The sequence below is a fragment of the Streptomyces misionensis genome (assembly GCF_007896895.1).
GTDB classification, from domain to species: Bacteria; Actinomycetota; Actinomycetes; order Streptomycetales; family Streptomycetaceae; genus Streptomyces; species Streptomyces misionensis_A.
Map to the genome: position 1 here is coordinate 88598 of NZ_VOGW01000041.1, position 47110 is coordinate 135707.

Here is a 47110-nt window from a genome sequence, read left to right on the forward strand (position 1 = left end):
CCCGTGTCCCATGCAGCCGCATCCCGCCTGGTCAGGGGATGCGGAACGTCCCAGCGTCCCGGAACGGCCGTCCGGGCCGGCCCGGGACGGACGTCCCGGGCAGGCTGTGATCACCAACCGGCGAGCCCGACAAGGGGATCATCACACATCTCGCCGGACGATTCGCGTGCGCACGCGTGGCCCTCCAGTCGACCGACCGATCCGCCCCAGGATGGAAATGATCACCGTCATAGGCCAGACCCGCCCGCCCCGAAGATGCCTGATGCGCCGGCCGGCGATGGTGGCGAGGAGCACCGTGCTCGGTGTGCTCCTCGCCTTGCTGCTGTCCGTCTCCGGCGTCTTCCTCTCCGCCACCCCCGCCCGGGCGAACGACTACTACAGCAGCATCACCGAAGCCTCCGCGGCCAACGTCGACTGGATGTCACGCGTCCCGGACGGGACCAACCTCGCCTGGCTCTCGGTGCCCGGCACCCATGACAGCCTCGCGCTCTGCGGGGGCACACCGGACCCGGACACGGACCAGTGCTCGGGCATCGTCACCAGCATCACCCAGACGCAGGAGAACCACGGCTTCAGCGCGAAGACCCTGACCACCCAGTTCGACGCCGGCATCCGGGCGCTCGACATCCGGGTCCGGGTCGACAAGGGGGACGAGGGGCTGAAGTTCACCGTCCACCACGGCGCCGCCTATCAGTACGCCAACTTCACCGACGTGCTGCAGGCCACCCGCGACTTCCTGAGTGACCACCCCGGCGAAACCGTCCTGATGAACCTGAAGGCGGAGTGCACCGGCTCCACCTTCTCCTGCAAGGACGCCGACGGGTTCGGGACCGACGAGTGGCGCAAGAAGGTCTTCGACTCCTACCTGGACGGCCGCTCGTACACCGGGGACGGTGACGAGAGCACTCCGTCGACCGCCTGGCGCGACCTGTTCTGGGGACCCTCGGTCACCGGCAAGAGCCAGTCGAACCGCGTCCCGACGCTCGGCGAGGTACGCGGCAAGGTAGTGCTCCTCGGCTACCGGAACACCGGCGGCGGCATCTTCGACGGCTACGGGCTCGAGCAGCCCTACCCGGCCGGCGGCTCCAACGAGGAGTACGTGCAGGACGACTTCGAACTGTCCACCATCAGCGACATCGACGACAAGTGGGAGAAGGTCCGCGCGCACCTGCGCCGGGCCAACGGCACCTGGGACGGCAGCCGCCCCGGTGAGAAGGAGCACGAGTACGAGCAGGACGCGCTGTATCTGAACTACACCAGCGGCTCCGGGACCGGCGTCCACCCCTACACGGTGGCGGGCGGCACCCCGACGGCGACCGGTGTGAACAACTTCCTCATCCAGTGTCTGCGCGCCGAGAAGGACCGGTGCCCGGAGTTCTACGCCGGACGCGACGACCGGTTCGGCGGGCGGTCCGACCTGGACCGTATGGGCGTCATGATGATGGACTTCCCCGGCGGGGGGCTCATCGACGAGATCATCGCCCGCAACTCCGTGACGCACACCGACATCCGCGACGTCATGGTGGTCGGCGATTCCATCAGCCACGGGTACGAGGGCGACCACACCTGGCGCTACCGGCTGTGGGACTGGGCCAGGAGCAAGAAGTGGCCGGTCACCTTCGTCGGACCGTACCGGGGCACCGTGCAGCAGGCCGACGCGCAGCCGCCGCGGCCGCCGGTGCTGGGCGAGAGCGGCGGCGGCGAGGCCACGGAGCCAGGTCCGGGCGACCCGCGCGTCCAGGGCGAGTACGCCGGGGACGTGAATGCCGGGTTCTCCGCCGACGGCTCGGCTCACTACGCCCTCTGGGGCCGTTCACTGACCCGGACCGTGCCGACCATCGAGCCGGTGATGCAGGAGCTGAAGACCAAGGGACACACGCCCGACCTGCTCCTGGTCGAGCTGGGCTTCAACGACATCGGCTGGTACGGGGCGGGCGCCGATCTGGTCGGCACCATGAAGAAGTTCGTGGACAACGCGCGGGCGGTCAACCCGGACGTGCGGATCGTCCTGGCCAACGTCCCCCAGCGGACCACCCTGGGCGACGCGAACCCCGGCCTCCCTCAGCGCATCAGCGACTACAACGCGGCCCTCGCCGAGGCGGCCCCCGGCTGGAGCACCAGCGCCTCGCCGGTGGAGCTGGCCGACCTGGACAAGGCGATGGGCTGCGACCCGAAGGCGACGACCTGCGCCACCACCTACGACGGGCTGCACCCCAACGCCCTCGGCGAGTACCGCATCGCCCAGGCGTTCGGCACCGTGCTGCACGAGGAGTTCGGCATCGGCGCCGCCGCGCCCGACGTACCGGACAGCGCACCCGGCCGGTCGCTCGCCACGCCGTCCGGCATGAAGTTCGACGGCACCCAGCAGGGCGTCACCACCACCTGGGACAAAGTCTTCGGCGCGCACACCTACGACGTCCAGTGGCGTGACGTCACCACCGACTCCAACGCGGACTGGCAGGACGTGGTGCCCGGCGTGAGCGCCCCGCGCTACGACATGTCCTGGCAGTTCACCGACCAGCCCTACGACGGCCACACCTACGAGGTGCGGGCCCGCGCGGTCGCCGGTGACGGCGCGGCCAACCGTTCCTCGTGGTCCTCGGCGGTCCGGGGCAAGGCGGAGCCGACGACGGCGGGGCGGCCGCCGGGGCTCACCGCGACGGCCGGCGCGGGCTCGATCGACGTGCGCTGGTCGGCGCCGACCGACTCGCACAGCGGCTCGATCGTCCGGTACGCGGTGTGGGTGTACGACAAGAGCACCCCGTTGAACTACTCCCGGATCATCGGCTACCCGGCCTCCGCCCGCTCCGCCAGGATCACGGGGGTCACGGCGGGTCACGAGTACGTGATCCTGGTCTGCGCCTGGAACGCATCGGGTGAGGGGAAGCCGAGCATGAGCGACACGGTCGTCCCGGGCTAGTGCCGTGGCCGGAAGGGTTTGCCGGGAAGCTCGCGGCGTCCGGTGCGGTGCATCGCAAGGCGGAGCATGGCCCGCGTACCGGATGTACTCGGGTGATGCGACAACGCGGCGAGGTGCCGTGCCGGGCGTCGCGAGCCGGTGAACCTTTCCGGTCGCAGCACGAGCGACCGGGTGCGCCGCATGTGCCGAGCGCTTCGTTCGGGGATACGTTCCGAGTGGGGCGCTCGGCCGCTCGCCGTTCTTCGCGGACGGCGCCACAGCCGGGTGCACTCCAGGCGACGCGGGTCGCCGACCGCCGGCATTCGTGGCACTACCTCGGGGAGGCCGCCGAGCGGGCTGTGGCCCGCCACCGCCGCTGCCTTCGCGTCCTGGTCCCCGATCGCGAGGCGAAGCGTGCCCCGCACCGAGCGGGCCGGCGAGTCGGTGCGCAGCCACATTCATCGCGCCATGACCAAGCTGAACGCCCGCGACCGCGCCCAGCTGGTCGTCATCGCGTACCAGAGTGGCCTGGTGAAGCCGCATCCCCACGCGTGATCCAGGCGTTCGCGGCCAGGATTTGTGGCTGACCGATCGCGGCGTTCCCGCGGACCCAGGCGTCGTACCGGATGCGCCGGGAGACGTCCTTGCCGTTGCCGGGGTTCTCCGTCTCAACCCCGTAGAGCCCGTCGTTGCCGACGGTGCCGGTGCTCTTGTCCCGGCTTCAGGATCGGCTTCTCCGCCACGATGGCGTCGTAGCTGTTCCTCGCCGCTCCCCACAACTCGACGCGCTCCCCTCCTCGGTGGCGGACCAGGGAACGTCCTCCAACCGCCTCCGGGGCCGGAAGGGAAGCCTGGGAACCCGTGCGCCGTCGATCTGCTGAGAACCGCGGGTACGGGGCGACGCTGCGAAACTCCCGTAGGCGGCGGTGCCGGCGGCGATGAGGTGTTCGGCTCCCCCCGGCGTCATCTCCTCCGGCGCCGTCCCCTCCGGCGCCGTCCGCTCCGGCGGCTGTCGGGGGGCCGGTTCGGCGATCAGGTCGGCGGCCTTGCGGAGCCACGCGCATCCAGGGCTATCCCAACGGCGGGCATCAGCCCCAAGGCCTGGGCCACCCTCCTGACCTGCGCGCTGAAGGTCCTCAAAGCGGCCGATGTCCGCTGAAACGACCACGCCACACGCCGGACGGCACGGTCTCGACGAAGAGCGTGCGGTCGACGGTTCTACGCCGGAGCGTGCCGCGCATACGCGGTGCGCCGGGACAGCCAGGCGCGGTAGCGGCGCAGGGCCCGTCGCTGCTTGCGCTGCTCGGAGACGAGGGCGAACGCCGGATGGGTGTGAGGGGTGGGGCGGCTTCCGCGGGCGATGCGGCGCATCTGGTGGCGGACCTGTGCCATGCCGGCGGCCGAGGCGAGGGCCTTGTCGGACCAGGTGACCGGCCGCAGTCGCCGGTCGGCCTCCCGTCCCCGGCGCCAGCGGTCGGGCAGGTCCGGGGTGACGGCGAGGGCGGTGCCCATTCCGATGACCGCCACGCCGCTGTCGAGAACCCTCTCCGCGGTGTGCCGCTGGGTGATGCCGCCGGTGAGCATCAGCGGCAGCGGGCTGGTCTTGACCAGGTCCTTCGCCAGCTCAAGAAAGTAGGCCTCGCGGGCCTGGGTGCGCGCGTCGGCAGGGCGGCCGGACATCGCCGGGCTCTCGTAGCTGCCGCCGGACAGTTCGACCAGGTCGACGCCGAGCGGTTCGAGCATCTCGATCACCTGGCGTGCGTGGTCGGCGTCGAACCCGCCGCGCTGGAAGTCGGCGGAGTTGAGCTTCACCGCGACCGCGAAGGACGAGGAGACGGCGGCGCGGACGGCCCGGACGACGTCCAGGAGCATCCGGGCCCGGTTCTCCAGCGTTCCGCCCCACTGGTCGGTGCGCTTGTTGACCAGCGGAGACAGGAACTGCGACAGCAGATACCCGTGCGCGGCGTGGATCTCCACCCCGTCGAAGCCGGCCTGCTCGGCACGCCGGGCGGTGACCGCGTACCGGTTCACGGTGGCGTGGATCTGCTCGGGGGTCATGGCGACAGGCTTGCCGAAGCGGCTGCTGTGCTTGCCGAGGTCGACGGCGACCGCGGACGGGCCCCAGACGACGCCGGGCATGTCGGAGCCGATCTGACGGCCGGGGTGGTTGATCTGCATCCATATCGCCCCGCCGCCGGACTTGCCGGCCTCGGCCCACTCGATGAACGGCTCCAGCGGCGCGGCGTCATCGAGGACGACGCCGCCGGGACCGGTCAGCGCCTCGGCGTGGACCATGACGTTCCCGGTGATCAGCAGCCCGGTGCCGCCGGCGGCCCAGCGCCGGTACAGCGTCAGCAGCTGCCGGTCGGGAAGCTGGCCGTCGCCGGCCATGTTCTCCTCCATGGCCGCCTTGGCGATCCGGTTGCCCAGTACCTGCCCGGAGCGCAGGGACAAGGGCGAGAACAGCTCGCTGGTCATCCGAGTTCCCCTCTCTGTCTGCAATCGCTTACGATGTGTGCACCGTTTACATTAAGGCGTCAATGTTAGCGCTGCAAACATGAGGGAGTGTGACCTATGTCGCCGGAGAGTGGCTCGTATCATCACGGCGATCTGCGCGCCGCCTGCGTGCGCGCCGCGCGGGAGCTGCTCGAGGAGGACGGCAGCGCCGCACTGTCGCTCCGGGCCGTGGCCCGGCGGGCCGGCGTGTCACCGACGGCCCCCTACCGCCACTACGCGGACCGCGACGCGCTCCTGTCCGCCGTCGCCGCACAGGGCTACCGCGAGCTCGCCGAGCACCTGGCTGCCGCGCACCCGGCGCCCACGACCCCCGAAGAGCTCGCCGCGGTCGCCATCGCCTACGTACGCTTCGCGCTGGAGCACCCGGCGCTGTTCCGGGTGATGTTCGCCGAGCCCTGTGATCCGACCAGCGAGGAACGGCTCGCCGCGACCGCCGCCATCTCGGAGTACGTGCGCGGCATCGTCCGCACGGTCTTCCCCGGCGCCGATGCCGACGCGCTGTCGACCACGGTGTGGGCCCTCGTCCACGGCCTGGCGTTCCTGCATCTGGACGGCAAGCTCGACACCTCCAGCCCCGAGGTGGTCGCCGACCAGGTGGGCGCCGCCGTCCGCGCGCTGTTCACCGCTTCGCCGACGTTGTCACAGGCAGCCGCCGCACACTCCGAGCAGGCGGAGAAATAGGGTTGCGCACAGGGCCCGCAGGCCTTCGGCCGCCTCCTCATGTCCAGGCTCAGGGCCGCCAGGACGTCCTCCTCGACCGCGTCCCAGCCGGGCCCGTCCAGCAGGCGTGCCCGCGGGTCGGACCAGCGATGCGAGGGTGAGGCGAACGCGTCGCGGTTGTTCAGGGCCCGATGCGGCTGCCCCAGCACGTCCCCGAAGGCGCCGCGGCCGGCCTCGCCTTCGCCGCACTCGATTGCCTCCGCGGCCGGGTCGCGCCTCGAACCCCGAGACCAGGAGGGTCCGCACCATCTGCACCCGCGCCGGTGACCCCCGCCCGCCGGGTCCCCAAGCTCGGCGGGCAGGCACCCGGGCCTGCTCCGCGACCGGCTGCAGTACAGGTCGAGTCGTGTACCTTCCCGCGCAGACCCGTGGCGTCCGGGATGTGCGGCCACCGCGACCGGCTGCGCGCCGCGCGAGCCGGGTCGGAGCGGACGGGAGGCTCGCTCAGCGAGGCCGGTTCCTGGAGATCGCGGCCAAGGCTTCCTGGACAGTGGTGAAGTTCTCGGTGCCTGCCTGCGTCAGGTCGACCAGGGATTCCGAACTGCCGGACACTTTTACGAACATCACGCCACGGGAGGGGTGGTACACGCCGGCCCGGTAGTGGCCGCGGTGGACGTCGCTGGGGATGACCTCACCCACCGCCTGGCGGGTCGTGGTGTCGACGGCGTAGTAGCAGCCGGTTCCGTCACCGCGGTCCACTGCGATCAGCTGTCCCATTCCGGGTACTCCCCCAAGTCGCGGCTCCTCCTGAAAGCACGTGGGTTGAACCAGCGTGCTCCGGAAGAGACTTGATGGGCCATTTTACCTCTGACGTGAACCACAGCACCGCCCTCGATGTCACTTACGTACGTTGCCGCGTCTCCGCGGGCGAGACCGCACGCGACGCGCAGCACGGCTTCGAGTGAGCCATCTGTTGACAGCTCCTCAAGATCCTGGTGCCGTCCCCCGGGGCCGCGACGCCGGCCGCCGAGCCCTGGGGGCTTTGTTTTCCGGGTCAGCAGGTCCTGCGGTAGGGGACGTCGGGGATATGGGCTTTCCATTCCTGCCTGGTGAGGGAGCCGCTCCTCGCGCAGAGATTCCGGATCAACTTCGCAGGCGTCACGGCGTGAGTGAGGAATCTGCCGGCCTGGTCCACGCTGGTCAGCATCGAACCGTCGGGGGTGAAGACGACCGCGACGACCGAGCCCGAGGGGTCCGGGGTACCCGTGAACGGAGGGCCGAGCTGACTGTGGGTGCGGCTGTCCCACACGGTGATCTGTGCCTGCCCGCCCGGGTCTTGATGCACCGTGGCGAACAGGCGGCCGTCGGGCGAGACGGCAACGGTGACGCCGGACTCGGTGGACACCGCCCCGGTGCGCACGTCTTCCCCTGCGGGCAGCAGGGTTCGGGCGTCCAAGGTCCTGAGGTACGGCTGGATTTCCTGCGGATAGGAGTAGACCGTTGAGCCGTCATCGCTGATGGCGTTCATCTGCAGGTTTCCGGCGCTCTTGGTGATGATGTGTCCGGACGGGAACGCGACCCGCCCGAAGTTGGGCGCGGCAATCACGGACGTGCCGCTGGGATCGAAGAAGACGGCTGATCCGTTGCCGTCGTAACCGAGCTTCGCGTGTATGTCCCGGATCCGGTGCATGGTGGTCAGGTCCCAGAACCTGAGCGCGTTGGTCCCGTCGGGCATGACCACCTGGGCAGCGAACGACCGGTTGTCGGGTGAGAAGGCAAATTCCTGCATCGCCCCGCTGCTCTGTTTCCAGTCGAGCGGAGTGGGGAGAGTACCGAGCTTCTTCTTCTCGGCCAGGTCCCAGATCTCGACTTCGGGGATGCTGCTCTGGACTGCGAGGAGGCGTCCGTCGGGGCTGAGCGTGGGCTTGCCCGCCGTCGGGCCCGGACTGGGGACAGTGGCCCGTTTGGTGTGTGTCAGCGGGGACCAGATCTCGATGCTGCTGCTGTTGAGGAGCGCGAGGGTGCGCCGGTTGGCGCTGACCGCGCTCTCCAAGTACAACTTGCCTGTTCCCTTGGGCGCTTTGGTGACCGTGGTGATGTCGAGTGAACGGACGGCTCCGTCGGTTCCAACGCATCGTAGTTCGGAGTCGTCGGCTGTGAAGAGCAGGTCGCTGTAGCACTCGCTGTCGGTGGTCGAGTAGTGCATGAGAGGCTTCGTCTGGCCACCGAAGGCCGTTTCCCAGATGACACCGCCTTGGGCGAGGTACCGGCCGTCCTGGCTGAAGTGGAGGGGGTACTCCGCGGGGTCGTCGCCCCCGGTGAGATCTGCCTCCCAATAACCCTCTGCACGGTGGTATACACGGACCTTCCCGCCATTTACGCTCAGGGCGGCGAGTTTGCCGTCCGGGCTGAAGACGACCGGGCCGGGAAGTTCCTTGGCACCCAGCTTGAAGTCGGGAACGGGAATCTTCTTCATCGTCCGGGTGTCGTACCAAGTGAACGGCTGCCCTTTGCCGTTGGGATAGGGAAGGGAGAGTATGCGTTCGTCCGGTGAGAACGAGGTCTCCCAGACGGGAAAGCTGCCTCCGGTCGTGGTGATGATCTTCTTGGCCGTGCGGGTGTCCCAGATCGCCATGGTGGGCTTCGCGTCGGCGTCGGTTCCCTCGGCCCGCAGATAGGTGCCGTGAGGGCTGAGTGCCACCCTCGGCTGGTACACGCCTCTGCTGCTGGGGTAGGTGTGCGTGCCGAGGGGGCGCGCGTCGGTGGCATCGAGCAGGCGGGTCTTGCCGTCCTCGGTGCTTACGGCGGCCACCCTGCCGTCGGCGGACAGCGTGACGTGGCGCACTTTGGATCGGGCGTTGTAGCGGCCGGTCTGTCGGCGGGTGTCGACGTTCCAGATCCCGACGTGGGTGCCGCCGGCGGCGATGAGAGTGTGCCCGGCCTCGTCGAGGGCGGAAGTCGACACGACATAGCCGGGAAGCTTGAGGACCCCGTCCTCCTGCTGATTACTCAGGGTGAACAGTGCGGACCGCGACTCGGGGGTGTCGCCGAGGCGGGCGGAGGCCACCGCCAGTCGGCGGGCGAGCTGGGGGTCAGTGCGGCGGAGCGACTCCGCGGTGCCGGCCACCTGGGCGGAGGCCGCGCGGTCGCGCTGATCGACGACGATCTGTCGCTGTTGGAAGGCGACACCGGCAGCGATCAGGGCGAGGGACAGTGCCGTGGCGAGGAAGACGTTGATGCGTTTGGTGCGGCGCAACTGTGAACGGTGATACTGCCGGCTGGTTTCCAGCAGCACGTTGATGTCCTCCGGGAGCGGGCGCTGACCCGCCCATTCCTCTCCCTCAGCGAGGAGCGAGCCGCTCAGCAGGTCTCCGGGAAGCCCGCTCTGTGCGTGGCTGGCCTGCTGGTCGGTGGCGCGCTGCAGCCAGACGTGGAACTGCCGGTCCTCGGCGACCCAGTCACGCAGGTCGGCCCAGCCGCGAACCAGCGCGTCGTGAACAAGTTCCGCCGCCGGCTCCCCAGGGGGCTCGCCGACGGGTGTGGTGGCGCCTCCGGTGGTGATGATCCGGTAGCGGGTGAGCGCCTCGATGGCGCCGTCGAAGGCTCCCTCGGTGTCGGAGCCGGGGCTTCCCGGGCCCGAGGCCAGGGCGCGCAAGCGCGTGAAGGGAACTCGCCGGCGGGTGGCAGGGATGCCGCCGGCCTCGTCGGCGGGCCGCACCAGCGCGGTGAGGATCCGGCGGGCGGTGGGCTGTTGGTCCGCAGGCAGTTGGCCGAAGGCATGGTTGCACAGGTGTGAAAGGCTGCCCGTGACCTTGCCCATCTGCTCGTAGGCCTCGTGGGTGAGGAGGCCGTCGTTGTCCCGGCGCAACCACAGTTGACGCATGGTCAGTTGCAGGGGCGGGAGCAGCGTGACCGGTGCCTGCCGTGCCACCGGGTCGATTTCCAGGATGTCGTCGACGATCCGGTCCGCGAGATCGGGCGCGAGAGGCAGACCGACGGCGGCGGCAGGCTGCGTGATGATCTCTTGCAGGTCGCGGCGGCTCAGTGTCTCGGGAACATTGCACAGTCCGGGCAGGGCAACGTCCATCAGGCCGGGGGCGAGGGCGCTGAGAGGAGCGTAGAAGTCATTGCGCATGACCAGGAGCACGGTCACGGCGGTATGCGACCTGCTCAGCTCCACGAGCTGGTCGATGGCTCGCAGACGCCGGTCCTCGGCGTGTGTCTGCGAAGAGCCAGCCGGTTGGGTGAGGAGTTCCTCGAACTGGTCGATGACCAGGAGCAGATGGTCGTGGTCCGGCTCGCCGTCGAGGCGGGCCCGTGCCGCGCTCGTCAGGCCATCGGTCACCGTGCCGGGCAGTCCGGAGTTCTCCAGCTCGGTGAGGAGGTCCTGGCCGGGGCGGGCACGCAGGGCCAGCCAGCGGTCACTGCCTGGAATGCCGCCCTTTGCCAGGGCGGGCAGCACGCCCGCGTTGACGAGTGAGGACTTTCCCGCCCCTGAGGGGCCGAGCAGCATCAGCAGCCGCCGGTTTCCCCTCAGTGCCGCAAGTACGCGCTCCACTGCGGCCTCGCGGCCGTGGAACCAATCGGCCTGCTTGTCGCTGAACGGCTCCAGTCCCGGATACGGACATGCCGTGTCCTCGGTCAACTCGGGCCGGATGTGCCGCAGCACCTCGGCCGGGGTGGCGTAGGCGGTGCCGAGCCCTTTCAGATACCGGTCAGGGGAGGCGATGGAGGTGACCATGCCGATCGTCAGCCCGGTCGACTCGTCCACGACCGGTCCACCGCTGAATCCGGTGGTGAGGTCGTTGGCCTTCGTCAGCTGGAGCAGCCGTCCCGTGGCACCGCCCCCGGGCAGCAGGCCGCCTGCCTCTCCGTACCCGAAGCGGCCGCCCGGCGGCGCCTGGGAGGGAAATCCGTATGAGAACACCCGGTGTCCGCGGGAGCCCGCGCTCGCACCCACGGGCATGCCCTGGGCCCCGGGCGGCAATGACCGCAGGCGGAGGACGGCGACGTCCTGGGTCTCCGGCGACCGCCATTGCTCGGCAACCACCGCTGCCATGACCCGCGGTGTGTCCGGCAGGCGGGGAAAGAGAACCTCCACCTGCCCTCCGGGGTGCTGCCCCGCGGCATCGACGACATGCGCGCAGGTGAAGCCGGTCCCGCCCTCGGTCAGGAAGCCCGCCCCGGCGATGCCGCCGTCCGGCGCGAGAACTTGGAAGACACCGCTGAGGACGGCTGGTTCACCTGACCCGGCAAGGCTGTTCACGTCCCCCCGGGAGGTCATCGGGCGGCCGCTTCTGCCCGGCGCCGCATCGCCCCTCGCTTCTTCACGGTGCGTCCTGCCCGGAGTCACCACGCTCCCACACCATGCGGACCTTGAGATGGAGGGCCGCTTCCCCGGCCGTGATGACCGCACCGGCCTTCGCCGACAGGTTCACCCCGAACTCCACCTCCACCTCCCGGGGCCCCGCCTGCCCGAGTTGGTCCAGCACCGCCCGTGCCGTCTCGCGTACGGGGACCAGCGACTCGTGCAGCGTCCGGGGCAGTTCGCGCACCGCGTCGCCGACCCGCCCCGCTTTGACCGGCCCGTCGAACTCTGGCGCGCCTTCCACTTCTTCCAGAAGAATCGACCCGCCGCCTTCCAGCGGCATCCGTGCAAGAGCGGGCACTGTCCTACCTCCTTGGGACCTCCACCTCGGATCTGATCCATTGAACCGGGAAACGTCTCCCGTCGGCCGCTGGTCTCTCCGCTTCCGCAGAGACCGCCACATATGGATCAGGCGATTCCGTGAGCCGGTTCGTGGGTCAGGAAGACGACCGCGGCCCGAAAGCAACGAGCGCATCGGCAAGCATCGCCCGCCACCAGCAGTCGCGGCCGCTGAGCCGGGATCTTCTCCGACCCGACCATTCGGTCCCGTTCGGCCCCGTTCGGCATCGGCCACGGCTGTGGTGCGTCCTGGCATCTGGTCCGGCGACAGTGATGTGACATACCCTCACAGTGGCGGCCTGCGCATCGGAGGTGCACCTGGTGGAAGGCCTGTTCGCCCTCATCTTCTGGGTAGCCGTGTGTGGCTTGGCCTGGCAGGGGATCAAGGCATGGCTGCAGGACAAGCCTGCTGCGAAGCCTCCCGCCCCGGTCGCCCGGCAGAAGCCGTCCTCACCCCCCGCTCCGCGCCCGCCCAGCACGGCGCCGAAGCCGAAGGGGAAGTCAAACGAAAACGGTGCGGCAACGGCGGCGTCCACGGTATCCAGCGCCGCCCACCAGATCCCCGACCAGGACGTCGGCGGGGCGTCGCAGCCGACCCACCATCACACTCACCACTCCGGTGGTGGCCACAGCGCCGGGCACCACCCCGCATACCACGACGGGGGCGGACACCACAGCACGCACCACGACGGGGGCGGCAGCCACCACAGCGGCGGCCACGACGGCGGCCACTTCGACGGCGGCGCGTTCTGACACCTGCCGGGGCCTTCGGACTGCGGCGTTCGCCGCAGTCCTGAACGAGCCTTGACACTACGCACTCAAGGCGTGCGCGCACTACGCATGCGGCCGCCCCCTGGGCAGAGGCGCCGGCGGGCCGCCTTCAAAAGCCACGACTGCGGTCTCGGCGCCTGCCCGCGGCGCTTCCACCCGCACGCGCCGCCGGTTCCGGTTCGCGAACAGGACGGAGAGCGCCGGCGCGGTGACGAGCGAGACGACGCCGCCCAGGACCAGGGTGAAGCGGGCTCCGAGAGCGTCGGACACCAGGCCGACCAGCGGTGCGCCGACGGGGGTGCCACCGAGGAGGACGAGAAAGTACACGGAAAGGACGCGGCCCCGCAGCGGTGGGTCGGCATGGAGCTGCACCAGGGCGTTGGCGGTGGTGGTCACGGTCACCGCGGCACATCCGGTGACGAACAGCAGGACCAGGAACGAGCCGTAGCCCGGCATGAGGCCCTGCGCGGCTTCCAGGGCGCCGAAGCCCATCGTCGCGGAGGTCAGCCGGCGGGCGGTGGGGGGCTTCCCCTGATGGGCCCAGTGGATCGCGCCGAGCAGGCTGCCCAGAGCGTAGGCGGCGGAGAGGCAGCCGAAGGCGGCGGCGCCCGAGTGGAACACCGTGACGGCGACGAGCGAGACGGTGACCTGGAAGTTGAGGCCGAAGGTGCCGACGAAGGCGATGAGGCTGATCGGCAGGAGCAGTTCCGGGGTGGTGGCGATGTGGCGCAGTGCCTCGCGCGCTCGGGTGGGGCCCGGTCGCGCGCGGGCAGGGGCGTCCGGTGTGCCGGTGCGGATGGTGATCAGGCCGTAGAGGACGGCCAGGTACGAGGCCGTGTTCAGGAGGAACACCGGGCCGGTGCCGAAGGCGGCGACGGTCAGGCCGGCGAGGGCCGGGCCGATGGCGCGGGCCACGTTGAACTGGGCGGCGTTCAGGCCGACCGCGCCGGCCGTCTGCTCGTGGGAGACGAGTTCGCAGATGTAGGCGTTGCGGGCGGGACTGTCCACGGCGGTGGCGGTGCCGAGGACGAGGGCCAGCGCGTAGAGGGAGGGCAGGTTCACCGCTCCGGTCACCGTGAGCAGTCCCAGCAGGAGGGACTGGGCGGCCATCGCCGTCTGGGTCAGGAGCAGCGTCCGCCGCTTCGGGTACCGGTCGGCCAGCACGCCTCCGGTCAGGCCGAGCAGGGTCTGCGGCAGGAACTGCAGCGCGGTCACGATGCCGACCGCGCTGCCGCTGTTGCCGGTGGTGTGGAGGACGAGCAGGTCCTGGGCCGCGCGCTGCATCCACGTGCCGATGTTGGAGACCAGCTGTCCGAGCAGGTAGCGCCGGAAGTCGGGGACGGCGAGCGCGTGTGTCGGCGACGGGCGGAAGAGGGCGCTCATGACATCTGACGGACATACGTGTCGCCTGCGACGGGTTCGCCGGCATCGTCGTCGAAGTGATGGAAGGTCGGGTGGGGGTGCATGAGGAACGTGTGGTGGGAGATGTTCCACGCGTAGGCGCCGGCCATGGCGAAGGCGACGCGGTCGCCGACGCGCAGCCGTTCGATCATGATCCGGCTCGCCAGGACGTCCTTCGGCGTGCACAGCTGCCCGACCAGCGTCACCGGCTCGTCCCGGACCTCCGGACGTTTCCAGGGCCGCGGCCAGGTCTCGTCGGGGATCACCTCGAAGGGCTGGTCGTGCTGTTTCGCGGCCGGGGTGCGCAGGTGGTGGGTGCCTCCGCGCAGTACGGCGAACGCGTGCCCCCGGCTGGACTTGAGGTCCAGGACCTGGGTGACGTACCAGCCGCAGTACGCCGTGACCGAGCGGCCGGGCTCGATCCGCAGGGTGAGGTGGGGGTGGCGGGCGAGGATCCGGCGCAGTCCGGCGCCGAGGGCGGGCCAGTCGAACACTCTGGGCGGATGCGTGTAGTCGACGCCCATGCCGCCGCCCACGTTGACTTCGCGCAGGTCCACTCCGCGATCGCGGGCCCAGCTCCCGGCCCAGGCGAGGACCTTGTCGACGAGCAGGAGATGGGGCTGGGCCTGGAGTCCGCTGGCCAGGTGGAAGTGGAGGCCGCGCAGCCGGATGCCCGGGACCGGCTCCATCACCTCCAGGCAGCGGTCCAGTTGTGCGGGATCCATGCCGAACGGCCCGCCGCCCATGGCCAGGGCGACCCGGCCCACGTCGACGGGCAGGTTGACGCGCAGCAGGACGTCCACGGTCCGGTCGCCCAGCAGGGCGGCGAGCAGGCGGAGTTCGTGTTCGCTCTCGACGTGCAGGCGCTCGGCTCCCGCGTCCAGCGCGCGGCTGAGCTCCTGCGGTGTCTTGCCGGGACCGCCGAAGGCGACCGGTGCGCCCGGGACGGTGGCGCGGACGTGGTCCAGTTCGCCGCCGGAGGCCACCTCGAAGCCGTGGACGTGTCCGGCGAGGGTGCGCAGGACCAGGGGGTCGGAGTTGGCCTTGGCCGCGTACAGCAGTTCGACGCGGTCCGGCAGTGCGGCCCGGATCGTGCGGACGTGTCCGCGCAGGCCCGGCAGGTCGTAGACGTAGGCGGGCAGCTCGTCGTCGGGCAGTTCGGCGACCAGGTCGTACATCTCGGGCCTCACCGGACCACCTCGCGGGGGAAGTCCGCGCCGAGCGGGCTGGGCAGGGGCACGTAGGTCGCGTGCCGGTCGGCCTTGCGGGACCAGCGCAGCAGGAGGTTGGCCTTGGCCGGCAGCGGTACGCCGGACAGCAGGGCCCGCAGACGTGGCGGTTCGGCGGCGGTGCGGGCGTAGTCGGCGAGGTGGTCGCGGACCAGGCCCCACAGGGCGGGTTCCAGGGCCGGGTCGAGGTCGGCCAGGGCGCTGAGCATCTCGGCGGTGTGGTTGACCAGGAGGCAGTACGCGACCCGGTTCCAGCCGTGTTCGGGATCGTAGGTGAGGGAACCGCGCACGTCGTCAGGGAGCTCGGCGAGGGCCTGCCCGTGCCGGCCGGGCAGGAGCTTGGTGCCCTCCAGGTCGCGGAAGAACATCTGCGCGGGCGTGCCGTCGGCCTCGACGCCGACGACGACGTTCTGCAGGTGGGGTTCGAGCACGACGCCGTGTTCGAAGTAGGCGGCCAGCACCGGCGGCAGCAACAGCCCGAGGTACGCGTCCCACCAGGCCAGGACGGAGCCGTCGCCGCGGGCGAGCAGATGGGAGACATGGGCCGCGCCGGTCGGGTACTCGTCGGCCACGGCGGCGGCGAGCAGGGGGGTGACCCCGGGCCGCAGGTGGTGGCGCAGGCCGGAGCGGACGATGACGCCGAAGCCCTCCAGGAGGGCGGTGTCGCCGGCCGTGTCGAGGGTGCGGTAGCCGGGCTCGGCCAGGAGTGCGCAGCCCGGGAAGCGGTCGGCGAGCCGGGCGAAGACGGGCTGGAGCAGCCGGTTGAGGACGACGGCCCCGGACAGTTCGTAACTCGCGTGCTTGCGGACGCAGTTGGTGAGGCGGACGTTGAGGCTGAACTTCAGGAACACATCGCGCTCCGGGGCGTACAGCGTCCGCACCGATGCGGTCGGCACCAGCTCCGGGCCGCCCGTGCCGGTGTCCACGACGTCCCCGGCGGCGACCGCCTCGCGCAGCCGGTCGTGGTCCTTCAGGAGCCGGTACTGCCAGGGGTGCACGGGGAGCACGGCGAACTCCGGGCCGGCCACCGTGTGCAGCGCGTCCAGCGGGTGCGGCTCGCCCTCCTCGCGTACGAGGTGGCGGCGTACGGCCAGGTAGCGCAAGGGGAAGCGGGTGCCTGTCTCCGGGCCGTACGCCAGCCAGTCCGCCGGGTCGCCGGTACGAGCCTTGGGCGTGGGGTGGAAACGGTGGCCGAACACCAGGGACTGCTCCGAGGCCACGTACGGGTCCGCGGCCGTCCGGCCGCCCGCCCGCTCCTCCAGTACGACGCGGATCGTCTCCCGGCTGTCCGCCACCTGGCCCGGGAACTCCTCGTTGGCCAGGCCCGTGCGCTGTTCCAGTTCCTCCTGGACGCAGCCGGCCAGCTCGCGCCAGTCCACGGTCACCCAGGCATCGCCGTCGAGCCGCTGCACCGAGCCCTGGAAGCGGTGCGCTCCGATCAACGAGGTCCGCCGCAGCGCGGCACGCAGCAGCAGGCCCTGGCGGGGCAGTCGTACCAGGAGGTGGTCGTCGACGACCGTCACCTGGTGCTCGGGCGCGGACACCTCGCGGACCAGGCAGTTGAGCAGCGTGTGGGTCGTGACGAGGTCGGCCGTCCGCGACGGCTCCGCGGTCGGGGAGAGGACGGTGGTGGCGCCGTCGGTGTGGGGTGCCGTGTCGGTGGTCATGGGGTCGCTCCAGTGGGACAGCGGTCGGTGGCGGAGGTCAACGGAACAGCGCCAGGGGGTTGGGCACGGACGTCCACTGCGCGGCGCCCGGGTTCTCGGACAGGCGCATGGCGACGGTCGCCTTCAGCGGCATCGTGTCCCCGAAGAACGCCGTCGCGTCCTCCTGATCCGGCAGGTCGGCGAAGACGCGGCGTCCGGCCTCGGCGACCGTTCCCCACAGCGCCGGTGGCTCAGCCGCCCGGGTCCGGGCGAGGACGTCGACCAGCTCGCTGAAGACCCCGCTGACCAGGCCGCCGAAGAGCTTGGTGCGCAGCGCGCCGATGTCGTCGCCGGCGCGGGTGCCGAGCAGCGGCGGCAGCGTGAAACCGCACCGGGCCAGGCGGCGCGGGCTGACCCGTACGCCGTCCAGGTCCCGGTACAGCACCCGCACCGGCCGCCCGTTCCGCAGGACGACCAGCGTGTTCTGGCCGTGTGCCTCCAGCGCCACTCCCATGGACAGCAGGGTCAGGGCGGGCGGCAGGACGAGGCCGGCGAGGTCCGCCAGCCAGCGCACCGGGTCCCCTGACACCACGGCGGCTCCGGTCGCGTGCACGGCCGTGAGCGGTACCGCGATCTCCCCGGCGCCGAGGTGGCACTCGGTCGATTCCCGGATCATGGCCGTCAGGCTCGCGGAGGGCAGTCCGTCGACGCGCACCGAGCCGCCGCCCAGCTCCCGCAGGACGCGCAGGCTGCCGCTGTGTCCGGCCTTGTCGAGGACGGCCGCGACCAGCTCGGACAGCGGGGGCCCGTCGGCGACCTCGGCCGCGGAGATGGTGCGCCGGTAGTTGGTGACCTGGACGTCGAGGGCGGTCTTGACGTGGCAGCCGGGCAGCGCGCCGAGCGGTGCGAGGGTACGCAGCGACAGCAGCGGGCGGGCCGGGATCGTCTCCTCCACGACGGCCAGATCGCGGTGGTGGCGGAGCACGTGGTCCCGCTGCCAGGGGTGCACCGGCAGCAGGAACGCGGCCCCCTCGCGCAGTGCCCGCGGCCAGTCGCCGGCGCCCTGCCAGCGGTCGGCCGGGACCCTGACCAGGGCCAGCCGGACGACCGGGTGGTGTTCGGGCGCGTAGGCGAGCACGTCGGCGACGGACATGCCGGTGCGCGTCCGGCAGCAGGGGTGCTGCGGGTGGCCGTCGACGACCGCCTGCTCGGCATCCGCCGAGTCGGCCGGGTGGACCTTCCGGCCCGCGTTCGCGGCTCTGGCGAGGGCCAGGTTGACGACGCTGTTGCCGAGTTCGGCCGCCAGCCGCCGCGCCGCGGGGCCATGCAGGCCCAGCTGTCCCAGCAGCCGGACCGGGTCGCTGATCGGCCCCTGCGGCCCCGACACGGCGAAGTCCCGCGGAACGTCGGCGAACGGCCGCGCGCCCGCCTCGGCCGCCGAGAGCGAACCGCCCCGTCGCAGCTCGACGACCAGAGATCCGGACTCACGACGGCGCCTGGTCACACCGGGCAGGGGTTCTCGTCCGAAGGCGCCCCACAGGCGGGACAGCACGGTGGCGCGTGCTCCCGGAAGTGCGGTCGCGAAGGGCTCCACCAGGTCCGGGCGGACGCGGCGCAGTTCGTCAATGGGCATGCGGTGTCCCTGGTTCTCGCGGTGGCGGGTGGTCCGGTGGTGCTCCGGTGGCACCGACCGCCCGACCGACGCTACGGGAAGACGATCAAGGGAATTGCCAGAGCGAATACAGCGAGAGGTCGCGGACTCCCCCGAAGCAGCGTTTCGCCTTGCGCCGGCGCGGCCGTACCGGCCGAGGAGAACGCCGGGGCACGCCGACTGACCTTGGATCAGGTTCCGACTGCCACCTGGCACACCGAGTGCCGTCGTCCGGCGTCTTAACTCTCGGCTTACGCCACGCTGGCCAGTCCCTTGATGTCGTCAAGAAGCCGCGCCTTGGCGCATGGGCCGACCGTGGAAGATCACTGGCTCGGGGGAGCTTGCGGCGTTTGCGCCACGCGCCGTGGCCGGTGTCTGTGAGCCTTTCGGCATGCGTGTCTTGCTGATCGAGGACGACGACCGGGTGGCCGGGCCGTTGGCGGAGGGGCTGCGCCGTTTCGGGTTCACCGTGGAACACGCCAGGACGGGGGCCGAGGGCCTCGCCGCGCCGGAGGTGGCGATGGTGCTGCTGGACCTGGGGCTGCCGGACATGGACGGCATCGACGTGTGCCGGGCGCTGAGATCCCGCTCGTCCGTACCGATCATCATGATCACGGCCAGGGACGACGAGGTGGACCGTGTCCTCGGGCTCGAACTGGGTGCGGACGACTACGTCTCCAAGCCGTTCGGCGTACGGGAACTCGTCGCCCGGATCCGTGCCGTCACCCGCCGCGCCCGCCCGGCGGTGGCGGACCCGCGGTGTGGTTCGTCGAAGCCCTCGGACGGCCTCGGTCATCCCGGGACACCCGACATCCAGCGGATCGGCCCCCTGACCATCGACTCCCGTACCCGGCAGGTACGCCTCCACCAGACGTCCGTCGCCCTCGCGCCCAAGGAGTTCGACCTGCTCACCTGCCTCGCCGAGGACCCTGGCGCCGTCTGCTCCCGCCGGCAGATCCTCGACGCGGTCTGGGAGCCGAACTTCTTCGGCCCGACCAAGACCCTGGACGTCCACATCGCCGCGCTGCGGCGCAAACTCGGCGACGCGTCCTGGATCGAGAACATCCGCGGGATCGGCTTCCGCCTCGTCCCCCCGGCACCTCCCGACGCCCCGTCCACCGCGGTGCGGACACGCGGCGGAGAGATCCGGTGACCCGTCGCCTCCTGCTCAGCCACCTGAGCCTGATACTGCTCGTCCTGCTCACGCTCGAAGTGCCCTTCGGCGTCTTCTACGCCCGCAGCGAGCTGGCCCGCTTCTCCCGCACGGCGGAACAAGGAGCGATGACGCTCGCCGAGGTCTGCGAGGACAAGATGGAGCACGGACTGACGGCCGACCTGCCCGACCTCGCCCTCGCGTACGGGCGGCGGACCGGCGGCACCGTGCTGGTCGCCGACCACCGGGGTGTCGTCCTCACCGACACCGCTGCCCACGCCGCGGTCGGCGAGGACCTGTCCGCCGAGCCGGACATCTCCGCAGCACTGCACGATCGCCCCACCGTCGGCGCGCGCAGGGCCCCGCCCGCAGACGGTGACTTCCTCTTCGTCACCGTGCCAGGCGGGTCCGGCCCCGCCGTCCCCTGTGTGGTGCGAACGGTGTACGCGCTGGGCCCGCTCAAGGCCCGGGTGCGCGCCACCTGGCTGGTCCTCGCCGCCGTGGGTCTCGGAGTCCTCGCCGCGGCCTCCCTGATCGGGTTCGCTCTCGCGCGCTCGATCACCCGGCCCGTGCAGGCCCTGGAACGCGCCACCGCGCAACTCGCCGAAGGGCGGATCACCGATCCCCCGGCGACCGACCACGGGCCGCCCGAACTGCGCAGGCTCGCCACGTCGTTCACCCGGACCGCGACCCGGCTGCAGCACCTGCTCAAGGCTCAGCAGGCGTTCGCCTCCGACGTGTCACACCAGCTGAAGACGCCCCTGACCGCGCTACGCCTGCGCCTGGAGAACTTCGAGCCGCACCTCGCCCCCTGCGCGCAGGACAGTCTCGACAAGGCGCTCGGGGAGCTGGAGCGGCTCAGTCGCATGGTGCAGGGGCTGCTCGCGCTCGCACGGCTGGAGAACACGGAGATCCGGGCGGAAGCCGCCGACCTCAATGCCGTGGTCTCCGACCGCGCTGACATCTGGACGGCCTTCGCCGCCGAACAGCAGGTCGACATCATCGTGACCGGAGGCGCATCCTTTCCGGTGCTGGCAGTCCCCGGCGCTCTGGAACAGATCATCGACAACCTGCTGTCCAACGCGCTCCGGGTGTCCGCACCGGGAACCTCCGTCACGCTGGCCGTCGTCACCGCCCCCGCACGGGGCACCCGCACCCCGCCCATGGCGGAGCTGCATGTGATCGACCAGGGACCCGGCATGACCGAGACCGAACGGCACAGGGCCTTCGACCGCTTCTGGCGTGCTCCCCACGCAGACCACGACGGCACCGGCCTCGGCCTGCCGCTGGTCCGGCACCTCACCCGCGCAGGAGGGGGCGATGTCACCCTGGAGGCAGCCCCCGGCGGCGGACTCGACGCGGTCGTCCGCCTCCGGCACGCCGCATGCCGCAACCAGCAGGAACGCCTCGTCACCACAGCGGACGTCGACTCGGCGGTCCGACCCGCACCTGCGGGGTGAGGGCCGGCAGGCAGCAGGACAGGGCCGCCCCGAAGGAACCGGTTCCTTGGCCGTCGAGGGCGTGTGCTTCGGCTACAGCGAGACCGCTACCTGATCTGCTCGGTGCCGGGACGTGGTCTCGGCAGCCCGGGATTCCTTGCGGGCCTCCTTCAAGCGGACAACTTCCGAGTTCTTCGCGGGCAGCTGGGATCAGGATGCGGCCCAGTCAGGGCCAGCCGGGACACCACACCTACGACCAGGTCTTCAGGCTCATCACGCCCTCCGCGGCGGGGTGAACACGTACAGATCGAGAATGTCGGGGCAGGGGGCGATACCGGGGCCGCCGGCCTGTACCCAGGCGACGATGTCCTCGGTGGCGTCGCGGTCGTTGACGAGGCCGAGCCAGACCGGACGAGCGCCGGCGGCCCGTGCGGCGGCGGAGGGCTGGACGACGATCACGTTGGCGTGTTCGCACACGTCGAGGCAGTCCGAGACGCGTACGGGGACCTCCTCGGTCAGGCGCGTGAGCTGCCGGTCGTGATCCACGCCGGTGACTTTCCGGCTTCCGCAGCAGCAGTCCCGGCAGACGACGACACGGCACGGCACCGGTTCGGCGGGGGCGTGCTCCGCGCCCGCTTCTTCAGATCGCTGTCGGGGCATCGCTCGTCACGTTCCTCTCCGGGAGGGATGCGTCCCGGGCCGCCGGGCGCAGGAAGCGGATCACGGGGTGGCCAGGGTCGTGGGTGATCTCGGCGCGGACGCCGTAGACCTGCTCGACGAGGGCGGGGGTCAGGACCTCGGCGGGGGTGCCCTCGGTGACCGCGCGGCCGTCGCGCAGGACGAGCAGGCGGTCGCAGTACATCGCGGCGAGGTTGAGGTCGTGCAGGGCGACCACAGTGGTGACCGGCAGGCTCGCGACGAGGGCCAGCAGGTCGAGCTGGTGCTGGATGTCGAGGTGGTTGGTGGGTTCGTCGAGGAGGAGTTCGCGGGGTTCCTGGGCGAGGGCGCGGGCAATCTGGGTGCGTTGGCGTTCGCCCCCGGAGAGGGTGTGCCAGGACTGGTCGGCCCGGTCGGTCAGTCCGGTGCGCCGCAGGGCCTCGGCGACAGCTGCCGCGTCGGCCGCCGTCGGCGGTGTCCAAGCGCGGCGGTGCGGGATGCGGCCGAGAGCGACGACGTCCCGGACGGTCAGTTCGGTCTGGGTGTGGGCGTGCTGTTCGACGGTGGCTATCCGGCGGGCGGTAGCGCGGCGGCCGACCTCGGCGAGCGGGCGGCCGTCCAGGACGACGACTCCGGCGGTCGGGGCGAGGACCCCGGCCATGAGTCTCAACATCGTTGATTTCCCTGACCCGTTGGGGCCGAGCAGGCCGACGGTCTCGCCGGGCCGGAGGGTGAGGGTGACGCCGTCGACGACGACCTTGTCGCCGATGCGCCGCACTACACGGTCCGCGTGCAGGCTGTTCATGTCCTTCTCCGTCCGCGGTAGAGAACGGCGACGAACGCCGGTACGCCGATGAGGGACGTCACCACGCCCACCGGGACCTCCTGGGGGTCGAGGACGGTGCGGGCCAGGGTGTCCACCCACACCAGGAACACGGCCCCGGTCAGCGCCGTGACCGGCAGCAGTCGGGCGTGGCCCGAGCCGGTGAGGGCACGGGTGGCGTGCGGGAGGACCAGGCCGACGAAGCCGATCGCGCCGGCGCAGCTGACCAGAGCGGCGGTGAGCAGCGCGGTGGCGCAGAGCAGGACCAGTCGGGTGCGGGCGACCCGGACCCCGAGTCCCGCGGCGGCCTCGTCCCCGAAGGCGAAGGCGTCCAGCGTGCTCGCATACCCGAGGCAGAGGACGAGAACCACCGCCAGGACGACGGTGCAGAGCAGCACCTGTCCCCAGTCGGCGCCGGTGAGCGAGCCCAGCAGCCAGAACAGCACGCCCCGGGTGGTCTCCGCGTCCGCCGAGGTCAGGACGATGAACGAGGTCAGCGCGGAGAACAGCTGCATGGCCGCCACCCCGGACAGTACGACCCTGTCGGTGCTGCCGCCGAGGGTGTGGCTGAGCAGCAGCACCAGGCCGAAGCAGAGCAGCGCCCCGAGGAAGGCGCCCGCCGACAGGGACACCACTCCGCCGCCCACCCCGAGCACGACCACGGCGACCGCGCCCGTGGACGCCCCGGAGGAGACCCCGAGCACGAAGGGATCGGCCAGCGGATTACGCAGCAGTGACTGCATCACTGCCCCGCACACCGCGAGTCCGGCCCCGCACACGGCGGCGAGGAGGGTGCGGGGCATGCGCAGGTTCCACACGATGCCGTCCCGCAGCGGCGCCAACGTGCTCTCGCCGAGGCCGAGATGGGCCGCGACGGAGGCCCAGACGTCCTCCGTGGAGATGTCGGCCGGGCCGATCGTCACGGCCACGGCGATCGACGCGAGCAGCGCGACCAGCCCGCCGCCCGTCAACAGCAGGGAACGGGCGCTCACTTGGCAAGCCCGAAGTCCCGGAGGCCGGCCGCGACCTTCTCGATCCCCTCGACCGTACGGATGGACGGGTTCATCGCCTGCCCGCTCAGCAGGACGTACCGTTTCTTCCTCACCGCGGTCAGACTGCGGGTGGCGGCGTTCGTCTCCAGGAAGCGGATCTTCACTTCGGCGGTCTCCGCGGTCTGCTGCTTGCGGGTCAGATCGCCGATCACGATCACATGGGGGTCACGGTCGGCGACCGTCTCCCAGTTGATCTGGGGCCATTCGTCATGGGTGTCGGCGAACGCGTTCTTCGCGCCGACCGCGCGGGTGATGGCGCCCGGGGCGCCGCAGCAGCCGGCGAGGTAGGGCGACTGGGAGTTGGCGAACCAGTACATCAGGGAGACACCGGAGGCGTTCAGCCCGTCGGTGGCCTTGCGCACCCGCTCCTTCAGCTCGCCGACGACTTTCTCGCCGCGCTCCTCGACGCCGAACGCGCGGGCCAGATCGCGTATCTCGCCGTAGACGGCGTCGAGGGTGAGCGGCTTGCCGCGCGATCCGTCGCCACCGCTGTCGTTGTCCTTGCCCGAGCAGTCGGACGGTGAGACGTAGGCGGGCACGCCGAGCTTGTCGAACTGCTCGCGGGTGGCGACCCCGCCCTTGCCGAGGGTGGAGACGAACGAGGCGGTGACGAAGTCGGGTTCGGCGTCCAGGACCTTCTCGAAGGAGGGGTAGTTGTCGGCGAGGCGCGGCACGGACGCGTTGGCCTTCTCCAAGCCTTTCATCACCGGGTCGGTCCAGGTCGCCGTACCGGCCATGCGGTCGGCGAGGCCGAGGGAGAGGAGGATCTCCGTGGTGCCCTGGTCGAGGGAGACGGCTCGTTTCGGGGGCGCCTTCAGGGTGACCTTGTGGCCACAGTTGTCGAGGGTCACCGGATGGCCGGTGGCCGAGGTCTCCTGCGGCTTCGCGTCGTCGCCGGAGGAGCCGCAGGCGGTGAGCAGCAGGGCGGACGCGAGGACAAGCGCCGGGATGGGAGCGGGGGTGCGGAGCACGGGCATGCCTTTGGGTCGGGGCTCGTACGCGGAGCCTGGCCTACGGACGTCCCTCCGCGCCGGGACGCGGAGGTGCCAGCAGGTCTTCGGACTCGGGTTCGCCCGGTCGGGGCGCCTTCCCGGTCTCCCAGTGGCGTTGTGCCCCGCCCGTCCCCCTCACCGCTGCGCGTCAGCTCCGGATTCGCACCGGATTCCCTGGCCTCGGATGTGGCTCGACTGGCCCACTGAGGCTATCAAGCCCGTCGTACGGTCAGAGCGTGCGATCGGTCACGGGGTACGGCACGAACGTGCCGGTGTTCTGGTCGATCCGCAAGGGCTGACCGAGCGGCGGTGCGCCGCGCTGGGGGCAGTCGAGGCGTTCACCGACCCGGCAGCCCATGCCGATGGGGGTGGCGGCAGCGCTGGTGAGGTCGAGGCCGCGGCGGATCGCGGACCTCTACCCGGGCGAGGCGAAGACCGATGCCAGGGACGCCGCGGTGATCGCGGACGCGGCACGGACGATGCCGCACACCTTGCGCTCCCTGGAACCGACCGACGAGATCACCGCCGAACTCACCGTGCTCGTGGGCTTCGACCAGGACCTCGCCGCCGAGGCCACCCGCACCTCCGACCGGATACGCGGCCTGCTCACCCAGTTCCACCCCAGCCTGGAACGCGTCAGGTCCTGACGTCGCTGCCCGGCCTCGGCGTCAGGACCGCCGCAGTTCTCCTGGTCACCGTCGGCGACGGCACCAGCCTCCCCACCGCCGCCCACCTCGCCTCCTACGCCGGCCGCGCTCCGGTCACCAAGCAGTCGGGCACCTCGATCCACGGCGAACACGCGCCTAGAGGCGGCAACCGGCAGCTCAAACGCGCGATGCTCCTCTCCGCGTTCGCCACCCTGTACGACCCGGCCTCCCGCGGCTACTACGACCGCTGCCGGGCCCGCGGCAAGACCCACACGCAGGCCCTCCTCCGCCTGGCCCGGCAACGCATCAACGTTCTGTTCGCCATGCTCCGCGACGGAACCTTCTACGAATCACGCCTCCCCGAAGCGATCGCCGCATGACCAGCTCGGGCTTGACGAAGGACATAGAGGCACCCCCCTGCAACGAGCACGAGGTCACCACGTCGACGAACATCAACGACAAGTCACCGGTATTGCACCTAGGCGCTTTCTCCCCATCTCCATCGGGGGTTGTCGGTGACGCGCTCGCGGATCACGACCAAGCTCTGTTCCGGGGATTGCCGAGTGGGCACTCGCCCGCATCCGAGCCAGGGCCGTTGACGGGGCACACCCACCCTCGTAGGGACGTGACGATGTCGGTGGTCAGCCGGGAGCTGAGGGCTTCGACGTTGTCGAGGGGGTAGGTGTGAGTGCCTGGAAAGAGGCGCGGGGTGGCCGGTTGGCCACTGATGTCGTTCCAGCCCGCCAACGCCTCCGGGGAGATGACGGGGTCGTCCGCGCCCCCGTAGAGGGCGAGTTGGGTGTCCAGCGGTGGGCCTTGGTGGGGCGGGAATTGCAGAGCGAGCAGAAGATCGGCGAGCATCGGAATCCACGTGTTGATCAGCGCTCTGGGGTCGTGGCCGGCGTGGTCGGGCAGGCGGCCGAAGAGCTTCTCGATTCCCTCTCGGCCGCCGAGCAGGACGTCCGGAGCCTTTGCGGTGAAGTCGGGGTGGTGGGGGGCGGCCATGGCGGACAGGGCGAGCAGGGTAGGCGGGCGATGCCCCTGCCTCATGACGCATTTGACGGTCTCATAGGCGATGAGTGACCCCACGCTGTGACCGAACACGGCATAGGGGTGGCCGTTGTCGCCCTGTCGGATGCGTTCTGCGAGGAGTTGTCCGAGGCGGTGCGGGTCGGTGTGCACAGGCGTGCCGGTGGCGCGTCCGCGTCCGGGCAGCTGCAGGGCGTGCACACTGACGGTGGCCGGCAGGTAGGGGATGAAGGCTTGGAAGTAGGGGGCGCTCATCCCTGCGGGCGGCATGCAGTAAAGGCGAAGGAGGTGTTCGTCGCCGGTAGCGGGGCGCAGGGCGACGAAGTCCGGTTGGTCCAAGGCGGTGTCGAGACGGACCGAACCGTCCGTCGGACCGGGGGCGTTCATGCGTGTTCACTCCGCTCTGGGACGGCGACCGTCTCGATACGATCGGGGAAAGCCGGCTGCCGGATACGTTGCAGGGCTCGCTTGGCGATGTCGGGGAGGTGGGCGGCGCCCATCAGTTCCAGAGTGGGAATGTCGCAGCCGAGGTGTTGGCGCAGCGCCGTGGAGAGTTCCAGGAACATCAGGGAGTCGAAGCCGAGCAGGTCCAGACGGCAGGTGCGGTCGAGGCGGTCCACGGGGGTGTGCAGGACCGCGGCGGCGAGCTCCGCGATCTTGTCCTCGATCAGGACGACGGCCTCCCCGTCGCTCATTGTGGCCACTTCACCGCACAAGGTGGTGAGACTGTCGGTGCTTTCATGCCGCTGTCGGAGCAGTGCGCCGGTCCTGGGAGCCTTAAGACGGGGCAGGACGCGGCTGATGCTGTCCCAGTCGAAGCGGCCCACCGCAACCACGGGCCCCGTTCGCGTGTCGAGCAGCCGGTCGAGCGCGATGAGCGCGTCGGTGGCGGTGACGGGAGCCATGCCGTAGGAGGCCATCTCGTCGATGCGTCCGGTCCGGTGGACGTAACCGGCGTCTGCGATGACACCCCATTGGACGGCGAGGCCGGGGCTGCCGCATCGGTGCCGGGCTCGGATCAGCGCCTCCATCGCGGCGTTGGCGGCGACGTAGGGGGCTTGCTGAATGTTGCCGTCGAGGGCGGCCACTGAACTGTAGGCGACGAAGAAGTCCGGATCGTGTTCCCCGGCGAGGGCGTCGAGTGCGTGAAGTCCGGTGATCTTGGGTGCGAGGACGGTTTCCATCTGGATGTCGGTGAAGTCGGCCAAAGGAGCGTCGGCGAGGACCATGGCGGCGTGCACGACACCGCCCAGGCGCCGTTCCCGCAGAGCGGTGCGCACGGGATCGAGGGCGCCGGGCCGGGTGATGTCGGCGCAGTGCACGGTGACCTCGGCTCCCGCGGCGCGCAGTTCGTCAAGCAGTTTCGCGGCGCCGGGCGTCCGGTTCCCTCGGCGTCCGACGAGATGGAGGTGACGGGCGCCGCGTGCGGCGAAGTGGCGGGCCGTGGCGGCCCCGTATCCTGCGAGGCCACCGGTGATGACGTAAGCGGCGTCGGCGTCGAATGCGCTCGTGGGCTCGGAGCGGACCACCGGCGGTGGGGCGTCGAAGCTGATGACGATCTTCCCGATGTGCCGGCCGCTGTTCAGCAGACCGAAGGCCTCGCCGAAGCGGTGCGCGGGGAACGTGTGATGGGGCACCGGCCTCCAGTGGCCGGTGGTGACGGCTTCGGCCAACCTCGTGAAGTGGCGCCGCACCATAGGCGTTCGCCGATCGTGCAGGTCCAGCGTGTCCACTCCGAACACCGAGACGTTGCGGGCCGGCGGAGCAGCGGGCAGTGGATCGCCCCGCTCCATGTCGCGTCCGAGTTCGACGAAGCGCCCCTGCGGGGCGAGCAGGTGCAGGCTGCGCAGGCGGGCCTCGCCGGGCAGGGAGTTGAGGACGACATCGACGCCGTGGCCGTCAGTCAGGTCTGCGATCTGCTCGGCGAAGTCCAGGGTGCGCGAGTCCAGCACGTGCTCGACGCCCAGCAGGCGCAGCAGGCTCCGTTTGGCGGGTGTGCCGGCCGTGGCGATGACGCGCGCGCCGGCTCGCTGTGCGAGTTGCACGGCGGCCAACCCGACTCCCCCGGCGGCGGCGTGCACGAGGACGGTGTCGTCCTCGGTCAGGGCAGCACACTGCTGGAGGGCGTGGTGTGCGGTGAGGAACGCGGCGGGCAGTGTGGTCGCGGCGGTGAATTCCATGGTGTCGGGCAGCGGTATGACGTGATCGCTGTAAGCGAGGACATGGGAGGCCAGGGCGGTGTGGGCCATGGCCGCGACGCGGTCGCCCGGTACGAGATGGGTGACACCGGGGCCCACTGCGGTGACGGTGCCCGCGCAGTCCAGGCCGAGGCCGAGGAATCCGTGGCGCCGGGAGGCAGGCAGGGAACTGTCACCGGTTGCGGTCAGCAGGTCGTGGTGGTTCAGTGCCGCGGCCGCGGTACGGATGAGCACCTCGCCTTCGGACGGGTGCAGCGCGGTGGTGGCGCGCCAGGCGAAGACGGGATGTCGTCCGGCGGTTTCGACGTGCAGTGCGTAGTGGGGCTCGGATGCGGCTGTGACCTCACCGGCGGGCAGTGGTACGACACGGGTGGCGAAGCGCCCATGCGGCGTGAGGACCACCTCGTCGTCGACGAGTTCCTCGGGATCGCCCGCTGCGGCTGCGCTGTCCTGCAGATGGTGCAGTTCGTGCAGGAGACGCTGAAATGTGTCGTCGTTGCCGGGTTCGGTCAGGGCGATACGACGTACGTTCAGTGAAGGGTGTTCGTTCGCCAGGCTTCGCGCGGCGCCCCACAGGGGTGCGCCATGGAGTGAGGGTGGCGGAGTGGGTGGCCGCTGACTGTCGGCGTCGACGATCCAGACGCGCAGGCTCCCTGCGTGGGACCGCGCACTCCGGCTCCAGGCGCGGGTGAGATCACGCAGCGCGGCAAGCTGCCGTACACCGTGGTCGGTGCGTTGCTGTGGACCCGTTCCGTCGGCTGGTTCGGCGAGTAGGATCACGTCGCTCACCAGTCGGGGTGCCTGGGTTCCGTCTGCCGCACCGGCCAGTTCGCGGGTCCAGGAGGCCGCACCGCTTGCCCCCGCGATGTGGTGGACGCCGCCGTGAGGGCATTCGGCGAGCAGCGCTCGGGTCAGCCGCTGCGCCAGCGCGGTGGGGTCGTCGGCGGTAGGTGTGCTCACCAGCCAGGACCGCTGCGTCACGTCGCCGGTCTTCGTCGCAGCGGCGGACGACCGCCGCACGTCCGATTCCCCGGGAGAAATACGGTCCGTTGCCTTGTCGGGGACGGCGTGGGCGCCGCGCTCCGCGACGATGAGGGACACGTACGGCCGGTCCGCCGCGGTGTCGTCATATTGCCCGGTGCTCGTGAAGCCGCAGTCGGCGAGGAGGTCGGGCCAACGGTCGTAGGGCACCAGCGGGCCGTCTGGCCGGGCACCCTGGTCGGTGGAGAGCCAGAAGGAGTCCAGCAGACCGAACACCGGTGCCAGAAGTTCCACGCTGTGGGTCTCCAGGGCGATCAGGTGGCCGCCGTCGGCGAGCAAGGTGGCCATGCCGCGCAAGGCGCGGGAGATGTCGCTCGTGGCGTGCAGGATGTTCGCGGCGATGACGAGGTCGTAGGCACCTGGCTCGAAGCCTTGGGCCACGGGGTCGCTTCCTGCGTCCAGGACCTGGTGGACGAGGAAGTCATAGTGGTGGAAGCGCTTCTTGGCGGCCGGGAAGAACGCGGGTGACACGTCCGTGAAGGTGTAGTGGACCCGCTCGGGCGGCAGGTGCGGCAGCAGGGCAGCGGTGGTGGCGCCGGTGCCCGCACCGACCTCGAGGATACGCAGCGGCCGGTCGGCGGGCCAGCCGTCGACGACGTTGCGTATCCAGCCGACGAGCGCATGGGTGTGCGGGGCGAAGAAGGTGCTGGCCTCGTAGAACCGCTGGACGAGGTTGTCGGAGTCGGAGAAGAGGAGCTCCAGAGGATCGACGTCACCGGCGAGGACATCGGCGAGGCGGCGCCCGCACACACCGTAGGTGAGTATGGTGACGGACTGACCGGGAAAGTCCCCGAGCAGACGGCTGAACAGTTCCTCGGGGCGTGGCGCGGCCGGGATGCTCCAGGCGCCGGCCCCGGTGACGGTGAGGGCGCCGTGGCTGACGGCCTGCGGCAGCAGGACGTCGAGAAGCTTCGCATGCTTGGCCTTGACTCCTGCGTCGATGAGGTCGGCGAGGCCGAACGAGGCGTGCTTCACAGCCGGGAGCAAATGGCGCACGGCCTGGGCCGTGAAGTGGGCGCAGACTTCGAGCAGACGCGGCTGGAGTGCGTCGCTGACCTGATGCAGCCGGCCCAGATGGGCGTCCTTCTGCCTCCTGACCAGTTCCGGCAGGGACCGCGCGGCAGGCAGTGGGCTCCGGCCAGGCTCAGGTTGGCCCGGCAGGGGGGCGGCGCGCAGAACCTCGGTCAGGCTGTCCTGCTCGTCGACGGGCACGGTTTCGAAGCGTCGCAGCTCGCAGCCGAGCAGTTCCATGCACACGTCACCGTTGTCGTCACACACGGCGATGTCCCACAGGGCGTCGGGGCCGGTGGCACGGGTGACGTGGGTGAAGCCGGACAAGGGCACGGCCTGCCAGCTGCGGATGGTGGTGATGCGGGCGGGCAGGAACGGGGCGGGTCGGTCCGCGGTGAACACCAGCGGCAGGCAGGTCTGCAGGGCGCCGTCCACCAGCGTGGGGTGGGCGATGACTCCGGGCTCGGGCTGGACCGGCGCGGTGAACTCGTAGCGTCCCAAGGCTTCGTCCTGCCCGGTGTGCAGCTGTGTGACGGTCCGAAACGCCGGCCCGTAGTCGAGACCGGCCCGATGGGCGGCCGCGTAGTGCTCGAGGGCCCGATACTCGTTCCGCAGGCGGCGTTTCAGAGCGGCGATGTCCACGCGGGGCCGCTGTGGGCGCAGCAGTCTCCGCACGTCGGCGCGGGCGTGCTCGATCCAGTCCTGTTCACCCGTGCGGCTTCGGATGACGAGCCGGCCGTCCTGGGCAAGGCCGGTGGCCAGTTGGACGTCGTCCCCGTCCGCTGGGCCCGCCGAGTCGGCGCTCCAGTCGAGGGTCAGGGCTCGGCCGATGGACAGGCCGGTGATTTCGAGTGGTTCGTCATGTCGGCTCCGTGCGGCGGCCAGGGCCATTTCCACGAAGCCTGCGGCGGGCCAGACGACAGCGTCCGTGACCCGATGGTCCTCCATCCAAGCCAGCCGGTCGGCGTCCAGACGGTTCAGCCATGCTGCTTCCGGCCCGGCTTGGCGAGGTCCGAGAAGAGGGTGGGCGCCGGCGGTGTCCTCGCCGGGGGCGTCTTCCCTCCACCAGGACGCGTCGCCGTTCCAGTGCCGCTCGCGCTGCCACGCCACGGGCGGCAGGTCGGCCACCGCGCCGGGGCGGGGAAAGTAGCTGTCCCAGTCCACCGCTGCCCCGGCGGCGAGTACGCGCAGAACGGTCTGCTGCAGCGCGTCCACAGTGGCGAACGTCCGGGACAGCGTGGGCACGATCACGCCGGGTTCGGAAGCGCCGGCGGTGGCACGTCGCAGATAGGCGGTCAGCACGGGGTGGGGGCCGATCTCGACCAGGACGTCGCAGGCGGCGTCCCCGGTTGCCAATGCGGTGGCGGCCTGGTGGAAACGGACGGGGCGGCGGATATTGTCCCACCAGTACTCGGCGTCCAGGTCGTCCCCTGACGCGGCGCGGCCGGTCACCGTGGAGATCATCGGAATGCGGAAGGACCCGGGGGCGAGGGATTTCAGTGCGCGGGCCAGCTGGCCCCGCACGGGGTCCATGGCGCTCGTGTGGAAGGCGTAGTCGAGACGCAGGTCACGGAAGAAGACGCCGTCGGAATCCAGTGCGGTGCCAAGGGATGCAAGGTCCTCGTGCGAGCCGGCGAGGGTCACGTCCTGGTCGGAGTTGATCGCGGCGATCTCCACCCGGTCGTGCAGCTGAGCCTGTTCGAGGTGTTCCCTGGCGGCCTGTTCGCTCAGGCCCACCGCGGCCATGCCGCCCGAACCCGCGGTGGCGGCCTGTGCGAGGCTGCGGGCGGCGATGACGAGGCAGGCTTGGGCCCGGGTGAGGCCACCCGCACAGTACGCGGCGGCCACTTCCCCGACGCTGTGTCCCATGACGGCGTGCGGCTCGACGCCCCGGGCGGACAAGGCGGCGACCAGGCCCGCCTGGACGGCGAACAGCGTCGGCTGCGCGACTTCCGTACGGTCCCAGCGGGAGGCATCGGCGCAGGCCAGCTCGTCGCGCACTTTCCAGCCGAGCAGGGGCTCGAGTTCGTCGCTGACGGCTTGGACTTCGGCGGTGAACGCGGGTTCCCTATCGAGGAGTTCGGCTCCCATGCCCGCCCACTGCGAACCGTTTCCGCAGAAGACGAAGCCGATCCTGCCTCCGCTCACCAGGCGTTCGGTGGCAGTGTCGGCTTCGTGTCCTCGTGCCGCCCGGGTCAGAGCTTCGGCGGCTTGGGTGGGTCCGGTCGCGAAGAAGGCCAGACTGTGGCGACGCCGGGTCCGTCGTCGGCATGCGGTGAAGGCGGCGTCGTACAGCGCCTCTGGTCCCTGCGACGAATCGGCGGCCATAGCGGCGAAGTGGTCCGCCCAGGACTCCAGGGTGGCGGTCAGCGCCTGGCGCGTATGCGCGGAAACGATGACCGGAACCGGCCGCGCTGCCGTGCTGACGAATGGCGCGGCGGCGACGTCGCTCACCGCGGCGCTGCCGGCGGGCGGTGCGGCCAGGACGGCGTGCGCATTGGCGCCGCCTATGCCGAAGGAGTTGACGCCGATCACGACACGACTGTCGCCGGGAAGGGGGCGGGCGGTGAGTACCGGCTGCAGACCGAGACCATCGAAGTCGATCTTCGGGTTGGGCGGGTCGGCATGCAGAGTCCTCGGAATGGAACGCGATTTGATCACGACCAGTGACTTCAGGACCCCCGCCATCCCGGCCGCCGCTTCCATGTGCCCGAGATTGGACTTGATCGAACCGATTGGCAGCGGTGCATCGGCACAGTGGCTGCCGAGCACCTCCCCCAACGCCGCGCACTCGACGGGGTCGCCGACCAGGGTGCCCGTGCCGTGCGCCTCCACATAGGACACGTCGCGCGGGTCGATGCCGGCGGCGGCGTACACACGGCGCAGCAGAGCTGCCTGGGTCCGTGCACTCGGTGCGGACAGACCCACGGTGCGGCCGTCGGAGTTGAGGGCGGTGGCCAGGATGACGGCATGTACCCGGTCGCCGTCGGCGAGCGCGGCGGCCAGGGGCTTCAGGACGAGCATCACGGCGCCCTCGGAGCGTACGAACCCGTCGGCCGCGGCGCCGAAGGGGTGGCAACGACCCGTCGGCGAGAGCACTCCGGCCTGCGCAAAGCCGACGAAGAGGCCCGGCGACAGCATCAGGTTCACCGCGCCTGCCAGGGCGAGTGGGCTGCGGCCGGTGCGCAGATGCTCGCACGCCTGGTGCAGCGCGGTCAGGCCGGAGGAGCAGGCGGTGTCCACGGCGCTCGACGGCCCGGTCAGATCCAGTTCGTAGGAGACGCGGTTGGCCGTGATCGACAGGAATCCGCCGGTCGTGGTGTAGGGATTGCTCGAACGCAGGCGGCGCGCCTGCAGGTCGGCGTAGTCGTGGGTGGAGACACCGGTGATGACGGCGGTTTCACTCCCGGCCAGGGCATCGATGTCCAGGGCGGCGTCGTCGAGGGCCTCGACCGCGCACTCGAGCAGCAGACGCTGCTGCGGGTCGATCCGGGAGGCTTCCTTGGGAGTGATACCGAAGTACGAGGTGTCGAAACCGGTGACCTCCGGTTCGGGCAGGAAACCACCCGCGACAGAGTGGAACTTGCCCGGTTTTTCCGGGCGACGGGCGCGATGGGCACTGATGTCGAAGCGGTCCGAGGGCATGGTGCCGACCAGGTCACCTCCTTCGGCCAGCACCTCGCCGAGCTGGTCCAGGCGGTTGATGCCGCCCGGCAGACGCAGGCCCACCCCGATCACCGCCACCGCGTCAGCGGGCACATAGGCGGGGTCGCAGACGATGGAGGTGGGCGGAGACGATGGACGGGGTACAGCCATGGAGGCCTCCACGTAAGCGGCACTGCTCGGATTTCAGGGATGATGGTGAGGCGACAACAGGGCGTGGCAGGTCTGCGCTCAAGCGCTCGCGGAGGTGCACGGACCTGGGCGGGCGGGCGCTCCCCGGAGCTGTCGGACCGAGGGTCTACCCGGTCGGCTGCACCGGCTTGCGGCCCCACACGGAGACGGCGTACATGCCGAGATCCATGAAGTCCGGATCGTCGATCAAGGACAGCGCCGCGTCCAGCTCGTCTGCCAGAGGGTCGCTGTTCCGAGCCTGGAAGTCGCGGAGTTGCGCGAACGACAGGCGCCAGAATTCATCTGCGGGGCCGCCGTCACCGATCATCACCGGCTGCACCTCCGTGCCGCCCAAGATGAAGCCGCCGTCAGTCACCAAGGCCTGCAATCGGCCGCCGAGGCGGAGATCGCTGCCCTGCGAGAGCCCAAGGGTGCGCTCGGCGACGTGCAGCCCCTGACGCATCACCGGGTGGGGCAGGACATCGGCGGGTCCCATGTCGAGATCCTCGACCAGGAGGAGACCGCCGGGCCTCAGCCACTCAGACATGACAGCCAACACTAATGCGGGGTCCGCCAGATGGCACAGGAGCATTCGGGCGTGGATCACGTCGAAGGAGCCGACGGGAAAGCCGTCCTCGGTCACGTCGTGGCAGAGGACGGTGATGCGCTCCTCAGTCGCGAGGTCCTCGAAGAAGCGGGTGTCGGTGTCCGTCGCTGTGACGTCACCGCTCGGGCAGAGCCGGGCCAGCATCCGGGCCACCGACCCGGCGCCCGCCCCGACTTCCAGGCAGCGGGCCGTGGCGGGCACGCCTGCCTGTCTCAAGCAGTGCTCGGTGAACGGGTCCCACAGGTCCTCCAGTGCACGCAGCCGGCCCCACTCACCGGTCCTCTGATGGCCGAAGGCCCCGGCCTTGTAGCCGGGTGCCGCCTCGGACCGGGGCCGGCGCCGGGACGTGGGTTCGAGTCGGGTCAACGGCGGGCCTCCGTAGCCAGAGTTGGGAATGTGCTGGTCGCAAGCCACTTGTTCTTGGCCACTACGCGGACGGTCCCTCCCAGCGGACTGCGAGCTTGTCGGGTCTCGTGGTTACGGCCCGGTGCCTCTTGCGGTGTTCGACGCCGCGCTCGACCGCCTGCCGATCCCCCAGTTCTCGGTATCGGACGCGTGCGGCCGACCGTCATGCATGGCGAGCTTCCTGCGTTTCCGGGGACGGGCCATAATCCGCAGTAGATCATCACTGGCTTTTGCGATCAACCCGTACCAGAGTCAGCTGCGGGCGGCACGTCTTTTACGAACAAGGCGTCTTCGGCGGCCTGCCGCTCATGGCGGGGCACGCAGGCGATCCACCGGTGGTGGCCCGGCAGATGCCGGGGTGACCGGCGAGACGCTGCGGAGATGGGTGCGCCGGGCCGATGAGCACGCGGGCCGCGCTCACAGCCACGGCGAGCAGGGCGCGGAGAGCCGGATCGAAGGCCTGGTCCGGCTGCGCGTGGGGAACGGCCGGCTGCGCAAAACGGAGGAGGGGTGGCAGCTCGAGCGGGAGATCCTGGGCCGGGCAACGGCGTACTTCACCGAGGAGACGCAGTGGGGACCTGCCGCTGGGACTTCGTCTCCGCTCACGCCGAGACCCTCGGCGTCCAGCGGATATACCGGGTCCTTTCGGGTCTCGCGTTCGGCCCACCAGGACACGGCCCACCAGGACACCTCCCCCGGGATCTGCACGATCCGTTGTCAGAGTGTCCGCGCCAGGGGGTCGCCTCGGTCCGAGCGTCTCCGACCGGAACAGCGCTGGTCTGGATGACCGGCCCCCCGCCACATCATCCCCGCGCATACCCGCATGCTGCGCGACACAGCACGCCTTCCCCGATGGGGTCCTGGGTGTTGCCGGACACCGGCGTGTTCGCGGGGCGGTTCCGACTCGGCAACTCCAGACTCAAGGATCCGGAACACTCCGGACTCGTCATGGACGCTGAACACGGCCGGCTCCGTCGAGTTCCGGCAGCCATGCCGGTTCACCGGGTTCGTCCCGTTTCGCACAAGCGGTTGTCACGGATCATCAACTCGCCTGTCACAGCGGCATCTTGATCCGGCCTGCGGCGCAACGGCCCGTCCGGAAGCAGACATCCCCAGAAACGACAGCGGCTCGTCGGTTCGAGCGGGCCGGACAAGACCACCTCGCAGGAGTGCACATGCGCGTCAAGAAGATCTCCGCCCTCGCCGTGATCGTCGCCGCGGCCGGCCTCTCGCTGACCGCGTGCGGCGGCAGCGACGGTTCGAGCACGGCCGCGCAGAGCAGCACACCGGCTTCCGCCAGCAGCTCCACGGGCGGCCAGGGAGCGGCAGGCGCTTCCTCCGGCACCACCGGCGACACCACCGGCGGCACCTCCAGCGACACCACCGGTAGCACCGGCACCAGCGGCAACACCGGAACCAGCACCAGCGGCGCCGCAGGGAAGAAGGCCGCCGCCCGGACCGGGACCACGGCGTCGGGCGCCCTGTGCAAGACCGACCACCTCGGCTTCAGCGCCGCGTCCGCCGGAGTCAAGAACGAGATCGTCGTCAACCTGAAGAACACCGGCTCCACCACCTGCAGCATGCACGGCTTCCCCGGCGTCCAGCTCCTCGGCGCCGACGGCCTGGGCGACAAGGGCCCCGACGCCGCCCGCACCGACACCACCGCACCCGCCGTCACCATCGCCCCCGGCGAGGAGACCCGCTTCCTCCTCCACTACATCCCCGACACCAGCGGCTCCGGCAAGACCTACACCAGGCTCGCCGTCACCCCGCCCAACGAGACCGTCTTCGACGTCATGGACCTCGACGGCCTCAGCATCACCGTCCCCGCCACCACCGGCAACGCCCCCGACGTCTACGTCGACCCCGTCGGCTACCACACCGGCACCGGCAAGTGACCGCACCAACAGGTCCGGCCCGCGCGAGGCACCGACCCCAGAGCCCTTGTGGTGCCCGGAGCGGTTGACCGGGGACCAGCGAGCACGCCTCGAGGTCGGATCCTTTCGGGGGTCCACGCAGGTTCGAATCCTGCCCTCTCCGCACCACACGGCACGCCGATGCCGTGCAGCGTCGCCGGAGTCCCGCGCGTACCTCCATGCGGGAACGACGCCGCGAGTCGCGCGGCGGCCATCGTGCGGAGTGCGTGATGCCGTAGGCTCACGATCGCCTCGCGGCGGGGGGCATACGCGGCCGGCTGGTCCTGGTTCCTTCCGAAGCCTGATCCGAGCCGGCGCGGGACTCCTGGACGGCGTCGGGTGCATCACCCGACGTGGGGCGGGTAAACGCCGGGGGACACCACCCCCACAGGTTCGGAAGGCAGTCCCGATGAGCACTTCGGACAAGGTCGGCAACACGGGCGACAAGGTCAAGGGCAAGGCGAAGGAAGCGCTCGGCAAGGCGGTCGGCAATGAACGACTGGAGGCGGAGGGCAGGGCCGACCAGGTCCAAGGCGACGCCAAGCAGGCCGGCGAGAAGGCGAAGGACGCGGTGAGGAACCTTCTGAAGGACTGATCTCCTCCGCGGAACCCTGTGAAGGCGGGCCCCGGCAACCGAGCCGGGACCCGCCTTCACGCTCGGTCATCGTCTCGCGGCCGCCGCGGTACTGCGGGGCACAGGCGCCGGAATGACAGACAGTAGGAGCAGCTGGACCATGCGGGACGCTGATGGCCGGGCGGGCGTGTGGTGGGCGGCGTTGCGCCGTACGCCAGTGGCCCTCTGGAACGACGACATCACGGACTGGGCTGCCGCGTTGACCTACTACGCGGTGCTCGCACTGTTCCCCGTGCTGCTGGTGCTCCTCTCGGTTCTGGGGCTGACCCTGCCGACGGGACGACCCGAGGTGATCGACCGGGTGACGCAGGCCGTCCCGGTCACCTCCCGCACGTTGCTGCGCAGCACTCTGCAGCAGATGGCGGAGCAATCATCCGCGGCCTGGGCCCTGGTCGTCTTCAGCGTAGCTGGGGCCCTGTGGTCGAGTTGCAGCTATCTGAGTGTCTTCCGCCGGGCCCTGCACGCCATGCACCGGGTCGATGCCGACCGGCCGGTGTGGCGCACCGCCCCGCGCATCGTCCTCACCGCTCTCGTGCTGATCTCCCTACTCCTGACGACCACGCTCGCGCTGCTGCTGAGTGGCAGCGTCGCTCGGGCTCTGGGCCGGGTGCTGAACCTGGGTGCCGTGCCCCAGGTGGCGTGGGACGCCCTGCGCTGGCCCGTCCTGGCATTGGTGGCGGTCGCTCTGGTCCTTGTGCTCTACCGTTCAGGTCCGGCCCCTTCGCGTCCCGTGGGGAAGATGGCACCGGGCGGCGCCCTGGCGATCCTGCTCCTACTCTCCGTCTCACTGGGATTCGCTGTTTACGCCTCGCACGTGAGCACCTATCACCGCTTGTACGGCTCCCTGGCAGGCGTGGTGGTCTTTCTCGTCTGGCTGTGGCTGTCCAACCTCGCGCTTCTGACGGGCGCACAGTTCAACGCCGAGCTGGCACGTACCGGCGACGAAGCCCGCCCGGGCCTGCCTGGGAAGCGGGAAGACGACAGCACTCTTGCCCCCGAGCCGCCCGACGGGCAACCTGCCTGATTCCTCCGCGTGCGCCGGGCCCTCAGGCGTGTTCGCACCCGCTCAGGGTCACTGGGACGGGTTCCGATGAAGCAGTTCCCGGACGGTCGGCCGTTTTCAAGGGAAGAGGGGCGGGTGACGGGGACGGCTGGGTCCTCCGATCGGCGCTTGCGCAGGTGATCTCGGCGGATTCCGCTCGTTTTGCTCCGGCTGCAGGTTTGGGGGCAAGCACCCGGTCGGCGACAGCCGCCGCTGCGGACGCCCCAGCTGCCCGCTGCTCGGCGGCATCTGCAAGGCCTGCTGCCGATGGCCCCTGGTACCCACTCGAGGCCGAGGCGACTCCTGCCCCGTCGGCGGGCCAGTGCGCCTCAGGACGAGCAGTCCGCGCAGCATCGATGCGAGCGGACTACGCCCGAGTGGGCATCACGGACCTGACCGAGCAGAACCGCAGTGCACGCTGGACCGACTCGACCGCCGACCGAAGGTGATCCGCCCGACTCGTGACCGCAGACGGCCCCAGGCTTCTGCCTGGGGCGTCGCGCTGAGCCTCGCCTACGACAAGCACAGAAGGCTCGCTGCCTTCGGCGTGTGCGTCGGCACTGCCCATGCCTGTGTCAGGGGCTTCAGTGACCCCACACCGACCGGGCGAAGGGATGAAGTCCTCGCGCGAACACGATCTCGGCTTCGTCTTCCTGAACCGGAGCCTCGCCGAATGCGACCGCGTCGGTGACGACCGGGGAGACCACTCGCCCCCCTCACCGTTGGCGCAGCGTGAACGTCCAGGCAGTCATCGACCCGAACGGTGAGGTGTCGTGGATCTCGCCTTGACGCGCTATCAAAGTCAGTTGGCGTAGTAGGGGGTCAACTCCCACGAGTTGCCGCCTTCATCCTCCATGCAGGCGAATCCCACGATCGTTCCATGGGCCTGCAGAGCGTTACCCCAATTGGTGCAATCCTGGAGGGTGCCCTTGCCGGGGATGTCCGCGCCTTGTCGCGGCGTCGCCTGAGCCACGCCGGCAGCGATGCCGGAGAGCGCCAGGACGCCGGCGCCGACGACCATTGCCTTCTTGAGGGTCTTGCGCATTCTTCGCTCCATTTCTGTCTGTGGGCACATGTGCGGCGGGCACATGAACTCTGCGACCGCACAGCACACTTGTGCGCCAGGGGAATTCCCAAGGCATCTTCAGTTGATCACGCTGAAACTCGCTACCCCAAGGGTCACGAATGCTTGTTACACACTCCTGACAAGCCCGGGAGGACATGCCCTCAGGCCCCGAGCCGTGTCGCCGAACCCGAGCCACCCGTCAGCCGGTTCGGTTCACCGCACCCCGGCACGGCCTTTCGGACTGCGGAGCCGCTTCGGCACCGCGCCCGCCGGAGCATGCGCTCTCCCGGGCTCGCAGTAATGACGCGCTGGCCTCTCGGAAAGGGCTGGCGGAATTTTCCCCAGCCGGCCTGAGCGCGAAGTTGTCGAGGGCGGCATGCTCCTCGGCGAAGTTCCAGGCCGACGCGGTGGCGTTGGCCCGTTCGTCGGGCCGGCCTGTCTCACGCATTGCCACCGAGCTCGGCGTGAATCACGAGACGCCGCGGCAGTGGATCAAGACGGCGGAGAAGGCCGGGCGGCCCGAGTCGGTTGCGGCGTCGGCGAAGGACGCGGAGATCGCGGCCTTGCGCAGGCAGGCGATCGCGACACCTCGCTCATCGGGGGTGACTTTGATCGATGGTTGGTGACGTCGGGGGCTCGAAGCACCAGGTGGCGAGTTTCGTGGATTTCTTGTTGGCGAGCCCGACCTGATCCAAACGAGAGGCCCTAGTTGGCGAGTTCGGCCGTGCGGCGGCGACGCTCTGTGGTGATGAAGCGGTCAGTGCCCCGAACGCTCACTACTCGACTGGTGGCTGCCCCTCCTACAACCTGCCCTTGCCACCGGGCGAAATTATGCCCGACGGCACCGGACCCGACGGTCCGGCGGTGCTGCACCTGGCCTTCGCCCTGTCGCGCAGCGGTCAGCAGGGCTCGCAGGCTGGTGCCGACCTCCGTACCGAACGCACTTGTTCGACATGGTCCCGCTCACCCCGGACTCCATCGACGGGCTGGTCGACCGATTGGTGTGACCTCACCGTCGACTCCCCGTGATCACCGGCACCAGGCATTCGGGCAGTTCCCGTACCCCGACGCGTCCCGGCGTGGCTCGTGGGCGCGTTCGGGTTCCGTCATCCCGCCTCGCCGTCCGCATCCGTTCCGTCCCCGGCCCCGCCGTTGCGGCCCTTCGACACCAGTGCCGTACCGGCGATCACAGCGCCGATCGCCACGGCCTTGCCCGCACCGTAGTACGCGCCCCATTCCTCGTCGGCGCTGTGTCCACCAAGGAACAGCCAGGCGAGCAGGGACAGTCCGGCCAGGACGAGAATGCCGCCGCCCAGCGGACCGAGCCCTGCCCACCAGGGAGCATGGGCGGCCGACCGAGCACTGGGGCGGCGGCCCTGCCCTGCGTCCTTCATCGTGTGTTCCCTCCTGTCGGTGATGTCCCCGTCTCTTGTCCAGACGATCACCGACGGCTCATCGTTCCAGCGTCCGCAGCGCGGTCTGCCGCTCGCGAGGAGACGAGGGGCTGGGCTGTGACCGTGCTGCGGCGCGCGAGCGTCCCGGCCCACAGGACCAGCCCGCGGTCATGGGACACGGGGCCACCCCAACGACGAGAGGGGGAAAGCCGCGGGCCGCACAGCCGAGTGCTCAGTCCGCCGGCACCGGCCCCCGGGCTACGTCTCGTCGGCGTGGTGCGGGACGACGGTGCGGCGTACGCCTGCCTCCAGCACGGCCTGGGCCAGGTGCCGGCCGTTGATGTAGCCGCCGCCGGAGGGCTGGAGCGCGTTCGCGATGCTGAACAGGATGGCCGGCGCCTCGGTCTCCCGGCGGGTGGCGCCGGCCTCGGCCGCGTGGCCGGTGGCGAACTCCTCCGTGTCGTCGGGGTCCACGGATCGCGTCCGCGCCCTCTGGAGGACCCGCAGTGCCATCGCGTTGACGGTGTGCCGGTCGCCGCCGTGGTACCGGCAGCACGAACGGGCGCCGCCGCGACGCGGCACGATCCGACGCAGCCGACGGCGCCACCACGGCACTCCGGCCGGCGTACACGCCGGCTCGCGGAACGGGCGGGGGCGGGCGGCGCGGCGGCCGCCACCGCCGCCACGGTCCTCGGTCTGCCCCTCGGGTCCGCGTCCCGGGTCGCCCTGTCCATCGCCGGCGTCAGCCGCGCACATGCAGCCCGAAACCGCTTCGGCCCGCGGGCTCCAGTCCCTCCTTCAGGTGCAGCGAGGGGATCTCGTAGTCGCCGAAGTTCTGCCGCCGGAACGCGATCGGCTCGGTCGACTCCAGGGTGAGCAGACGCTGCTTCCATGCCTTGGCGACGTCCGGGTAGTCCTCGCTGGTCATCCGGTCGCTGCCGTACAGCACGAACGGCGGCAGCACCTCGATGCCCGGGTAGTAGAGGATGCCGTGCTGGATCGGGAACAGCAGATCGTCGATGGGGCCGTTGATCCCGCGAGCGGCGTAGTGCGACTCCGGACCGCCGGCGGTCACCGACAACAGCGCCCGCCTGCCCGCGAGGGTGCCTTCGCCGAAGCGCTCACCGTATGTGGTGTCGCTGTGCTCTCCGACGCCGTACGCGAAGTGGTACGTGAAGACGCGGTCCACCCAGCCCTTGAGGATCGCGGGCATCGAGTACCACCACAACGGGAACTGGAAGATGATCGTGTCGGCCCACAGCAGCTTCTCCTGCTCGGCGAGGACGTCCCGGGTGAGCGTCCCGGCGTCGAAGGCCCGGCCCGAGTCCAGGGCGACCTTCAGCGGACGTGAGGCGTGCGGGCCGTAGTCCTCGGCGTCCACGGCCGCCTTCCAGTTCATCGCGTACAGATCGCTCACCCGTACCTCGTGCCCGGCGCTCTCCAGCGTGGTCACCGCGAGGTCCTTCAGCGAGCCGTTGAGCGACTTCGGCTCCGGGTGGGCGTAGACGATCAGCGTCTTCATGGGAACTCCTTCGGATCGGATGCCTTCGATCCTGGACGCCACGGCGCCCGGCGTTCAGGGGCTCATGTTCCGTCGGACGGGACTTCCTGGTATTGGCAGGACCACCTTCAGGACCACCTTCGCGGGCGCCGCCGAGGCCATACTGAAGGCATGGACGATCTCGCGGGCTTCCTGCGGACCCGGCGTTCCCGCGTCGACCCGGCTGCCGTCGGCATTCCCACCGACAGCCGCCGCCGGGTCGAAGGGCTGCGCCGCGAAGAGGTCGCGCACCTGTCCGGAGTCAGCGTCGACTACTACGTCCGCCTGGAGCAGGGCCGCGCGACCCAGCCCTCCGAGCAGGTCCTCGACGCCCTCGCCCGCGTCCTCGACCTCGACGAGACCGAACGCGGGCACCTCTACCGGCTCGCCCGGCAGCGCCGCCGCCGCGCGAAGGCGCCGGGCGGGCGGATCCGCCCCGAGCTGCTGCGCGTCCTCGACCTGGTCGCCGACGGACCCGCGCTGATCATGAACCACCGCCTGGACGTGCTCGCCGGCAACCGCCTCGCCGGGCTCCTCTACGGCCGGCCGATGCCGGGCCTGAACATCGCACGGCACCTCTTCCTCGAGGAGGCCGACCGCGGGCTCTACGCGGACTGGGAGAACTGCACCCTCGACGTGGTCGGGCACCTGCGCCTGGCCGCCGGCAAATACCCCGATGATCCCCGTCTGGCCGCACTCGTCGGCGAGCTGGCGATGGGCAGCGAGCGCTTCCGCCGCCTCTGGGCCCGCGCGGACGTGCGCGCCCGCACATACGGACGCAAGGCGTATCGGCATCCACTGGTCGGGCTGCTGGAACTGCACCAGGAGAACTTCGTCCTGCCGAACGAACCGGGCATGGAGCTGGTCGTGCTGTCCGCGGCCTCCGGCAGCCCTGCCGAGGACGGACTGCGCCTGCTCGCAGACCTGGCCGCGGCCGGTGGTGACGCACATCCCGCAGTGAGCGCTCGGGTCCGCGAGTAATGCCGGCTGCCCCGGCCCGGGTTCGAGCGCGTCGGACGGCCGGCGGCAGAGCCGGATCCCGGTGTCGCCCGCGCCGCGTCCCTTCGGCGGCCGGGGCCCGCTCCCCTGCCGCGGACCGGCCGAGGCGTGGGGTGCCGCCCCCGCTCCAAGGCGTCGGTCACGTCGGTCGGCCCGGCGGAGTTCACCGCCGGCACGGCGGACCGGGGCGTCGCGCTGTGCATGGTGCCGGCCGTCTGAGCACGCGCTCACACTCGCTGCCGGTGCGGGAGGGGCGCGGGCGACCACTGGTGCTGTGCGGCCGAATTCGCTTCGTCTTCGGGTGAGGGCGGTCTCAGAACTGCTGTAATCGCGGTATGTCCTTCCTTCTTCGCGCTCTCGGTGTCCTCTTCCTCGCTTCCGCGGTGTTCCTCGGGATCGGGATATACACGATTTCTCACACTGCCGACGGCGTCCGCTGTGGTGACCAGCTCATGCACCCGGGAGACAGTTGCACCTTTCGGGGAGACCTCCTTCCGGGGCACGGAGCCTCCTACGACGTCATGGCCAAGAAGGCCGAGGACACACGCAGTATGCAGTCCACACTGATGGTCGTCTCCTCTGTCGTGCTTGTTCTCTCCGGCGTCGGCACGGTTCTGGTGTGGAGGCGTACGCGTGCCCTGTGACCGGGCATCAGTCGGTTCCGTCCCTCGATGGACGGGTCGATCGGATCGACGAAGCGGTGCCCTCAAACACCAGTCGGCTAGCGGATATTGACCGGTAGCCAGAAAAGGCGTTGGTATAGCGGCCGGACCCGAATGGGGGTGGGGGTAGGCCCCCCCTGCAAACGGGGTGCTGACCGGATGGGTCGGCCGGCGAAGATCGGCGAAGCTCTGAGCATGACGAAGAGTTTCCGCAACGCCTCGCTCCTCGCCGCCACCGTCGTCCTCCTCGGCCTGCTCGCTCCGGTCACGTCCTCCGCCAGTGCCGGCGGGCCACTGCACTGGGCCAGGTGCGAGGGCACCGGCCATGATCCCCGGCAGGAGTGCGCGACCCTCACCGTGCCGATGGACTACGCCGACCCTGACGGTCCGAAGATAGATCTGGCGCTCTCCCGTATCCGCAGCGAGAAGCCGTCGGCGCGCCGGGGCGCGCTGCTGCTCGTCCCCGGCGGGCCGGGTGGCGACAGCCTCGACGACCCGTCCGGGAAGGGGCAGAAGCTGCCTCAGGCCGTGCGGGACCAGTACGACCTGATCGGGTTCGCCCCGCGTGGCAACGCGCCCTCCACAGCGGTCGATTGCGGGCTCGGCCACAGCGACCTCGCCCTGACGGCGCTGCGGCCCTGGCCCGACGCCGCCGGATCGGTCACCGGAAACATGGCCACCGCCCGGCGCATGGCGGACGCGTGCGCACGCAACGGCGGCGCGTTGATACGGCACATCAGCACGGTCGACAACGCCCGTGACATCGACCGTGTCCGGGCCGCGCTGGGCGAGCGCCGCCTGTCGGTGTGGGGCGTGTCGTACGGGACGTACGTCGGCGCGGTCTACGCCCAGCTGTTCCCGCAGCGCACGGACCGCGTCGTCCTCGACAGCAGCGGCAACCCCGACCCGGTCAGGGCGGAGCGCGCCTGGCTCGCCGCGTTCGAGGTCGGCGTCGAGGACAACTTCCCCGTGTTCGCCAAGTGGGCGTCCGCGCCGGACAATCCGTACCAACTGGCGGGCACGGCCGCCGAGGTGCGCCCCCTCTTCCTCCGCCTCGCCGCCGACCTGGACCGCGCTCCGATCCCCTGGCCCGGCGCCAACCCTGCCGAGCTGAACGGCAACGTACTGCGCCAGACCATGCTGAACAGCTTCTACGACCCCGACGACTACGCCGGCCTGGCCCAGCTGATCCTGGCCGCACGCAAGGGCACGGTGCCGCCCGCACCGCAGTCGCCCCCGGACACCGTGCTGCAGAACCTCACCGGCGTGGCCGCCGCCACCATCTGCAACGACGTCGCCTGGCCGCGCTCGACCACCTTCTACCAGAGGTCCGTTGACGAGAGCCGCGCCACGTACCCGCTGACGGCGGGCATGCCTCGCAACGCAATGGTCTGCGCCGCCTGGCCGTGGCGGCCGGAACAGGCGCCGGTGCGGATCACCGACCGCGGACCGGCCGGCCACATCATGCTCGTCCAGAACGAGCGCGACGTGGCGACCCCGCTGAGCGGCGCCCTCAAACTCCGTACCGCCCTGGGCCGCCGCGCCGTCATGGTCACCGTCGACTCCACCGGTCACGAGGCCTATCTGGCCAACGGCAACGCCTGCGGAGACGAGACCGTCTCGCGGTTCCTGGCCACCGGCCGACGGCCCGAGGCGGACGTCTACTGCGAGTGAGCACACCCTGCCGCGGCACCGAGCCAGTCCGGTTCACGGGAAGCGCACGGCGGCGTCGGGGGCCGGATCTTCGGTGGAGTCGGCCCAGGGTGGTTGGGGTCCTGGTCAACAGCCCCGGACGGTCAGGTCAGGTCGAGGAAGCTCCATCGGGCGTCCGGCCGGGCACCGCTCAGCCACTTGCCGCAGTTCTGGAGCACGACCGGGCTCGACGTCATGTGCTGCGCGCCCGTCCCGAGGTCGCGCAGGAAGCGGTCGACCGGGCCGCGGCGGATCGCCGCCGAGCCGGCCCAGCGGTGTACGGTGCGGCCCACCTCGTACACGGTCGAGGTGGTGTGGTCGAGGACGAGGCGGATCAGAGTGTCCTGCTCCGTGCTCGGCGACCGGCCCTGGTCCAAGGACTGTTCGACGTCCTGCCAGACGTCGTTCGCCCAGGCCCGGGCTGCCCGAAGTCCGGCCTCCGCCGTCGCGTACGCGGCGTGGAACCGGGAAGTGTCGACCGCGGCGCCCCACGAACCGGACCGCGCCGCGGCAACCCGCTTCAGCTCGGCCAGGAGGCGCCGGCCGACGCCGAGGGCCCAGCCCATGTGCCCGATCGCTGACAGGTTCACCAGGGCGAGGCGGTAGACGGCGCGTCGTCGATTCGGTCAACCACGGAGGGAGTGACGGAGCGAGGCATCGGCCTGCATGACGCTCACCGTTCCGGCGTCGGCCGGTGTGGCCCGGGTGGCCCTGGGTGGCGCGCGCGGGGGCACCGGCGTGTGGGGCGCGAGGAGTTGCGCGCGAGGCGCCGCGCTCCCCCGGGCGAGTACCGGGT

Annotated in this window: 32 protein-coding genes, 3 pseudogenes and 1 riboswitch; of the genes and pseudogenes, 14 read left to right on the forward strand and 21 right to left on the reverse strand. The window is 70.5% G+C overall.

Annotation, left to right across the window (positions count from 1 at the left end; all coding sequences use genetic code 11):
* The first annotated feature begins 217 nt into the window (after window positions 1–217).
* Window positions 218–2920, forward strand: a complete 2703-nt coding sequence (locus FRZ03_RS07500; protein WP_186785294.1) for a phosphatidylinositol-specific phospholipase C domain-containing protein — start codon at window positions 218–220, stop codon at window positions 2918–2920.
* Window positions 2921–3340: 420 nt separating this feature from the next.
* Window positions 3341–3454, forward strand: a pseudogene (locus tag FRZ03_RS07505) (DNA-binding response regulator); the annotation flags it as partial.
* A gap of 663 nt (window positions 3455–4117) precedes the next feature.
* Here the strand turns inward: FRZ03_RS07505 and FRZ03_RS07515 are convergent.
* The gene (locus FRZ03_RS07515) at window positions 4118–5377 is read right to left on the reverse strand and encodes an NADH:flavin oxidoreductase/NADH oxidase family protein (protein WP_146464363.1); all 1260 of its coding nucleotides are present in this window, start codon (window positions 5375–5377) and stop codon (window positions 4118–4120) included.
* A 96-nt stretch (window positions 5378–5473) separates the two neighbouring features.
* Between FRZ03_RS07515 and FRZ03_RS07520 the strand changes: the two genes are divergently transcribed.
* Window positions 5474–6097, forward strand: coding sequence for a TetR/AcrR family transcriptional regulator (locus FRZ03_RS07520; protein ID WP_146464364.1), 624 nt, complete (start codon window positions 5474–5476; stop codon window positions 6095–6097).
* A 483-nt stretch (window positions 6098–6580) separates the two neighbouring features.
* Here the strand turns inward: FRZ03_RS07520 and FRZ03_RS07525 are convergent, their stop codons facing one another.
* The 3 genes from FRZ03_RS07525 to FRZ03_RS07535 form a co-directional block, all read right to left on the reverse strand.
* A complete protein-coding gene (locus FRZ03_RS07525; RefSeq protein WP_146464365.1) occupies window positions 6581–6853 on the reverse strand; it encodes a hypothetical protein in 273 nt (90 codons plus the stop codon).
* A gap of 277 nt (window positions 6854–7130) precedes the next feature.
* Window positions 7131–11342 (reverse strand): nSTAND1 domain-containing NTPase, encoded by a 4212-nt coding sequence (locus FRZ03_RS07530; RefSeq protein ID WP_186785295.1) that lies wholly within the window; start codon window positions 11340–11342, stop codon window positions 7131–7133.
* 61 nt (window positions 11343–11403) lie between these two features.
* A complete protein-coding gene (locus FRZ03_RS07535) occupies window positions 11404–11745 on the reverse strand; it encodes a CU044_2847 family protein (protein WP_146464367.1) in 342 nt (113 codons plus the stop codon).
* Window positions 11746–12104: 359 nt separating this feature from the next.
* Here FRZ03_RS07535 and FRZ03_RS07540 point away from each other — a divergent pair, with 359 nt between their 5' ends.
* The gene (locus FRZ03_RS07540) at window positions 12105–12536 is read left to right on the forward strand and encodes a hypothetical protein (RefSeq protein WP_146464368.1); all 432 of its coding nucleotides are present in this window, start codon (window positions 12105–12107) and stop codon (window positions 12534–12536) included.
* An 81-nt stretch (window positions 12537–12617) separates the two neighbouring features.
* On the opposite strand, the gene FRZ03_RS07545 is transcribed toward FRZ03_RS07540, so the two are convergent.
* The 4 genes from FRZ03_RS07545 to FRZ03_RS07560 are packed head-to-tail and all read right to left on the reverse strand — an operon-like array spanning window position 12618 to window position 18463.
* Window positions 12618–13937, reverse strand: coding sequence for an MFS transporter (locus FRZ03_RS07545; RefSeq protein ID WP_146464369.1), 1320 nt, complete (start codon window positions 13935–13937; stop codon window positions 12618–12620).
* The gene (locus FRZ03_RS07550; RefSeq protein ID WP_146464401.1) at window positions 13934–15133 is read right to left on the reverse strand and encodes a type III PLP-dependent enzyme; all 1200 of its coding nucleotides are present in this window, start codon (window positions 15131–15133) and stop codon (window positions 13934–13936) included. The genes FRZ03_RS07545 and FRZ03_RS07550 overlap by 4 nt, the downstream gene beginning before the upstream one ends.
* 8 nt (window positions 15134–15141) lie before the next feature.
* Window positions 15142–16851: an IucA/IucC family protein gene (locus FRZ03_RS07555; protein WP_146464370.1), complete on the reverse strand. Its 1710-nt coding sequence runs from the start codon at window positions 16849–16851 to the stop codon at window positions 15142–15144.
* Window positions 16852–16888: 37 nt separating this feature from the next.
* Window positions 16889–18463 (reverse strand): IucA/IucC family protein, encoded by a 1575-nt coding sequence (locus tag FRZ03_RS07560; RefSeq protein ID WP_146464371.1) that lies wholly within the window; start codon window positions 18461–18463, stop codon window positions 16889–16891.
* 409 nt (window positions 18464–18872) lie between these two features.
* Here FRZ03_RS07560 and FRZ03_RS07565 point away from each other — a divergent pair, with 409 nt between their 5' ends.
* Both FRZ03_RS07565 and FRZ03_RS07570 read left to right on the forward strand, forming a co-directional pair.
* Complete coding sequence (locus tag FRZ03_RS07565; protein ID WP_146464372.1) at window positions 18873–19634, forward strand: response regulator transcription factor; 762 nt, start codon at window positions 18873–18875, stop codon at window positions 19632–19634.
* Complete coding sequence (locus FRZ03_RS07570) at window positions 19631–21094, forward strand: sensor histidine kinase (protein WP_146464373.1); 1464 nt, start codon at window positions 19631–19633, stop codon at window positions 21092–21094. The genes FRZ03_RS07565 and FRZ03_RS07570 overlap by 4 nt, the downstream gene beginning before the upstream one ends.
* Window positions 21095–21346: 252 nt before the next feature.
* Here the strand turns inward: FRZ03_RS07570 and FRZ03_RS07575 are convergent, their stop codons facing one another.
* The 5 genes and pseudogenes from FRZ03_RS07575 to FRZ03_RS07595 form a co-directional block, all read right to left on the reverse strand.
* Window positions 21347–21733: a (2Fe-2S) ferredoxin domain-containing protein gene (locus tag FRZ03_RS07575; protein WP_146464374.1), complete on the reverse strand. Its 387-nt coding sequence runs from the start codon at window positions 21731–21733 to the stop codon at window positions 21347–21349.
* Window positions 21714–22535, reverse strand: coding sequence for an ABC transporter ATP-binding protein (locus FRZ03_RS07580; protein WP_146464375.1), 822 nt, complete (start codon window positions 22533–22535; stop codon window positions 21714–21716). Before FRZ03_RS07580 ends, FRZ03_RS07575 begins: the two co-directional genes overlap by 20 nt.
* Window positions 22532–23545: a FecCD family ABC transporter permease gene (locus tag FRZ03_RS07585; RefSeq protein WP_146464376.1), complete on the reverse strand. Its 1014-nt coding sequence runs from the start codon at window positions 23543–23545 to the stop codon at window positions 22532–22534. The genes FRZ03_RS07580 and FRZ03_RS07585 overlap by 4 nt, the downstream gene beginning before the upstream one ends.
* Window positions 23542–24582, reverse strand: coding sequence for an ABC transporter substrate-binding protein (locus tag FRZ03_RS07590; protein ID WP_146464377.1), 1041 nt, complete (start codon window positions 24580–24582; stop codon window positions 23542–23544). The genes FRZ03_RS07585 and FRZ03_RS07590 overlap by 4 nt, the downstream gene beginning before the upstream one ends.
* A gap of 54 nt (window positions 24583–24636) precedes the next feature.
* A riboswitch (cobalamin riboswitch) is annotated at window positions 24637–24812 on the reverse strand.
* Window positions 24813–24826: 14 nt separating this feature from the next.
* Window positions 24827–24994, reverse strand: a pseudogene (locus FRZ03_RS07595) (short-chain fatty acyl-CoA regulator family protein); the annotation flags it as partial.
* A 1-nt stretch (window position 24995) separates the two neighbouring features.
* On the opposite strand from FRZ03_RS07595, the pseudogene FRZ03_RS07600 reads away from it, so the two are divergent.
* Window positions 24996–25624 (forward strand): annotated as a pseudogene (locus FRZ03_RS07600) (IS110 family transposase); the annotation flags it as partial.
* 151 nt (window positions 25625–25775) lie between these two features.
* On the opposite strand, the gene FRZ03_RS07605 reads toward FRZ03_RS07600, so the two are convergent.
* From FRZ03_RS07605 to FRZ03_RS07620, 3 genes are all read right to left on the reverse strand, one after another.
* Complete coding sequence (locus tag FRZ03_RS07605; RefSeq protein WP_146464378.1) at window positions 25776–26660, reverse strand: thioesterase II family protein; 885 nt, start codon at window positions 26658–26660, stop codon at window positions 25776–25778.
* Window positions 26657–34339 carry a type I polyketide synthase gene (locus tag FRZ03_RS07615; protein WP_261398661.1) on the reverse strand — a complete coding sequence of 2561 codons (7683 nt, stop codon included), beginning with the start codon at window positions 34337–34339 and terminating at the stop codon, window positions 26657–26659. The genes FRZ03_RS07605 and FRZ03_RS07615 overlap by 4 nt, the downstream gene beginning before the upstream one ends.
* A 145-nt stretch (window positions 34340–34484) precedes the next feature.
* Window positions 34485–35330, reverse strand: a complete 846-nt coding sequence (locus tag FRZ03_RS07620) for a class I SAM-dependent methyltransferase (protein WP_261398663.1) — start codon at window positions 35328–35330, stop codon at window positions 34485–34487.
* A 1214-nt stretch (window positions 35331–36544) separates the two neighbouring features.
* On the opposite strand from FRZ03_RS07620, the gene FRZ03_RS07625 reads away from it, so the two are divergent.
* From FRZ03_RS07625 to FRZ03_RS07635, 3 genes are all read left to right on the forward strand, one after another.
* Window positions 36545–37267 (forward strand): DUF4232 domain-containing protein, encoded by a 723-nt coding sequence (locus FRZ03_RS07625; RefSeq protein ID WP_146464380.1) that lies wholly within the window; start codon window positions 36545–36547, stop codon window positions 37265–37267.
* Window positions 37268–37694: 427 nt separating this feature from the next.
* Entirely contained in the window at window positions 37695–37880 is a 186-nt protein-coding gene (locus FRZ03_RS07630; RefSeq protein ID WP_146464381.1) for a CsbD family protein, read from the forward strand.
* A gap of 139 nt (window positions 37881–38019) precedes the next feature.
* On the forward strand, window positions 38020–38943 hold the full coding sequence (locus FRZ03_RS07635; RefSeq protein WP_146464382.1) for a YihY/virulence factor BrkB family protein: 924 nt from the start codon (window positions 38020–38022) through the stop codon (window positions 38941–38943).
* Window positions 38944–39763: 820 nt separating this feature from the next.
* Here FRZ03_RS07635 and FRZ03_RS07640 read toward each other — a convergent pair.
* Window positions 39764–40006, reverse strand: a complete 243-nt coding sequence (locus FRZ03_RS07640; RefSeq protein ID WP_146464383.1) for a hypothetical protein — start codon at window positions 40004–40006, stop codon at window positions 39764–39766.
* A gap of 176 nt (window positions 40007–40182) precedes the next feature.
* On the opposite strand from FRZ03_RS07640, the gene FRZ03_RS40105 reads away from it, so the two are divergent.
* Window positions 40183–40653, forward strand: a complete 471-nt coding sequence (locus FRZ03_RS40105) for a transposase (protein ID WP_146464384.1) — start codon at window positions 40183–40185, stop codon at window positions 40651–40653.
* 480 nt (window positions 40654–41133) lie between these two features.
* On the opposite strand, the gene FRZ03_RS07650 is transcribed toward FRZ03_RS40105, so the two are convergent.
* The 3 genes from FRZ03_RS07650 to FRZ03_RS07660 all read right to left on the reverse strand — a co-directional run bounded on the left by FRZ03_RS07650 (window position 41134) and on the right by FRZ03_RS07660 (window position 42943).
* Window positions 41134–41421 (reverse strand): hypothetical protein, encoded by a 288-nt coding sequence (locus FRZ03_RS07650; protein ID WP_146464385.1) that lies wholly within the window; start codon window positions 41419–41421, stop codon window positions 41134–41136.
* A 258-nt stretch (window positions 41422–41679) separates the two neighbouring features.
* Window positions 41680–41934, reverse strand: coding sequence for a hypothetical protein (locus FRZ03_RS07655; RefSeq protein WP_146464386.1), 255 nt, complete (start codon window positions 41932–41934; stop codon window positions 41680–41682).
* Window positions 41935–42163: 229 nt separating this feature from the next.
* Window positions 42164–42943, reverse strand: a complete 780-nt coding sequence (locus FRZ03_RS07660; protein WP_146464387.1) for an NAD(P)H-dependent oxidoreductase — start codon at window positions 42941–42943, stop codon at window positions 42164–42166.
* A 150-nt stretch (window positions 42944–43093) separates the two neighbouring features.
* On the opposite strand from FRZ03_RS07660, the gene FRZ03_RS07665 reads away from it, so the two are divergent.
* The 3 genes from FRZ03_RS07665 (at window position 43094) to FRZ03_RS07675 (ending at window position 46296) form a co-directional block, all read left to right on the forward strand.
* Entirely contained in the window at window positions 43094–43942 is an 849-nt protein-coding gene (locus FRZ03_RS07665; protein WP_146464388.1) for a helix-turn-helix transcriptional regulator, read from the forward strand.
* A 353-nt stretch (window positions 43943–44295) separates the two neighbouring features.
* On the forward strand, window positions 44296–44604 hold the full coding sequence (locus tag FRZ03_RS07670) for a hypothetical protein (RefSeq protein WP_146464389.1): 309 nt from the start codon (window positions 44296–44298) through the stop codon (window positions 44602–44604).
* Between the two features lie 213 nt (window positions 44605–44817).
* On the forward strand, window positions 44818–46296 hold the full coding sequence (locus FRZ03_RS07675) for an alpha/beta hydrolase (protein ID WP_146464390.1): 1479 nt from the start codon (window positions 44818–44820) through the stop codon (window positions 46294–46296).
* A gap of 122 nt (window positions 46297–46418) precedes the next feature.
* Here FRZ03_RS07675 and FRZ03_RS07680 read toward each other — a convergent pair whose 3' ends face one another.
* Window positions 46419–46904, reverse strand: a complete 486-nt coding sequence (locus FRZ03_RS07680; protein ID WP_261398669.1) for an acyl-CoA dehydrogenase family protein — start codon at window positions 46902–46904, stop codon at window positions 46419–46421.
* Window positions 46905–47110: the final 206 nt, after the last annotated feature.

Bases quoted from the DNA above. Each gene is read 5' to 3' on its own strand.
- FRZ03_RS40105 (WP_146464384.1), top strand. From the start codon at position 40,183: ATGCCCTCAGGCCCCGAGCCGTGTCGCCGAACCCGAGCCACCCGTCAG.
- FRZ03_RS07555 (WP_146464370.1), bottom strand. From the start codon at position 16,851: ATGACCACCGACACGGCACCCCACACCGACGGCGCCACCACCGTCCTC.
- FRZ03_RS07575 (WP_146464374.1), bottom strand. From the start codon at position 21,733: ATGCCCCGACAGCGATCTGAAGAAGCGGGCGCGGAGCACGCCCCCGCC.
- FRZ03_RS07525 (WP_146464365.1), bottom strand. From the start codon at position 6,853: ATGGGACAGCTGATCGCAGTGGACCGCGGTGACGGAACCGGCTGCTAC.
- FRZ03_RS07655 (WP_146464386.1), bottom strand. From the start codon at position 41,934: ATGGCACTGCGGGTCCTCCAGAGGGCGCGGACGCGATCCGTGGACCCC.
- FRZ03_RS07590 (WP_146464377.1), bottom strand. From the start codon at position 24,582: ATGCCCGTGCTCCGCACCCCCGCTCCCATCCCGGCGCTTGTCCTCGCG.
- FRZ03_RS07580 (WP_146464375.1), bottom strand. From the start codon at position 22,535: ATGAACAGCCTGCACGCGGACCGTGTAGTGCGGCGCATCGGCGACAAG.
- FRZ03_RS07515 (WP_146464363.1), bottom strand. From the start codon at position 5,377: ATGACCAGCGAGCTGTTCTCGCCCTTGTCCCTGCGCTCCGGGCAGGTA.
- FRZ03_RS07625 (WP_146464380.1), top strand. From the start codon at position 36,545: ATGCGCGTCAAGAAGATCTCCGCCCTCGCCGTGATCGTCGCCGCGGCC.
- FRZ03_RS07665 (WP_146464388.1), top strand. From the start codon at position 43,094: ATGGACGATCTCGCGGGCTTCCTGCGGACCCGGCGTTCCCGCGTCGAC.
- FRZ03_RS07650 (WP_146464385.1), bottom strand. From the start codon at position 41,421: ATGAAGGACGCAGGGCAGGGCCGCCGCCCCAGTGCTCGGTCGGCCGCC.
- FRZ03_RS07560 (WP_146464371.1), bottom strand. From the start codon at position 18,463: ATGCCCATTGACGAACTGCGCCGCGTCCGCCCGGACCTGGTGGAGCCC.
- FRZ03_RS07635 (WP_146464382.1), top strand. From the start codon at position 38,020: ATGCGGGACGCTGATGGCCGGGCGGGCGTGTGGTGGGCGGCGTTGCGC.
- FRZ03_RS07520 (WP_146464364.1), top strand. From the start codon at position 5,474: ATGTCGCCGGAGAGTGGCTCGTATCATCACGGCGATCTGCGCGCCGCC.
- FRZ03_RS07545 (WP_146464369.1), bottom strand. From the start codon at position 13,937: ATGAGCGCCCTCTTCCGCCCGTCGCCGACACACGCGCTCGCCGTCCCC.
- FRZ03_RS07550 (WP_146464401.1), bottom strand. From the start codon at position 15,133: ATGTACGACCTGGTCGCCGAACTGCCCGACGACGAGCTGCCCGCCTAC.
- FRZ03_RS07615 (WP_261398661.1), bottom strand. From the start codon at position 34,339: ATGGCTGTACCCCGTCCATCGTCTCCGCCCACCTCCATCGTCTGCGAC.
- FRZ03_RS07675 (WP_146464390.1), top strand. From the start codon at position 44,818: ATGACGAAGAGTTTCCGCAACGCCTCGCTCCTCGCCGCCACCGTCGTC.
- FRZ03_RS07605 (WP_146464378.1), bottom strand. From the start codon at position 26,660: ATGAACGCCCCCGGTCCGACGGACGGTTCGGTCCGTCTCGACACCGCC.
- FRZ03_RS07565 (WP_146464372.1), top strand. From the start codon at position 18,873: ATGCGTGTCTTGCTGATCGAGGACGACGACCGGGTGGCCGGGCCGTTG.
- FRZ03_RS07500 (WP_186785294.1), top strand. From the start codon at position 218: ATGATCACCGTCATAGGCCAGACCCGCCCGCCCCGAAGATGCCTGATG.
- FRZ03_RS07640 (WP_146464383.1), bottom strand. From the start codon at position 40,006: ATGCGCAAGACCCTCAAGAAGGCAATGGTCGTCGGCGCCGGCGTCCTG.
- FRZ03_RS07660 (WP_146464387.1), bottom strand. From the start codon at position 42,943: ATGAAGACGCTGATCGTCTACGCCCACCCGGAGCCGAAGTCGCTCAAC.
- FRZ03_RS07630 (WP_146464381.1), top strand. From the start codon at position 37,695: ATGAGCACTTCGGACAAGGTCGGCAACACGGGCGACAAGGTCAAGGGC.
- FRZ03_RS07670 (WP_146464389.1), top strand. From the start codon at position 44,296: ATGTCCTTCCTTCTTCGCGCTCTCGGTGTCCTCTTCCTCGCTTCCGCG.